General features: G+C 68.2%; 56 protein-coding genes (2 of these 56 only partly in view). 15 read left to right on the top strand and 41 right to left on the bottom strand.

What is annotated here, in order from left to right:
* The 10 genes from phoB to CFB89_RS06140 all read right to left on the bottom strand — a co-directional run.
* Positions 1 to 288, bottom strand: the 5' portion of a protein-coding gene (gene phoB / locus CFB89_RS06185) for a phosphate regulon transcriptional regulator PhoB (protein ID WP_006750313.1). It extends 414 nt beyond the left edge of the window; 288 of the gene's 702 nt are visible here — the first part of the coding sequence; it begins with the start codon at positions 286 to 288; its stop codon lies off the left edge, out of view.
* A gap of 29 nt (positions 289 to 317) precedes the next feature.
* The gene (gene phoU / locus CFB89_RS06180) at positions 318 to 1022 is read right to left on the bottom strand and encodes a phosphate signaling complex protein PhoU (protein ID WP_089467139.1); all 705 of its coding nucleotides are present in this window, start codon (positions 1020 to 1022) and stop codon (positions 318 to 320) included.
* An 18-nt stretch (positions 1023 to 1040) separates the two neighbouring features.
* Positions 1041 to 1889, bottom strand: coding sequence for a phosphate ABC transporter ATP-binding protein PstB (gene pstB / locus CFB89_RS06175; protein WP_050015221.1), 849 nt, complete (start codon positions 1887 to 1889; stop codon positions 1041 to 1043).
* Positions 1890 to 1904: 15 nt separating this feature from the next.
* Positions 1905 to 2798 (bottom strand): phosphate ABC transporter permease PstA, encoded by an 894-nt coding sequence (gene pstA, locus CFB89_RS06170; RefSeq protein ID WP_089467138.1) that lies wholly within the window; start codon positions 2796 to 2798, stop codon positions 1905 to 1907.
* Entirely contained in the window at positions 2795 to 3781 is a 987-nt protein-coding gene (pstC, locus tag CFB89_RS06165; RefSeq protein WP_089467137.1) for a phosphate ABC transporter permease PstC, read from the bottom strand. Before pstC ends, pstA begins: the two co-directional genes overlap by 4 nt.
* Before the next feature lie 94 nt (positions 3782 to 3875).
* Positions 3876 to 4910, bottom strand: a complete 1035-nt coding sequence (pstS, locus tag CFB89_RS06160) for a phosphate ABC transporter substrate-binding protein PstS (RefSeq protein ID WP_089467136.1) — start codon at positions 4908 to 4910, stop codon at positions 3876 to 3878.
* 419 nt (positions 4911 to 5329) lie between these two features.
* Positions 5330 to 6685: a phosphoglucosamine mutase gene (gene glmM, locus CFB89_RS06155; protein ID WP_089467135.1), complete on the bottom strand. Its 1356-nt coding sequence runs from the start codon at positions 6683 to 6685 to the stop codon at positions 5330 to 5332.
* Between the two features lie 31 nt (positions 6686 to 6716).
* The gene (folP, locus tag CFB89_RS06150; protein WP_089467134.1) at positions 6717 to 7658 is read right to left on the bottom strand and encodes a dihydropteroate synthase; all 942 of its coding nucleotides are present in this window, start codon (positions 7656 to 7658) and stop codon (positions 6717 to 6719) included.
* A 28-nt stretch (positions 7659 to 7686) separates the two neighbouring features.
* Positions 7687 to 9582 carry an ATP-dependent zinc metalloprotease FtsH gene (ftsH, locus tag CFB89_RS06145; protein WP_011694248.1) on the bottom strand — a complete coding sequence of 632 codons (1896 nt, stop codon included), beginning with the start codon at positions 9580 to 9582 and terminating at the stop codon, positions 7687 to 7689.
* 166 nt (positions 9583 to 9748) lie between these two features.
* Positions 9749 to 10411, bottom strand: coding sequence for an RlmE family RNA methyltransferase (locus CFB89_RS06140; protein ID WP_089467133.1), 663 nt, complete (start codon positions 10409 to 10411; stop codon positions 9749 to 9751).
* Between the two features lie 193 nt (positions 10412 to 10604).
* Here CFB89_RS06140 and CFB89_RS06135 point away from each other — a divergent pair, with 193 nt between their 5' ends.
* Positions 10605 to 11132, top strand: coding sequence for a YhbY family RNA-binding protein (locus CFB89_RS06135; protein WP_089467132.1), 528 nt, complete (start codon positions 10605 to 10607; stop codon positions 11130 to 11132).
* A gap of 69 nt (positions 11133 to 11201) precedes the next feature.
* Here the strand turns inward: CFB89_RS06135 and CFB89_RS06130 are convergent, their stop codons facing one another.
* From CFB89_RS06130 to gloB, 8 genes are all read right to left on the bottom strand, one after another.
* Positions 11202 to 11660, bottom strand: a complete 459-nt coding sequence (locus CFB89_RS06130; protein ID WP_089467131.1) for a DUF4149 domain-containing protein — start codon at positions 11658 to 11660, stop codon at positions 11202 to 11204.
* 14 nt (positions 11661 to 11674) lie between these two features.
* Positions 11675 to 12151, bottom strand: coding sequence for a transcription elongation factor GreA (gene greA, locus CFB89_RS06125; protein WP_006476345.1), 477 nt, complete (start codon positions 12149 to 12151; stop codon positions 11675 to 11677).
* A gap of 118 nt (positions 12152 to 12269) precedes the next feature.
* On the bottom strand, positions 12270 to 15524 hold the full coding sequence (gene carB / locus CFB89_RS06120; RefSeq protein WP_089467130.1) for a carbamoyl-phosphate synthase large subunit: 3255 nt from the start codon (positions 15522 to 15524) through the stop codon (positions 12270 to 12272).
* Between the two features lie 49 nt (positions 15525 to 15573).
* Positions 15574 to 16233: a leucine efflux protein LeuE gene (gene leuE, locus CFB89_RS06115; RefSeq protein ID WP_089467129.1), complete on the bottom strand. Its 660-nt coding sequence runs from the start codon at positions 16231 to 16233 to the stop codon at positions 15574 to 15576.
* A gap of 37 nt (positions 16234 to 16270) precedes the next feature.
* Positions 16271 to 17416 carry a glutamine-hydrolyzing carbamoyl-phosphate synthase small subunit gene (gene carA / locus CFB89_RS06110; protein WP_089467128.1) on the bottom strand — a complete coding sequence of 382 codons (1146 nt, stop codon included), beginning with the start codon at positions 17414 to 17416 and terminating at the stop codon, positions 16271 to 16273.
* Positions 17417 to 17780: 364 nt separating this feature from the next.
* Complete coding sequence (locus CFB89_RS06100; RefSeq protein WP_089467127.1) at positions 17781 to 19070, bottom strand: nitrate/nitrite transporter; 1290 nt, start codon at positions 19068 to 19070, stop codon at positions 17781 to 17783.
* Between the two features lie 88 nt (positions 19071 to 19158).
* Positions 19159 to 20742 carry a transglycosylase SLT domain-containing protein gene (locus tag CFB89_RS06095; RefSeq protein ID WP_089467126.1) on the bottom strand — a complete coding sequence of 528 codons (1584 nt, stop codon included), beginning with the start codon at positions 20740 to 20742 and terminating at the stop codon, positions 19159 to 19161.
* A 151-nt stretch (positions 20743 to 20893) separates the two neighbouring features.
* Positions 20894 to 21715: a hydroxyacylglutathione hydrolase gene (gene gloB, locus CFB89_RS06090; protein ID WP_089467125.1), complete on the bottom strand. Its 822-nt coding sequence runs from the start codon at positions 21713 to 21715 to the stop codon at positions 20894 to 20896.
* Positions 21716 to 21733: 18 nt separating this feature from the next.
* Here gloB and CFB89_RS06085 point away from each other — a divergent pair, with 18 nt between their 5' ends.
* Genes CFB89_RS06085 through dnaQ form a run of 3 tightly spaced genes read left to right on the top strand, consistent with a single transcriptional unit; the run spans position 21734 to position 23761 of the window.
* Entirely contained in the window at positions 21734 to 22546 is an 813-nt protein-coding gene (locus CFB89_RS06085) for a class I SAM-dependent methyltransferase (protein WP_089467124.1), read from the top strand.
* Entirely contained in the window at positions 22543 to 22986 is a 444-nt protein-coding gene (gene rnhA / locus CFB89_RS06080; RefSeq protein WP_089467123.1) for a ribonuclease HI, read from the top strand. The genes CFB89_RS06085 and rnhA overlap by 4 nt, the downstream gene beginning before the upstream one ends.
* 40 nt (positions 22987 to 23026) lie before the next feature.
* Entirely contained in the window at positions 23027 to 23761 is a 735-nt protein-coding gene (dnaQ, locus tag CFB89_RS06075) for a DNA polymerase III subunit epsilon (protein ID WP_089467122.1), read from the top strand.
* A 27-nt stretch (positions 23762 to 23788) separates the two neighbouring features.
* Here dnaQ and CFB89_RS06070 read toward each other — a convergent pair whose 3' ends face one another.
* Positions 23789 to 24121, bottom strand: a complete 333-nt coding sequence (locus CFB89_RS06070; RefSeq protein WP_089467922.1) for a YnfA family protein — start codon at positions 24119 to 24121, stop codon at positions 23789 to 23791.
* A 538-nt stretch (positions 24122 to 24659) separates the two neighbouring features.
* Between CFB89_RS06070 and proP the strand changes: the two genes are divergently transcribed.
* A complete protein-coding gene (proP, locus tag CFB89_RS06060; RefSeq protein ID WP_089467121.1) occupies positions 24660 to 26150 on the top strand; it encodes a glycine betaine/L-proline transporter ProP in 1491 nt (496 codons plus the stop codon).
* A gap of 107 nt (positions 26151 to 26257) precedes the next feature.
* Here the strand turns inward: proP and CFB89_RS06055 are convergent, their stop codons facing one another.
* Both CFB89_RS06055 and CFB89_RS06050 read right to left on the bottom strand, forming a co-directional pair.
* Positions 26258 to 26464 carry a hypothetical protein gene (locus CFB89_RS06055; RefSeq protein WP_089467120.1) on the bottom strand — a complete coding sequence of 69 codons (207 nt, stop codon included), beginning with the start codon at positions 26462 to 26464 and terminating at the stop codon, positions 26258 to 26260.
* A gap of 159 nt (positions 26465 to 26623) precedes the next feature.
* On the bottom strand, positions 26624 to 27253 hold the full coding sequence (locus CFB89_RS06050; RefSeq protein ID WP_089467119.1) for a glutathione S-transferase family protein: 630 nt from the start codon (positions 27251 to 27253) through the stop codon (positions 26624 to 26626).
* A gap of 161 nt (positions 27254 to 27414) precedes the next feature.
* On the opposite strand from CFB89_RS06050, the gene CFB89_RS06045 reads away from it, so the two are divergent.
* Positions 27415 to 28632, top strand: a complete 1218-nt coding sequence (locus CFB89_RS06045) for a polyhydroxyalkanoate depolymerase (protein ID WP_089467118.1) — start codon at positions 27415 to 27417, stop codon at positions 28630 to 28632.
* A 7-nt stretch (positions 28633 to 28639) separates the two neighbouring features.
* Here CFB89_RS06045 and CFB89_RS06040 read toward each other — a convergent pair whose 3' ends face one another.
* The 11 genes from CFB89_RS06040 to madL form a co-directional block, all read right to left on the bottom strand.
* Positions 28640 to 29287, bottom strand: coding sequence for a phosphoribosyltransferase (locus CFB89_RS06040; protein ID WP_089467921.1), 648 nt, complete (start codon positions 29285 to 29287; stop codon positions 28640 to 28642).
* 126 nt (positions 29288 to 29413) lie between these two features.
* Positions 29414 to 29935, bottom strand: a complete 522-nt coding sequence (locus CFB89_RS06035) for a phospholipase D-like domain-containing protein (protein ID WP_089467117.1) — start codon at positions 29933 to 29935, stop codon at positions 29414 to 29416.
* A gap of 117 nt (positions 29936 to 30052) precedes the next feature.
* The gene (locus CFB89_RS06030) at positions 30053 to 30985 is read right to left on the bottom strand and encodes an acyltransferase domain-containing protein (RefSeq protein WP_089467116.1); all 933 of its coding nucleotides are present in this window, start codon (positions 30983 to 30985) and stop codon (positions 30053 to 30055) included.
* Positions 30982 to 31848 carry a triphosphoribosyl-dephospho-CoA synthase MdcB gene (mdcB, locus tag CFB89_RS06025; protein WP_089467115.1) on the bottom strand — a complete coding sequence of 289 codons (867 nt, stop codon included), beginning with the start codon at positions 31846 to 31848 and terminating at the stop codon, positions 30982 to 30984. Before mdcB ends, CFB89_RS06030 begins: the two co-directional genes overlap by 4 nt.
* Positions 31845 to 32513 (bottom strand): malonate decarboxylase holo-[acyl-carrier-protein] synthase, encoded by a 669-nt coding sequence (mdcG, locus tag CFB89_RS06020; protein ID WP_089467920.1) that lies wholly within the window; start codon positions 32511 to 32513, stop codon positions 31845 to 31847. The genes mdcB and mdcG overlap by 4 nt, the downstream gene beginning before the upstream one ends.
* Positions 32500 to 33207: a biotin-independent malonate decarboxylase subunit gamma gene (gene mdcE / locus CFB89_RS06015; protein ID WP_089467114.1), complete on the bottom strand. Its 708-nt coding sequence runs from the start codon at positions 33205 to 33207 to the stop codon at positions 32500 to 32502. The genes mdcG and mdcE overlap by 14 nt, the downstream gene beginning before the upstream one ends.
* Positions 33194 to 34135 (bottom strand): biotin-independent malonate decarboxylase subunit beta, encoded by a 942-nt coding sequence (locus tag CFB89_RS06010; protein WP_089467113.1) that lies wholly within the window; start codon positions 34133 to 34135, stop codon positions 33194 to 33196. Before CFB89_RS06010 ends, mdcE begins: the two co-directional genes overlap by 14 nt.
* Positions 34132 to 34446, bottom strand: coding sequence for a malonate decarboxylase acyl carrier protein (gene mdcC, locus CFB89_RS06005; RefSeq protein WP_006485317.1), 315 nt, complete (start codon positions 34444 to 34446; stop codon positions 34132 to 34134). The genes CFB89_RS06010 and mdcC overlap by 4 nt, the downstream gene beginning before the upstream one ends.
* 10 nt (positions 34447 to 34456) lie before the next feature.
* Positions 34457 to 36103: a malonate decarboxylase subunit alpha gene (gene mdcA, locus CFB89_RS06000; protein ID WP_089467919.1), complete on the bottom strand. Its 1647-nt coding sequence runs from the start codon at positions 36101 to 36103 to the stop codon at positions 34457 to 34459.
* 131 nt (positions 36104 to 36234) lie between these two features.
* Positions 36235 to 37002 (bottom strand): malonate transporter subunit MadM, encoded by a 768-nt coding sequence (madM, locus tag CFB89_RS05995; RefSeq protein WP_027808885.1) that lies wholly within the window; start codon positions 37000 to 37002, stop codon positions 36235 to 36237.
* An 11-nt stretch (positions 37003 to 37013) separates the two neighbouring features.
* On the bottom strand, positions 37014 to 37409 hold the full coding sequence (madL, locus tag CFB89_RS05990; RefSeq protein ID WP_089467112.1) for a malonate transporter subunit MadL: 396 nt from the start codon (positions 37407 to 37409) through the stop codon (positions 37014 to 37016).
* A 329-nt stretch (positions 37410 to 37738) separates the two neighbouring features.
* On the opposite strand from madL, the gene CFB89_RS05985 reads away from it, so the two are divergent.
* Both CFB89_RS05985 and CFB89_RS05980 read left to right on the top strand, forming a co-directional pair.
* Positions 37739 to 38587 carry a LysR substrate-binding domain-containing protein gene (locus CFB89_RS05985; protein ID WP_089467111.1) on the top strand — a complete coding sequence of 283 codons (849 nt, stop codon included), beginning with the start codon at positions 37739 to 37741 and terminating at the stop codon, positions 38585 to 38587.
* Between the two features lie 169 nt (positions 38588 to 38756).
* Complete coding sequence (locus CFB89_RS05980) at positions 38757 to 39041, top strand: DUF4148 domain-containing protein (RefSeq protein ID WP_089467110.1); 285 nt, start codon at positions 38757 to 38759, stop codon at positions 39039 to 39041.
* A gap of 34 nt (positions 39042 to 39075) precedes the next feature.
* Here the strand turns inward: CFB89_RS05980 and CFB89_RS05975 are convergent, their stop codons facing one another.
* Positions 39076 to 39993 (bottom strand): 3-hydroxyacyl-CoA dehydrogenase NAD-binding domain-containing protein, encoded by a 918-nt coding sequence (locus CFB89_RS05975; protein ID WP_089467109.1) that lies wholly within the window; start codon positions 39991 to 39993, stop codon positions 39076 to 39078.
* A 246-nt stretch (positions 39994 to 40239) separates the two neighbouring features.
* Here CFB89_RS05975 and CFB89_RS05970 point away from each other — a divergent pair, with 246 nt between their 5' ends.
* On the top strand, positions 40240 to 40677 hold the full coding sequence (locus CFB89_RS05970; protein ID WP_089467108.1) for an Hsp20/alpha crystallin family protein: 438 nt from the start codon (positions 40240 to 40242) through the stop codon (positions 40675 to 40677).
* A gap of 16 nt (positions 40678 to 40693) precedes the next feature.
* Entirely contained in the window at positions 40694 to 41104 is a 411-nt protein-coding gene (locus CFB89_RS05965; protein ID WP_089467107.1) for an Hsp20/alpha crystallin family protein, read from the top strand.
* A gap of 115 nt (positions 41105 to 41219) precedes the next feature.
* Here the strand turns inward: CFB89_RS05965 and CFB89_RS05960 are convergent, their stop codons facing one another.
* Positions 41220 to 41522, bottom strand: a complete 303-nt coding sequence (locus CFB89_RS05960; RefSeq protein WP_089467106.1) for a zf-TFIIB domain-containing protein — start codon at positions 41520 to 41522, stop codon at positions 41220 to 41222.
* A gap of 90 nt (positions 41523 to 41612) precedes the next feature.
* Positions 41613 to 42368, bottom strand: coding sequence for a TerC family protein (locus tag CFB89_RS05955; protein ID WP_089467105.1), 756 nt, complete (start codon positions 42366 to 42368; stop codon positions 41613 to 41615).
* Positions 42369 to 42478: 110 nt separating this feature from the next.
* On the opposite strand from CFB89_RS05955, the gene CFB89_RS05950 reads away from it, so the two are divergent.
* Both CFB89_RS05950 and CFB89_RS05945 read left to right on the top strand, forming a co-directional pair.
* Positions 42479 to 43372, top strand: coding sequence for a LysR family transcriptional regulator (locus tag CFB89_RS05950; protein ID WP_089467104.1), 894 nt, complete (start codon positions 42479 to 42481; stop codon positions 43370 to 43372).
* Between the two features lie 116 nt (positions 43373 to 43488).
* Complete coding sequence (locus CFB89_RS05945; RefSeq protein WP_089467918.1) at positions 43489 to 44688, top strand: DUF2242 domain-containing protein; 1200 nt, start codon at positions 43489 to 43491, stop codon at positions 44686 to 44688.
* Positions 44689 to 44940: 252 nt separating this feature from the next.
* On the opposite strand, the gene CFB89_RS05940 is transcribed toward CFB89_RS05945, so the two are convergent.
* On the bottom strand, positions 44941 to 45861 hold the full coding sequence (locus tag CFB89_RS05940; protein WP_089467103.1) for a pyridoxal-phosphate dependent enzyme: 921 nt from the start codon (positions 45859 to 45861) through the stop codon (positions 44941 to 44943).
* Between the two features lie 166 nt (positions 45862 to 46027).
* Between CFB89_RS05940 and CFB89_RS05935 the strand changes: the two genes are divergently transcribed.
* Both CFB89_RS05935 and CFB89_RS05930 read left to right on the top strand, forming a co-directional pair.
* Positions 46028 to 46939, top strand: a complete 912-nt coding sequence (locus CFB89_RS05935; protein WP_089467102.1) for a LysR family transcriptional regulator — start codon at positions 46028 to 46030, stop codon at positions 46937 to 46939.
* A gap of 493 nt (positions 46940 to 47432) precedes the next feature.
* Positions 47433 to 48638, top strand: a complete 1206-nt coding sequence (locus tag CFB89_RS05930; RefSeq protein WP_089467101.1) for an MFS transporter — start codon at positions 47433 to 47435, stop codon at positions 48636 to 48638.
* A gap of 104 nt (positions 48639 to 48742) precedes the next feature.
* Here CFB89_RS05930 and CFB89_RS05925 read toward each other — a convergent pair whose 3' ends face one another.
* From CFB89_RS05925 to CFB89_RS05915, 3 genes are read right to left on the bottom strand one after another with little or no spacing between them, the layout of a single operon-like run.
* Positions 48743 to 49765: a histone deacetylase family protein gene (locus CFB89_RS05925; RefSeq protein ID WP_089467100.1), complete on the bottom strand. Its 1023-nt coding sequence runs from the start codon at positions 49763 to 49765 to the stop codon at positions 48743 to 48745.
* A gap of 24 nt (positions 49766 to 49789) precedes the next feature.
* The gene (locus tag CFB89_RS05920) at positions 49790 to 51061 is read right to left on the bottom strand and encodes a Zn-dependent hydrolase (RefSeq protein ID WP_089467099.1); all 1272 of its coding nucleotides are present in this window, start codon (positions 51059 to 51061) and stop codon (positions 49790 to 49792) included.
* 31 nt (positions 51062 to 51092) lie between these two features.
* Entirely contained in the window at positions 51093 to 52403 is a 1311-nt protein-coding gene (locus CFB89_RS05915; protein WP_089467098.1) for an MFS transporter, read from the bottom strand.
* Positions 52404 to 52591: 188 nt separating this feature from the next.
* On the opposite strand from CFB89_RS05915, the gene CFB89_RS05910 reads away from it, so the two are divergent.
* Positions 52592 to 53548 carry a LysR family transcriptional regulator gene (locus CFB89_RS05910; protein ID WP_089467097.1) on the top strand — a complete coding sequence of 319 codons (957 nt, stop codon included), beginning with the start codon at positions 52592 to 52594 and terminating at the stop codon, positions 53546 to 53548.
* A gap of 67 nt (positions 53549 to 53615) precedes the next feature.
* Here the strand turns inward: CFB89_RS05910 and CFB89_RS05905 are convergent, their stop codons facing one another.
* A complete protein-coding gene (locus CFB89_RS05905; RefSeq protein WP_089467096.1) occupies positions 53616 to 54674 on the bottom strand; it encodes a porin in 1059 nt (352 codons plus the stop codon).
* 200 nt (positions 54675 to 54874) lie between these two features.
* Positions 54875 to 55971, bottom strand: partial view of a cytosine permease gene (locus CFB89_RS05900; protein ID WP_089467095.1) — the 3' portion only. The gene runs 328 nt beyond the window's last position; 1097 of the gene's 1425 nt are visible here — the last part of the coding sequence; its start codon lies beyond the right edge, outside the window; the stop codon is at positions 54875 to 54877.

Raw genomic sequence — 55971 nt, 5'->3', positions numbered from 1 at the left:
TTCGAGGCCGAGCACCTTGTCCTGCTCGTCGCCGCGGGCGGTGAGCATGATGATCGGAATGTGTTTGGTCCGTTCGTTGTTGCGCAGGTCGCGCGCGAACGCGATACCGGACTTGCCCGGCAGCATCCAGTCGAGCAGCACGAGATCGGGCAGCACGTCGCTGATCAGGTTCTGAGCCTGTTCGGCGTTGTACGCGCGGATCGGGCAATGACCGGCGTGCTGGAGATTCACCGAGATCAGTTCGGAAATCGCGGGCTCATCTTCAACGACGAGAATGTTGCTGGGCATCGGCACCTCTGTTCTTCCTATGGAGTCGATTAACTGTTGGCTTCGCGATCGAGCGTGTCGCGCGGCTGGTGCCGCACGTCGGTGCCCTTCACGATGTAGATGATGAATTCGGCGATGTTCTTCGCGTGGTCGCCGATCCGTTCGATCGCCTTCGCGATGAACAGGTAGTCGAGGCCCACCGAGATCGTGCGCGGATCTTCCTGCATGTACGACACGAGCTTGCGCACGAACGCGCGGAATTCCATGTCGATTTCCTTGTCGTCCTTGACGATCTGCGCGGCGGCCACCGTATCGAGGCGCGCGAACGCGTCGAGCGCGCGGCGCAGGATCGTCACGGCCATCTCGCCCGACACCTTGATCTCGGCGATGTTGACCGCACGCGCGGACGGCTCGTCGACCAGGCGGCGCACGCGCTTGGCGATCTTCTCGGCTTCGTCGCCGGCGCGCTCGAGGTTCGTAATCGTTTTCGAAATCGACATCAAAAGACGCAGGTCGCGCGCGGCAGGCTGCCTCCGCGCGATGATGTTGCCGCATTCCTGGTCGATGTCGACTTCCATCGCGTTCAGCGTTTCCTCGGCCGCGATCACCTTCTCGGCCGTATCGCGATCGAACTCGTTCAGCGCGCGCATCGCGCCGACGATCTGCGACTCGACGAGTCCGCCCATTTCCAGCACTTTCGACGACACGGCATTCAGGTCCGCGTCGAACTGGCTCGACAGATGTTTATCCGACATGGTTGTTGTTCTCCGTCATCAGCCGAAGCGGCCGGTGATGTAGTCTTCCGTTTCCTTGCGCACCGGCTTGATGAAGATCTTTTCGGTGTCGCCGAACTCGATCAGCTCGCCCAGGTACATGTAGGCCGTGTAATCCGAGCAGCGTGCGGCCTGCTGCATGTTGTGCGTGACGATCACGACCGTGTAGTCGCTCTTCAGCTCCGCGATCAGCTCCTCGATGCGGCCCGTCGAGATCGGGTCGAGCGCCGAGCACGGTTCGTCGAGCAGCAGCACTTCCGGACGGATCGCGATGCCGCGCGCGATGCACAGACGCTGCTGCTGGCCGCCCGACAGCCCGTAGCCGCTCTGGCCCAGCTTGTCCTTCACTTCGTTCCACAGCGCGGCCTTCGTCAGTGCCCACTCGACGCGGTCGTCCATTTCCGAGCGCGTGAGCTTTTCGAACATCTTCACGCCGAACGCGATGTTGTCGTAGATCGACATCGGGAACGGGGTCGGCTTCTGGAACACCATGCCGATTCGCGCGCGCAGCAGCGAGATGTCGCGCTTCGTCGTCAGCAGGTTCTCGCCGTCCATCAGGATTTCGCCTTCGGCGCGCTGCTCCGGATAAAGCGCGAACATCTTGTTGAACGTGCGCAACAGCGTCGACTTGCCGCAGCCCGACGGGCCGATGAACGCCGTCACCTTCCCTTCGGGAATGCGCAGGTTGATGTTCTTCAGCGCGTGGAACTTGTTGTAGAAGAAGTTGAGGTTGTTGACCTCGATCTTCGCGTTCAGCGGCGCGAGCGGACGGCCGTGCGCCGCGTCTTGCGTGCCGGCGGGCGCAGCGGTGCGCTCGACGGGATTCAGGTGGCTCTCTGCCATATTCATCGGATTGCTCCGCCGTTACTTTTTCGAGAAGATCGAGCGCGCCAGGACGTTCAGTCCGAGCACCCCGAGCGTAATCAGGAACACGCCCGCCCACGCGAGCGACTGCCATTCCGCGAACGGGCTCATCGCGAACTTGTAGATCGTGACCGGCAGGTTCGCCATCGGCTGGCTCATGTCCCACGAGAAGAACTGGTTCGACAGCGCGGTGAACAGCAGCGGCGCCGTTTCGCCGGCGATCCGCGCGACCGCGAGCAGCACGCCCGTCACGATCCCGCCGACCGACGCGCGCAGCGTGATCTTCAGCACCATGCGCCACTTCGGCGTGCCCAGCGCGACGGCCGCTTCGCGCAGCGCGTTCGGCACGAGCTTCAGCATGTTCTCCGTCGTGCGGATCACGATCGGGATCTGCAGCAGCGCCAGCGCGATCACGCCGGCCCAACCGGAGAAGCGCCCCGACTTCGCGACGACGATCGCATACACGAACAGGCCGATGACGATCGACGGCGCGGACAGCAGGATGTCGTTGATGAAGCGGATGGTGCTCGCCAGCAGGTTCTTCTGCCCGTATTCGGCGAGATAGACGCCCGCGAGGATGCCGATCGGCGTGCCGACCAGCGTGCCGAAGCCGCACAGCAGCAGGCTGCCGACGATCGCGTTCGCGAGACCACCGCCTTCCGTGTTCGGCGCCGGCGTCGATTCGGTGAACAGTTGCAGCGACAGGCCGCCGACGCCGAGGTGCACCGTCGTGTAGAGAATCCACACGAGCCACAACAGGCCGAAGGCCATCGCGCCGAGCGACGCGGTGAGCGCGATCGCGTTGACGGCCTTGCGCTTGCGTTGCAGGCGATTGCGCATCGCGTCGAGCGCGGCGCCGCTCGGCCCCGGGAAATTCATGATGGGCTCGCTCATTTCTTGCCCTCTCCCTTCTCGAGACGAAGCAGCAGCAGTTTGGAGATGGACAGCACGATGAACGTGATCACGAACAGGATCAGGCCGAGCTCCATCAGCGCGGACGTATGCAGGCCCGGCTGAGCTTCCGCGAATTCGTTCGCGAGCGCCGACGTGATGCTGTTACCCGGCGCGAACAGCGACACGCTGTCGAGCAGGTTGGTGTTGCCGATCACGAAGGTCACGGCCATCGTTTCGCCGAGCGCGCGGCCGAGGCCGAGCATCACGCCGCCGATCACGCCGGTCTTCGTATAGGGCAGCACGACCTTCCACATCACTTCCCAGGTCGTGCAGCCAATCCCGTATGCCGATTCCTTCAGCAGCACCGGCGTGACCTCGAACACGTCGCGCATCACCGATGCGATGTACGGGATGATCATGATCGCGAGGATCACGCCGGCCGCGAGGATGCCGATGCCGATCGGCGGACCCGACGTCAGCGGACCGAGCACCCACACGTCCTGGAACAGGCGGCCGAGCGGCTTCTGGAAGTATTCGGCGAAGATCGGCGCGAACACGAGCAGCCCCCACATGCCGTACACGATCGACGGAATCGCGGCGAGCAGCTCGATCGCGATGCCGAGCGGACGGCGCAGCCACACGGGCGCCAATTCGGTGAGGAACAGTGCGATGCCGAAACTGACGGGCACTGCGATGACGAGCGCAATGATCGACGTCACGATCGTGCCGTAGATCGGCACGAGTGCGCCGTAGATGTCCGAGTTGGGATCCCACTCGGATTGCCACAGGAAGCCGACGCCGAACTTCTGGATGGTCGGCATCGACGCAATGATCAGGGAAACGATGATCCCGCCGAGCAGCAGCAGGGTCACGATCGCGGCGAGCCGCGCAAGGCCGCCGAACAGGATATCCCCGAGACGGCTCGGCGCGCGCTGCTGCGCATTGTCGGGCGATCGGGAGGACGGGTATGAAATATCAGACATGGGTGCCTGCTTTTGATCGCCGGGCGCCGTAACGCCCGGCTTTACCGCACACACTGCCCGACCGGCACGGCCGGGCAGCGAACCGCTGCAATGCTTACTCGGCGGCGACCGGCTTGCCCGACGCGTCCGTCACCTTCGTCTTCCACTGCTTGCGGATTTCCGTCTCGACCGTCGCCGGCAGCGAGATGTAGTCGAGGCTGTCCGCAGCCTTCTCGCCGTTCTTGAACGCCCAGCTGAAGAACTTCAGCGTTTCCGCGCCCTGTTCCGGCTTGTCCTGCTTCGCGTGCAGCAGCACGAACGTCGCGCCGACGACCGGCCACGCTTCCTTGCCCGGCTGGTTCGTCAGGATCTGGTAGAACGACTTCGACCAGTTCGCGCCTGCCGCCGCGGCCTTGAACGTTTCCGTCTTCGGCTCGACCACCGTGCCCGTCGAATTCTTCAGGGCCGTGTAGGTCATGTTGTTCTTCTTCGCGTACGCCCACTCGACGTAGCCGATCGCACCCGGCAGGCGCTGCACGAAGGCCGCGACGCCGTCGTTGCCCTTGCCGCCCGTGCCCGTCGGCCAGTTGACCGTCGTGCCTTCGCCGATCTTCGACTTCCACTCGTCGTTGACCTTCGACAGGTAGTTCGTCCAGATGAAGCTCGTGCCCGAGCCGTCGGCGCGGCGGACCACGGCGATGTCCGTATCCGGCAGCTTGACCTTCGGGTTCAGCGCGACGATCGCCGGATCGTTCCACTTCTTGATCTTGCCGAGGTAGATGTCGCCGAGCACCGGGCCCGACAGCGTCAGTTCGCCGGCCTTCACGCCCGGCACGTTGACGACCGGCACCACGCCGCCGACCACCGTCGGGAACTGGAACAGGCCTTCCTTCGCGAGCTCCTCATCCTTCAGCGGAGCATCCGAACCTGCAAAATCGACCGTCTTCGCGTTGATCTGCTTCAGGCCGCCCGACGAACCGATACCTTGGTAGTTCACCTTCGCGCCGCCGGACTGCTGGTAGTCGGCAGCCCATTTCGTATAGATCGGCATGGCGAACGTGCTGCCTGCGCCCGTGATGTCGGCAGCTTGAGCGGCGACGGCGAAAAGCGCGCCAGCCAGGCCGGCAATCGCGGTTTGCATCAATTTCATGAGACCTCCAGTGTGTGAGCGGATGACTACGGCACCGCGAAGGTTAGGGGCTGCTCATGACGGTAATGTGACAATCGATGAAACTGGCGTGACAGTAACATGACTGGTTGAAAGGGAGTATCAGGTGGCGCGTCGGGGCGCGGGAGCGGCGCTAGCGGCAAGGATCGCCTGGCTCGGAGGGAGGGATGAACGCCGGGTTTTAAGCGACGTTCGGGCGCATCGTAGCGCAGCGTCTGCCGGAGGGAAAGCCCGGGCCGGCGGCAGGCAGGTTCCGGGGTCGGATGCCTGAGTCGATCGAAAGGACGCGGTTGCCGGCGCTTGCTTCTATTAGGTAGCGCAAACCTTTGCGTCTGACGAAACGACGGCGCCCGAGGGCGCCGGCGCGCGGGCGGCCGGACCGCCGCGCGCGCCTGGCCGGATTAGGCCGTCGCGGCGCGCACCGCGTCGGCGATCGTCTCCGCGTGGCGCACCGCATCGACGGCCTGCTGCGCTTCGACCATCACGCGCAGCACGGGCTCCGTGCCCGATGCACGGATCAGCACGCGACCGCTGCCGGCGAGCTCGGCTTCGGCGGCATCGATCGCCGCACGAATCGACGCACTGCCCTTCCAGTCGGCGCCCGGCTTCATCCGCACGTTGATCAGCTTCTGCGGGAACAGCGTGACGCCGTCGAGCACCTGCGCGAGGGTGCGACCGCTGCGCTTGAGCGCGGCCAGCACGAGCAACGCCGACACGATGCCGTCGCCGGTCGAGTGCCGGTCGAGCGACAGGATGTGGCCTGACCCTTCCGCGCCGAGCTGCCAGCCGTGCTCGCGCAACTGCTCGAGCACGTAGCGATCGCCGACCGCCGCACGGACGAATTTCACGCCCTCGCGCTGCAGCGCGACTTCGACGGCGAGGTTCGTCATCAGCGTGCCGACCGCGCCTTCGACCTTGCCGTCGGTCGCGATCCGGTCCTTCACGAGCACGTAGAGCAGCTCGTCGCCGTTGTACAGGCGGCCGGTCGCGTCCACGACCTGCAGACGATCGGCGTCGCCGTCGAGCGCGATGCCGAGATCGGCATGGTTCGCCCGCACCGCGCGTACCAGCGCGTCCGGCGCGGTCGCGCCGACGCCGTCGTTGATGTTGAAGCCGTTCGGCGCGACGCCGATCGGAATGACGTCCGCGCCGAGCTCGTGGAACACGTGCGGCGCGATCTGGTACGCAGCGCCGTGCGCGCAATCGATCACGAGCTTCAGCCCACGCAGGTTGAACGCGGCCGGGAACGTGCTCTTGCAGAACTCGATGTAGCGGCCGGCCGCGTCGTCGAGGCGGCGGGCCTTGCCGAGGCCGTCCGACGCCGCGCATTCGAGCGGCTTGTCGAGCCACGCTTCGATCGCGGCCTCGGTGTCGTCGGGCAGCTTGTTGCCGTCGGCCGAGAAGAACTTGATCCCGTTGTCGTGATACGGGTTGTGCGACGCGCTGATCACGACACCGGCCGACAGACGCAGCGCCCGCGTCAGATACGCGACGCCGGGCGTCGGCATCGGGCCGGCCAGCATCACGTCGACGCCGGCCGCCGAGAATCCGGCCTCGAGCGCGGCTTCGAGCATGTAGCCCGACACGCGCGTGTCCTTGCCGATCAGCACGGTCGGACGCGAGCCCGCCGCGACGTCGGCCGAGCCGGCCAGTACCTTGCCGGCCGCATAGCCGAGACGCAACACGAAGTCCGGCGTGATGGGCGCTTCGCCCACCGTGCCGCGAATGCCGTCCGTGCCGAAATATCGACGTCCCATGGGGTCCTTCCTCCTTCGTCTTTTGACTTGCTTATCGTTGCCGCGCGGCTGCGCGCACGGCATTCCATACTTTCAGCGCATCGACCGTCGCCGCGACGTCGTGCACGCGCACGATCGCGGCGCCCCGCTCGACCGCGCACAACGCGGCCGCCACGCTCGCCGCGACGCGCTCCATCGGCGGCTTGCCGCCGATCACCGCGCCGAGCATCGACTTGCGCGACATACCCGCGAGAATCGGATACGCACGCCCGTCGGGCCGCGCGGGCGCCGTGTCCGGCAACGCGGCCAACAGCGCATAGTTGTCGTCGACGACCGCCTTGCCGAATCCGAAGCCGGGATCGACGCAGATCCGCTCCGCCGCCACCCCCGCGTCGCGCAGCGCCTGCGCGCGCGCGGCAAGGAAATCGCGAACGTCGGTCACGATGTCGCCGTAGTCGGGCTCGCCGACCTGCATCGTCTGCGGCTCGCCAAGCATGTGCATCGCACACAGGCCGCTATTGCCGTCGCGCACCGCATCGATCGCGCCCGGCTGTCGGAACCCCCAGATGTCGTTGATCAGGTCCGCGCCGGCGGCCAGCGCCGCGCGCATCACGGCCGGCTTGTAGGTATCGATCGACAGCGGCACGTTCAGCGGCCGCAGCGCGTCGACGAGCGGAATCACGCGCGCGAGTTCCTCGTCGAGCGGCACCGGCGGCGCGCCGGGACGCGTCGATTCGCCGCCGATGTCGATGAGATCCGCACCGTCGACGATCATCCGCTCCGCTTGGCGCAGCGCATCGTCGCGCACGAGGAAGCGGCCGCCGTCGGAGAACGAATCGGGCGTGGCGTTGAGGATGCCCATCACGAGCGGGCGCTCGAACGTCAGTTCGAAGCGGCCGCACCGAAGCGGCGCGGGAATGAACGGGGACACTGCGGAATCGGACACGAGCAACGGGCGTGGATGAATGCAAAACGGGCCGGTGTGAAGCCACACCAGCCCGTGAACGGTGCTAAAGCGGAGATTATGCCGCCGGCGTAGCCGGCGCCGGCGCGCTGCCGGGCTTGACCTCGGCGCTGCCGCCGCCCGACGAATCGCCGCCGACAGCCGGCGAGCTCTTCGGCGAGCGTGGCGGACGACCTTCCATGATGTCGTTGATCTGATCGGCGTCGATCGTCTCCCACTCCATCAGCGCGGCCGTCATCGCCTCGACCTTGTCGCGGTTATCTTCGAGCAGGCGGCGTGCGAGATTGTACTGTTCGTCCAGCACGCGGCGGATTTCCGAGTCGACCTTCTGCTGCGTCGCTTCCGAGATCGTGCGCGTGAAGCCGCGGCCGAACGGCGATGCATCGTTCTCGTCGTCGACGTAGACCATCGGTCCGAGCGCGTCGGTCATGCCGAATCGGGCAACCATCGCACGCGCGGTCTGCGTGGCCTTGTTGAAGTCGTCCGATGCGCCGGTGCTGACCAGGTTCATGAACAGCTCTTCGGCCACCCGGCCACCGAACAGGATCGCGAGGCGGTCCAGCAGGTAATCCTTCGAATACGTCTCGTTGTCATGCTCCGGCAACTGCCACGTGACGCCCAGCGCGCGACCGCGCGGGATGATCGTGACCTTGTGCACCGGGTCGGCCTTCGGCAACAGCTTCGCGATCACCGCGTGGCCCGACTCGTGGTACGCGGTGGCCCGCTTCGCTTCCTCGCGGATCACGGCCGACTTGCGCTCCGGACCCATGAAGATCTTGTCCTTCGCGTCCTCGAAATCCTGCATCTCGACGATGCGCTTGCCGCGACGGGCGGCGAACAGCGCAGCCTCGTTCACGAGGTTCGCAAGATCGGCGCCCGAGAACCCCGGCGTGCCGCGTGCGATGACCGCCGCGTCGACGTCGTTCGCGATCGGCACCTTGCGCAGGTGCACGCGCATGATCTGCTCGCGGCCGCGGATGTCCGGCAGGCCGACATAGACCTGGCGGTCGAAACGGCCGGGACGCAGCAGCGCCTTGTCGAGCACGTCGGAACGGTTGGTCGCGGCGATCACGATCACGCCCGAGTTCGCCTCGAAGCCGTCCATCTCGACGAGCATCTGGTTCAGCGTCTGTTCGCGCTCGTCGTTGCCGCCGCCCATGCCGGCGCCGCGATGACGGCCGACCGCGTCGATTTCGTCGATGAACACGATGCACGGCGCATGCTTCTTCGCCTGCTCGAACATGTCGCGCACACGAGCGGCGCCGACGCCGACGAACATTTCGACGAAGTCCGAACCCGAGATGCTGAAGAACGGCACCTTCGCTTCACCCGCGATCGCGCGGGCGAGCAGCGTCTTGCCGGTACCCGGGGGGCCGACCAGCAACACGCCGCGCGGAATGCGGCCGCCCAGCTTCTGGAATTTCTGCGGATCGCGCAGGAAATCGACGAGCTCGGACACTTCTTCCTTCGCTTCGTCGCAGCCCGCGACGTCGGAGAAGTTCACCGCATTGTTGTTCTCGTCGATCAGCCGCGCACGCGATTTCCCGAACGAGAATGCGCCGCCTTTGCCGCCCCCCTGCATCTGCCTCATCATGTAGAACCAGAACACGATGATCAGGATCGTCGGCCCGAGATAGTACAGCGCGGACATCAGCGCATTCGGCTCGTCGTCGGCCTTGCCGCTGACCTGCACGCCGTACTTCATCAGATCGCCGACCATCCAGATGTCGCCGGGCGACACGATCTGGTATTTCTGGCCATCAGCCGGAGTGACGGTGAGGTTGCGCCCCTGAACGATGACGTTCTTGACCTTGCCGTTCTTGGCGTCGTCCATGAACTGCGAATAGGACACGCCTTCCTGGACGCGGGGCTTGTCGAACTGCTTGAACACCGTAAACAGCACCAGTGCGATCACCAGCCACACCGCTGCCTTCGAAAACATATTGTTGTTCAAAGCACCACTCCTTCACTCGTAGACGAGCGCCTACATTTTCCTTGCGGCGCCCCTCGGTCATTCTAATCCAGTCCGACCACCCCTGCCATAAGCATTGACAACCGCCGCGATAGCGCTTCGCTTGTCCGGCAAGGGCCGGAGCCCGTTTGCGGCATCGCGCTCCGCATCAACGCGGATGCTTCAGCTGCCGACCCAAAATGAACGTTTCGGACGATTTGTCGCGGGATGCCTTGGGCTTGCGCGGCGCGACAACCTTAAACTGCTGTTTGAACTTCTCGACGATCTGGCTGTAGCCGCTGCCGTGAAAGCACTTCACGAGCAGCGCACCGTCCGGCTTCAGATGGTTCTGCGCGAATTCGAGCGCCAGATCGCAGAGATGCTCGATGCGCGCCGCGTCCGCCGAGGCCACGCCGGAGAGGTTGGGGGCCATGTCGGAAATAACAAGGTCCACCGCGCGGCCTTCGAGCACTTCTTCAAGCTGGCGGAGCACGTCGTCCTCGCGGAAGTCGCCCTGCAGGAAGTGGACGTCGGCGATCGGCTCCATCGGCAGGATGTCGAGCGCAACGATCGTGCCGTCGATGCCGCCTTCGCGCTCCGCGTCGCGCTTCCTGCCCTGCGCGAGCTTGTTGCGGGCATACTGGCTCCAGCTACCCGGCGTGGCGCCGAGATCGACGATCACCTGGCCCGGACGGATCAGCTTGTCCTGCTCGTCGATTTCCTTCAGCTTGTACGCGGCGCGCGCGCGATAGCCCTCCCGCTGCGCCATTTTGACGTACGGGTCGTTGATGTGGTCGTGCAGCCAGTGCTGGTTGAAGCGGTTTTTTGCCATTCGAGAGAGAGATTGCTGCCCATTGCTTCGTGAAGCCGCGCTTTTAGCGGATAATACGCGTCTTCTTCGCGCGGCTGCGGCCCCTTTTCAGGCCCAAGCCGCGATTTTACGTGGTTTCGGCGCACGGCTGACGCGGTAACGTTCCGCGATCGCTTTTCAGTCGGCGCGCCCTTATTTAGATTTCGACATTTCCATGCCCGCCCTTTCGCTTTCTCCCGCCGAGCGCTCCGCGCTGCGCTCCCAGGCCCATGCGCTCAAGCCCGTCGTGCTGATCGGCGCCGAAGGGCTGACCGACGCCGTGCTCAAGGAAATCAAGGTGCACCTCGACGCGCACCAGCTGATCAAGATCCGCGTGTTCGGCGACGAGCGCGACGAGCGCATCGCGATCTACGACGAGATCTGCGATCGCCTGAACGCGGCGCCGATCCAGCACATCGGCAAGCTGCTGGTGATCTGGAAGCCCGAGGCCGCGGTGGCGGCCCCGTCCCGCGGCCGTCGTGCCGGCGCGCTGCCGAGCGCGGCCGAAGCCGTCGACGACAAGAAAGGCCGTGCACCGCGCACCGTCAAGGTCGTCAAGGTGTCGCCGAACGCGAGCCCCGTACGCCGCCCGAGGCCGGTCAAGGTCACGGTGCGCGGCAACGAGCGCGTGACGGCAGGCGGCACCGTGAAGCGCGCGAAAAAGCGCCAGGCCAGCACGAAGCGGCCGTTCCAGGACAAGTAAAGCGCGCATGCGGCACGGATTCCCGTGCCGCCCTGCCCCGTCGTTGCGCCATGCGCAGCGGCGCGGCGCTCAGGCGTCGCGCGCCGGCAGACGCCAGATCAGCATCAGCCCCAGCACGCTCTCGACGAGATAGAACACGCTCGACACGCCGTGCAGCATCCCGAAGCGGCTCGCATACGGCGAATTCGCGATATCGGTGCCCGCATCCATCGCGGCCACCCGCAGCGCGTTCATGAACGGCTGCAGCGCAAAATACCCGACCAGCACGCACACGACCATCGCGGCGACGATCCAGCGCACGCGGCGATATTCGGTGCTGCCGCGCCGCACCTGCTGATTCGACAACGCGAGCAGCAGCACGCCGCACACGACGCCGAGGATCGCCTCGATGCGGAACAGCTGGGCGGCGACCGAGCCGGCCGTCATCCGCTCCAGCGTCTTGAACAGGACGGGCGCGACCGCATACCCGATCGTCAGCAGGCTGCCGACCCACACGGCCGACAGCAGACGGAACACGCGATGCGGCATCACGTCGCCCCGCTTCAGATGTAGCTGACCGAGATGATTTCGTACTCGCGCACGCCGCTCGGCGCCTGCACGGCCGCGACGTCGCCTTCGGACTTGCCGATCAGCGCACGCGCGATCGGGGAGCTGACGGAGATCAGGCCGTGATCGATATCGGCTTCGTCGTCGCCGACGATCTGGTACTTGACGGTGTCGCCCGACTCGAGATCCTCGAGTTCGACCGTCGCGGCGAACACCACGCGGCCATCGGCGTCGAGCACCGTGGGATCGATGATTTGCGCGGCGGACAGCTTGGATTCGAGTTCCGCGATGCGGCCCTCGATAAAGCCCTGCTTTTCCTTCGCGGCGTCGTATTCGGCGTTTTCGGACAGATCGCCCTGTGCGCGGGCCTCCGCGATCGCGTTGATCACGGCCGGCCGCTCGACGGACTTGAGGCGCTGCAATTCATCGCGCAGTTGCTCCGCGCCACGCTTTGTCAACGGAATGGTGCTCATAAACGGCTCAATCGCTAAAAACGGCTATAAAAAAAATCACCGCGATTAAGCGCGCTTCCGATGCACTGGAAACACCGCCTAATCGCGGCACGTGTTGCTTCGACAGGTAACTGACTGCTTAGTTTAGGCGAGCGTGAAGACCTTGTAAATCATAGACTTCCAGATCCTTCAGGTAGCGCAAGCCTTCAACGGCCGCGCGCGCGCCCGACATCGTCGTGTAGTACGTGACCTTGTGCGCCTGCGCGCTCATGCGGATCGAACGCGAATCGGCGATCGCCTGGCGCGTCTCGTCGACCGTCGTGAACACGAGGGCGATCTCGCCGTTCTTGATCATGTCGACGATGTGCGGACGGCCGTCCTTCACCTTGTTCACGACCTTCACCGGCACGCCGGCCGCCTCGATCGCGGCAGCCGTGCCCTTGGTCGCGACGATCGGGTAGCCGAGGTCGTGCAGCATGCGCGCGACTTCGACGGCCTTCGGCTTGTCCGCGTCCATCACGGTCAGCAGCACCGTGCCCGACTCCGGCAGGCGCGAACCGGCCGCGAGTTGCGACTTGAACAGCGCTTCGCCGAACGTCTGGCCGACGCCCATCACTTCGCCGGTCGAACGCATTTCAGGCCCGAGGACCGGATCGACGGTCGGGAACTTGACGAACGGGAACACCGCTTCCTTCACGCTGAAGTACGGCGGCTCGACTTCCTTGGTCACGCCCTGCTGCGCGAGCTTCTGGCCGACCATCGCGCGCGCCGCGATCTTCGCGAGCGGCAGGCTGGTCGCCTTCGACACGTACGGCACCGTGCGCGACGCGCGCGGGTTCACTTCCAGCACGTAGATGATGTCCTGCTTCGAGCCGTCCGCCTGCGGTACCTGCTGGATCGCGAACTGCACGTTCATCAGGCCGACCACGTTCAGCGCCTTCGCCATCGCGCCCGTCTGGCGCTTCAGCTCGGCCACGGTTTCCTTCGACAGCGAGTACGGCGGCAGCGAGCATGCCGAGTCGCCCGAGTGGACGCCCGCCTGCTCGATGTGCTCCATCACGCCGCCGATGAACACGGCTTCGCCGTCGCAGATGCAGTCGACGTCGCATTCGATCGCGTCGTTCAGGAAGCGGTCGAGCAGCACCGGCGAATCGTTCGACACCTTCACGGCCTCGCGCATGTAGCGCTCGAGGTCGCGCGGCTCGTGGACGATTTCCATCGCGCGGCCGCCGAGCACGTACGACGGACGCACGACCAGCGGATAACCGATTTCGTCGGCCAGCGCGAGCGCTTCGTCTTCGGCGCGCGCGGTGCGGTTCGGCGGCTGGCGCAGGCCGAGATCCTGCAGCAGCTTCTGGAAGCGTTCGCGGTCTTCGGCCGCGTCGATCATGTCCGGCGACGTGCCGATGATCGGCACGCCGTGCGCCTCGAGGTCGAGCGCGAGCTTCAGCGGCGTCTGGCCGCCGTACTGGACGATCACGCCGACCGGCTTCTCCTTGTCGACGATCTCGAGCACGTCTTCGAGCGTCAGCGGCTCGAAATACAGGCGGTCGGACGTGTCGTAGTCGGTCGACACCGTTTCCGGGTTGCAGTTGACCATGATCGTTTCATAGCCGTCCTCGCGCATCGCGAGTGCCGCGTGCACGCAGCAGTAGTCGAACTCGATACCCTGACCGATCCGGTTCGGGCCACCGCCCAGCACCATGATCTTCTTGTTCGTGGTCGGCTGCGCCTCGCACTCTTCCTCGTAGGTCGAGTACATGTACGCCGTTTTCGTCGCGAACTCGGCCGCGCACGTGTCCACGCGCTTGTAGACCGGGCGCACGTTCAGCTCGACGCGACGCTTGCGGACGTCTTCCGGCGTCGCGCCGAGCAGCTTCGCGAGACGGCGGTCGGAGAAGCCGCTCTGCTTCAGGTAGCGCAGCTCGTCGAACGTCAGCGACGCGAGCGTGCGGCCCGCGAGCGCCTTTTCCTTCAGGATGATCTGCTCGATCTGCTCGAGGAACCACGGGTCGATCGCGGTTTCCGCGAAGATTTCCTCGGCCGTCATGCCGATGCGGAACGCATCGCCGACGTACCAGATGCGGTCCGGGCCCGGCTCGTGGATCTCGATCGCGATCTCGTCGCGGTTGGTCGACTTCTCGTCGAGACCGTCGACCCCGACTTCGAGGCCGCGCAGCGCCTTCTGGAATGATTCCTGGAACGTGCGGCCGATCGCCATCACTTCGCCGACCGACTTCATCTGCGTGGTCAGGCGCGAATCGGCTTCGCGGAACTTCTCGAACGCGAAACGCGGGATCTTCGTGACGACGTAGTCGATCGTCGGCTCGAACGACGCCGGCGTCTGGCCGCCGGTGATTTCGTTCTTCAGCTCGTCAAGCGTGTAGCCGACCGCCAGCTTCGCGGCGACCTTCGCGATCGGGAAGCCGGTGGCCTTCGACGCGAGCGCCGACGAACGCGACACGCGCGGGTTCATCTCGATGACGACCATGCGGCCGTCCTTCGGGTTGATCGAGAACTGCACGTTGGAGCCGCCGGTGTCGACACCGATCTCGCGCAGCACCGCGAGCGACGCGTTACGCAGGATCTGGTATTCCTTGTCGGTGAGCGTCTGCGCGGGCGCGACCGTGATTGAGTCGCCGGTGTGCACGCCCATCGGGTCGAGGTTTTCGATCGAGCAGACGATGATGCAGTTGTCGGCGCGGTCGCGCACGACTTCCATCTCGTATTCCTTCCAGCCGAGCAGCGACTCTTCGATCAGCAGCTCGCGCGTGGGCGACAGGTCGAGACCGCGCTTGCAGATTTCCTCGAACTCTTCGCGGTTGTACGCGATGCCGCCGCCCGAGCCGCCGAGCGTGAACGACGGACGGATCACGATCGGGTAGCCGCTGCCGCCCGTCTCCGCCATGATCTGCGCGTGCACCTTGGTCGCTTCTTCCATCGAGTGCGCGATGCCCGACTTCGCGGAACCGAGACCGATCTTGGTCATCGCTTCCTTGAACTTCTGGCGGTCTTCGGCCTTGTCGATCGCTTCCGGCGATGCGCCGATCAGCTCGACGCCGAACTTCTCGAGCACGCCGTGGTGATGCAGGTCGAGCGCGCAGTTCAGCGCGGTCTGGCCGCCCATCGTCGGCAGGATCGCGTCCGGGCGCTCCTTCTCGATGATGCGCGCGACGACTTCCCACGTGATCGGCTCGATGTAGGTCACGTCGGCCGTGTTCGGGTCGGTCATGATCGTCGCCGGGTTGCTGTTGACGAGAACGACCTTGTAGCCCTCCTCACGCAACGCCTTGCAAGCCTGCGCGCCCGAATAGTCGAACTCGCACGCCTGGCCGATGATGATCGGGCCGGCGCCGATGATGAGGATGCTCTTGATGTCTGTGCGTTTTGGCATGGCTTGTGAATTCAATAAGTAATCGTTGTCGTGGGTCGGCCGGCGGCGCTCAGCTCATGGTCGCGAGCGCCAGCTTCACCGAGAAACCGATGAACAGGCCGCCCACGCTGCTCGCCGCGCCTGCCGCGAGCTTGCGGCGGCGGCGGAAGTGCTCGGCGAGCCGCGCGCCCGCGAAGATCAGCGTGCTCAGGTACAGGAAGCTCGCGCATTGCGCGATCGCCCCGAGCACGACGAACGACAGCGCGGGATGCGGGAATGCCGGGTCGACGAACTGGATGAAGAACGAGATGAAGAACAGGATGGCCTTCGGATTCAGCAGGCTCACGATCAGCGCTTTCCGGAACGGACGCTCGCCGTCGACCGCCTGCCGGGCCTCGACCGGCGCGTCGCCGCGCGCGCGCAGCTTGCTCCACGCGCTACGCAGCATCCCGGTGCCGATGTACAGCAGGTAGGCGGCGCCGCCGTACTTGACGACGGAGAACAGCAGCGGGTTCGCCTTCAGCAGCGACGCGACGCCCGCGGCCGACAGCACCATCAGCACGGTATCGCCGACGAACACGCCGCAGGCCGCGCGATACCCGGCCTTCACGCCGCGCTGCGCGGCGAGCGACAGCACGTACATCGAATTCGGCCCCGGCAGCAGGATGATGAAGATCACGCCGAACACGTAGGTCCAGATATCCGTGATGCCGAGTGCGTGGCCGAACATGATGTGAATCTCCCGTCCTTCGGTTGCGTCGATGACGTTAAGCGGTGCGCTGCTTCGCCGCGTCCATCAGCGCGGTGAAACGGTCGAACAGGTAGCCGATGTCGTGCGGGCCGGGCGACGCTTCCGGGTGGCCCTGGAAGCAGAACGCCGGCTTGTCGGTCAGCTCGAAGCCCTGCAGCGTGCCGTCGAACAGCGACACGTGCGTCACGCGCGCATTGGCCGGCAGCGAATCGGCGTCGACCGCGAAGCCGTGGTTCTGCGACGTGATCACGACACGGCCGTCGCCGAGATCCTTCACCGGATGGTTCGCGCCGTGGTGGCCCGTCTTCATCTTCAGCGTCTTCGCGCCGACCGCGAGGCCCATGATCTGGTGGCCGAGGCAGATGCCGAAGGTCGGCACGCCGCGCTCGATGAATTCCTTCGTGGCCGCGATCGCGTAATCGCACGGCTCCGGGTCGCCGGGGCCGTTCGACAGGAAGACGCCGTCCGGATTCAGCGCGAGCGCATCGGCCGCGCTCGCCTGGGCGGGCAGCACCGTCACGTGGCAGCCGCGCTCCGCGAGCATGCGCAGGATGTTGTACTTGACGCCGAAGTCGTACGCGACGACGCGGTACTTCGGCGCTTCCTGCATGCCGTAGCCGCCTTCGAGACGCCATTCCGTCTGCTTCCACTCGTACGGCTTGGTGGTCGACACGACCTTCGCGAGATCCATGCCGGCGAGGCCCTCGAACGAGCGCGCGAGCTCGATCGCCTTCGCTTCGTCGTCGGAGCCCGTCAGGATGCAGCCGCTCTGCGCGCCCTTGTCGCGCAGGATGCGGGTCAGCTTGCGGGTGTCGATGCCGGCGATCGCGACGACGCCTTCGTCGCGCAGGTAGTCGCCGAGCGTGCGGTCCATGCGGAAGTTCGATGCGAGCGTCGGCAGATCGCGGATGATCAGGCCGGCGGCATGGACTTTCGTGGCTTCGACGTCTTCGGCGTTGACGCCGACGTTGCCGATATGCGGATAGGTGAGCGTGACGATCTGGCGCGAGTAGCTCGGATCAGTCAGGATTTCCTGATAGCCGGTGATCGCGGTATTGAACACGACTTCGCCGATCGTATGGCCTTCGGCCCCGATCGAATAACCACGAAAGACCGTGCCGTCGGCGAGTGCAAGCAAGGCGGGAGAAAAAGACGGCAACACGGGAGGCTCCTTGGGGAACACCCTGCTGCCGACCTGTTTACCCTGCCGCGCAAGCGCCGCGCTGCGTGGGCGCGCGCGGTCGCTAGCTGGACGCGGCCTGCGTTGTCGAGACGCGAACCCGGCGCGTAGCGCACGAGGCTTCGCGGCATCGCCCGGCAGGCGGCGTGCGGCGGATGAACGGGATGAATGAGGTAGGCGCTAGGGTGCGAGGTTGATCAGCACAAACTTTCAAATTATAGCCCGAAAATGGCCCTATCTTCAATGGATATGGCCGTCCGATCGTGCGCGCACCGCGTTCGGCGGCGCAGCGCGCCGTGCTGCGGCCCCGTTTTCGCGACCGCCTGCCCACCAGCGTACCGCCGGATCAGTGCGCTTGGCCAGCGCCGCCGCGGCGCGCGGGCCACACGTACCAGACCGCGCTCGCCAGTTGCAGCACGAGCAGCACGCCCCACGCGGTGAAATGCGCGGCGGCCGGATAACGGCCGTCGACCGCCGGCCAGTGCGACAGCACCGCGCCGACGCCGATCTGGAACGCGAAGATCAGCAGGAAGATCACGAGCGTGAGCGTCGTGTTCGCGCGGCCGATCAGATGGGCGGGAAAGTGGCCGGCCATTACCGCGTAGGTCAGGATGCCCACGCCGCCGAACATCCCGTACGCGGCCCACAGCACGGCCGGCGGCAACGGCACGCGCGCGACAATCGCGAGTTGCGTCGCGACGAACAGCGCCATACCGATGCCGCAAGTCGCGTAGACCGATACACCGCGCCGCTCGAGCACGCGCGCCGCCGCGCCGAAGCCGACGCAACCGGCCATCATCGCGAAACCGAGCACCGACACGAGGCGTGCGGCATGCGGCGCGTCGAACCCGCCGACGTCGCGCAGATACGGCCCCACCCACAACGACTGCATCGCGTAAAACACGCCCTGCGTGACGACGGAAAACGACGCGATCTTCCAGAACGCGCGGCTCGTCAGGATGTGCCACGTGCCCTTGAACTGGCTGACGAGGCCGCCCTGGTGGCGCGCCTGTTGCGCGTCGGGCGCCCCGAAGCCGATCGAGGCCGCGACGACTACCGTCAGCACCGCGAGGCCGAAACAGATCGCGCGCCAGCTCGCCCAGCCGAGCAGCCAGGTCAGCGGCGAGCCGACCATCACGCCGCCGAGGCCGCCCACGGCCATCACCAAACCGTTCACGAGCGGCAGCCGGCCAACCGGGAAATGCTGCGCGAGCGCCTTGAACGCCGCACCGAGACACACCGATACGCCGACGCCGATCAGCAGCCGGCCGACCATCATCGTGCCGATGCCGTGCGCCGCGCCGAACACGGCCGCGCCGGCCGCCGCGAACAGCAGCATGCCGGCCGTCACGCGGCGCGGGCCGAAGTGGTCGAGCATCACGCCGGCCGGAATCTGCGCGCCCGCGAAGCCGAGGAAATAGAGGCTGGTGAGCAGGCCGAGATCGGCGGCCGACAGCCCGAGCTCGTGCGTGACGAACGGCGCGAAGCCCAGATTGACGCCGCGAAACACGTACGACACGAAATACCCGACCGAAAACAGCGCAAGCGCCCTCACCTGCATCGACGACATCGCCTCTCCTTGTTGGATGAAGACGCGCGACGCAGCGCCGCCGCGCACAAACGAAAACGCCGTCACCTCGGTGACGGCGTTTCGTCGAATTCGTCGGATGATAGCGCAATCGTGCGAGCCTCACCGGCCGCTGCGCCGCGCGCGACGGCCGCGCTTACTTCTTCTTGCCCTTGTGCGCGACGGTCTTGGCCGGCGCGGCTTTCGCGGGAGCGGCCTTCGCCGACTTCGCCGACTTCACCGACGACTTGACGGTGCCACGCTTGCCGCCATGCGACTTGCCGCCCACCGCCAGGCTCGCGCGCTCGATGTGCGCACCGGCGGCCGACGTCGCGATCCGCTCCGGACCGGGTTCCGCCGGCACCGAACGGCCGACCGGAACGTGCAGCACGAGCGCCTGGCCCGGCATCACGAGATCGCGGTGCGTCCGGTTCCATGCCTTCAACTGGCCGACCGACACGCCGTAGCGGCCGGCGAGCGCCGCCATCGACTGCTTGCGACGCACGCGGATCAGCATCTTGCGCGTATCGGGAACGTCCGGCTCCATCGCGAGCGCGCCGTTTTCGGCGACGTCCGCGCTGATGTCCTCGTCGTCGTCATTGCCGCGCGGCACGACGATCGTCGAGCCCGGTTTCAGGCGCATGCCGGCCGGAATCTTGTTGACCGACATCAGCGTATCGGCGTCGACGCCGATCTTCTCGGCGATCGCAGCCGGGCGTGCCCGCTCGCTGACCGTATAGGTGGTCCAGGACGACAGCTGGCCGCTATACGACTTCAGGCCCTTCTCGAACGCGGACGCGTTGTCGAACGGCAGCAGGATCTGCGGCTCGGTCGCGCCGAGGATCACGGGCTTCGAGAACGACGGGTTCAGCGAGCGGAATTCGTCGAGCGGCAGATTCGCGAGCTTCGCGGCCACCGCCACGTCGATGTCGCGCGACGTCGTGACCGTCACGAAATACGGGTGGTTCGGAATATCCGGCAGCGTCAGGCCATACTGCTGCGGGCTCGCGATGATGTTCTTCACCGCCTGCAGCTTCGGCACGTAGTTGCGCGTCTCGTTCGGCATGCGCAGGCTCTGGTAGTCGGTCGGCAGGCCGGCCGCCTGGTTGCGCGCGATCGCGCGCTGCACGTTGCCCTCGCCCCAGTTGTACGCGGCCAGCGCCAGATACCAGTCGCCGAACATGTCGTGCAGGCGGGACAGGTAGTCGAGCGCGGCGCTCGTTGAAGCGAGCACGTCGCGGCGCTCGTCCTGCCACATGTTGCGCTTCAGGTTATAGGTGCGGCCGGTGCCGGGCATGAACTGCCACATGCCGGCCGCCTTCGCGACCGACAGCGCCTGCGGGTTGTACGCGGACTCGATGAACGGCAGCAGCGCGAGCTCGGTCGGCATGTGACGCGCCTCGAGCTCTTCGACGATGTGGTACAGATACTTCTGCGAGCGCTCGGTCATGCGCTGCACGTAATCGGGCCGCTGCGTGTACCAGGTCGTCTGCATGTCGACCAGATCGCTCTGCAGGTCGGGCATCTGGAAGCCGCGGCGGATGCGCGCCCAGAGATCGGAGTCCGCGGTGGTCAGGTCGCCGACGGACTGCTTGTCGACGTCGACGGTTTCTTTGGCGGTGGCTGATTTACGGAGGTAGTTGGACGCCGCCTGCGAATCGGCGGCGTTGTTGGCGACAGGGGGCTGGCTCGCACAAGCGGCGAGTAGCAGCACCACCATCGCACTCAATATAAGTCGCATGAAAATCTCTGCTTCCGACGGCTGGAAATTGCAGGCGATACTACGGAAGTGCGTGCTTCACGTCAATAAAAACACCGAAAACTCAGCGAAATCCTACATTTGGAGCAATTTTTACAGACACCGCTTGAGCTTCGGAATCCTCCGGAAAACGTCATCGGAACCGGTTTTTCCATTCGCGCATCAGCGTGAACGCGGCCAGACGATCCGTCACCGTTTCGTGCAGCTCGGCCGCGAGCGTCGCGTGGATCGCCGCGCTGTCGGCCCGCATGAACGGGTTGACGGCACGCTCGTGCGCGATCGTCGTGGGCAGCGTCGGCACGCCGCGCGCACGCAGCGCCTGCGCGTCGTCGCGCCACGCGGCGAGCGCCGCATTGCCCGGCTCGCACGCGAGCGCGAAGCGGATGTTCGACAGCGTGTATTCGTGCGCGCAATGCACGCGCGTGTCGCCCGGCAGCGCCGCGAGCGCGTCGAGCGACGCGAGCATCTGCGCGGGCGTGCCCTCGAACAGGCGGCCGCAGCCGCACGAGAACAGCGTGTCGCCGCAGAACACGTGCGGCGCCGCGTTGCCCTGCCCGGCCGCGCGTTCGCTGGCCGCCTGAAAGTAAGCAATGTGGCCGCGCGTATGGCCCGGCACGTCGAGCACGTCGAACGCGACGGCCGGCGCGTCGAGCGTCACGCGATCGCCGCCCGCAAGCGGTCGCGTGACCACGTCGATCGCTTCGGCCGCGGGGCCGTAAACGGGCAGCGGCGCATCGTCCGGTTGGCTATTACGCAGCGCCTCGACACCGCCGACGTGGTCGGCGTGGTGGTGCGTGAGTAAAATAGCGGTCAACCGCCAGCCTCGTTCGGCAAGAACCCGGCGTACGGGCGCGGCTTCACCCGGATCGACGGCGATCGCATCGCGGCCGTCCGAGACGAGCCAGATATAGTTGTCTTCGAATGCCGGAACCGGCACGTATTCCAGCTCGTTCATGGGCGCGCAATCATCGTTATGTCTGACCGTCAAATTATAGACTGGGCCGCCTGGACCGACTCGCCGCCCGGCCGTTACGTGCTGGGCTGGGAACAGGCGCAGCTCGACCGGATCGTGTCCGACGTCTTCGGATTCCACGCGCTGCAGCTCGGCCTGCCGCAGCTCGACGCGCTGCGCGAGAACCGCATGCCGTATCGCGGCCTCGTGCTCGACCCGGCGAGCGGCGCGAGCGCGCCGTATCAGTATCCGTGGGCACGCGAAGCGCACGCGGCGGGCCACGCGCCCGCCGATCGCAGCACGACCTGGTGCGACCTGCTCGACCTGCCGTTCGAATCGCAGAGCGTCGACCTCATCGTGATGCCGCACACGCTCGAATTCACGTCCGACCCGCACCGCCTGCTGCGCGAGGCCGAGCGCGTGCTGATGCCGGAAGGCCAGCTCGTGATCACCGGCTTCAACTCGCTGAGCCTGTGGGGCATGCGGCAGTCGTTCGGGCGCATGGCGAACCGCCCGTTCGTGCCGGCCACGCGCGACCAGATCGCGTTCATCCGGCTCAAGGACTGGATCAAGCTGCTCGGTTTCGACCTCGAACGCGGCCGCTTCGGCTGCTACCGGCCGCCGCTCGCCACCGACCAGTGGCTGGCCCGCTACGGCTTCATGGAGGCCGCCGGCGACCGCTGGTGGCCGATTTTCGGCGCCGTCTACATGGTGACGGCCGTCAAGCGCGTGCGCGGCATGCGCCTCGTCGGTCCGATCAAGATGAAGAAGCCCGTGCTCGCACCGGGCCTGACGCCGGCAGCCTCCCCGACCACTCACCAAGAACGTTCATGACAACCGACACCATCGACATCTATACCGACGGCGCCTGCAAGGGCAACCCCGGCCCGGGCGGCTGGGGCGCGCTGCTGCGCTACGGCAATCAAGAAAAGGAACTGTTCGGCGGCGAGCCGAACACGACCAACAACCGCATGGAGCTGATGGGGGTGATCGCCGCGCTCGAAGCGCTGAAGCGGCCGTGCCGCGCGATCGTGCATACCGACTCGCAATACGTGCAGAAAGGCATCAGCGAGTGGATCCACGGATGGAAGAAGAAAGGCTGGGTCACCGCGGCGAAGACGCCGGTGAAGAACGCCGACCTGTGGAAGCGGCTCGACGCGCTCGTCGTGCAGCACGAGATCGAATGGCGGTGGGTCAAGGGCCATGCAGGCCATCCCGAAAACGAGCGCGCGGACGCGCTCGCGAACCGCGGCGTCGAATCGCTGGCCGCCTGAACACCGGCCGCCCTCCCCCGTTTTTCTTGCTTTTCCCGACATGCGCCAGATCATTCTCGATACCGAAACCACCGGCCTGAACGCCCGCACGGGCGACCGTCTCATCGAAATCGGCTGCGTCGAGCTGCTGAACCGGCGGCTCACCGGCAACAACCTGCACTTCTACGTGAACCCCGAACGCGACAGCGATCCGGGCGCACTGGCGGTGCACGGCCTCACGACCGAATTCCTGAGCGACAAGCCGAAATTCGCGGAAGTCGCCCACCAGATCCTCGATTTCGTGAAGGACGCCGAGCTGATCATCCACAACGCGCCGTTCGACCTGGGCTTTCTCGACGCCGAATTCGCGCGGCTCGGCCTGCCGCCGTTCACCGAGCATTGCGGCGGCGTGATCGACACGCTGGTGCAGGCCAAGCAGATGTTCCCGGGCAAGCGCAATTCGCTCGATGCGCTCTGCGACCGTTTCGGCATCAGCAACGCGCACCGCACGCTGCACGGCGCACTGCTCGACTCGGAGCTGCTCGCCGAGGTGTATCTCGCGATGACGCGCGGCCAGGACAGCCTCGTGATCGACATGCTCGACGACGCGGGCGTCGGCGGCGGCGCGGCGAATGGCCAGCGCGTGTCGCTCGCCGCGCTCGACCTCGCCGTGGTGATCGCGAGCGACGACGAGCTTGCCGCGCATCAGGCTCAGCTCGACGAGCTCGACAAGTCGGTCAAGGGCACCTGCGTGTGGCGCCAGTCCGCCGACACGGATACCGCCGAAGCAGCCTGACGCACGCGGCCCGCGCCGCGGCCGCGCCTATGCGCGCGGCTGCAGCGCGATGACGGCCATCCCGCCGAGCGCGAGCATCGCGCCGGCCATGTCCCAGCGGCTCAGCGCGACGCCGTCGACCACCCGCAGCCAGATCAGCGCCACCGCGATGTACATGCCGCCGTACGCGGCATACGTGCGCCCCGCCGCGCTCGGATGCAGCGTCAGCAGCCACGCGAACAGCCCAAGCGACAGCGCTGCCGGCACCAGCAGCCAGGCCGGTCGCCCGGCCTTCAGCACGAGCCACGGCAGGTAGCAGCCGACGATTTCGGCCAGCGCGGTAGCGGCGAACAGCGCCGCGATCCTCATCAGTTCGGTCATCCAGTTCCTCGCGAATTCAGCCCCGCGGCGGCGGCCGGCACGGCCGCGCCGCGCGCCGCCGATCATACCGGAGCGGGCCGCGACGGATGCCCCGCCAGACGGGCGACTCCGGGCAATTTGCACGATCGTCAGTCATCGTGCTATCATGTCGCCTGTTTCAACATTCAATCTCTGTCTTTTCGATTTTGAGAGAAGTCCGTCCGCGCGTTGCGGGCCGGTGCCTCGATCGAAATTGCATCCACAGGAAAGCCCGCCCGACAGGCCCGCTTTTCTCGTTTCGTTGCCCCTCCGGGGCGTTGCCGGAACGCCGGACCCATCGTCCGCACCGGCATCCGCCGCTTGCATCACGCGGCCCATTCTTCATGAGCGCACTGTCGCGACGGCCCATCGGGCCCGCGTCGAAGCAGCCCCTTGGCCCTTTGCTGCCCTGCGTGCAGCAAGTGCTTAAAGGCCTGCCCCGACGCGCAGCACACGACACCGCGCTCGCCGGCAAACCGTGTCGGACGGCCCGCCCGTTCCGGCGCTGTCAAAGGAGTGCATGACCTTGACCGCAACACACGTCAGCCCGACCGCTGTCTCTTCCCCCGCTTCGTCGTCCGGCGAAGCCCCGCTCGCCGCGGACGACATCACCGTCGTCGACCAGAGCCTGCTCAAGCGCGCCGTCAGCGCGATGGCCATCGGCAATGCGATGGAATGGTTCGACTTCGGCGTCTACAGCTATATCGCCGTCACGCTCGGCAAGGTGTTCTTCCCGTCCAGCAGCCCGTCCGCGCAGTTGCTCGCCACCTTCGGCACGTTCGCGGCCGCGTTCCTCGTGCGCCCGCTCGGCGGCATGGTGTTCGGCCCGCTCGGCGACCGCATCGGCCGCCAGCGCGTGCTCGCCGCCACCATGATCATGATGGCCGTCGGCACCTTCGCGATCGGCCTGATCCCGAGCTACGCGTCGATCGGCATCATGGCCCCGATCCTGCTGCTCGTCGCCCGCCTCGTGCAGGGCTTCTCGACCGGCGGCGAATACGGCGGCGCCGCCACCTTCATCGCCGAGTTCTCGACCGACAAGCGCCGCGGCTTCATGGGCAGCTTCCTCGAGTTCGGCACGCTGATCGGCTATGTGCTGGGCGCGGGCGTCGTCGCGCTGCTCACCGCGTCGCTGTCGCAGGAGGCGCTGCTGTCGTGGGGCTGGCGCGTGCCGTTCCTGATCGCCGGGCCGCTCGGCCTGATCGGTCTCTACATCCGGATGAAGCTCGAGGAAACGCCCGCGTTCAAGCGCCAGGCCGAAGCGCGCGAAGCGCAGGACAAGGCCGTGCCGAAGACGCGCTTCCGCGAAACGCTGATGCGTAACTGGCGTGCGCTGCTGCTGTGCGTCGGCCTCGTGCTGATCTTCAACGTGACCGACTACATGGTGCTGTCGTACCTGCCGAGCTTCATGTCGTCGACGCTGCACTTCGACGAATCGCACAGCCTCGTGCTGGTGCTGCTCGTGATGGTGCTGATGATGCCGATGACGCTGTACGCCGGCCGCCTGTCGGACAAGGTCGGCCGCAAGCCGGTGATGCTCGCCGGCTGCGTGGGCCTGCTGGTGCTGTCGATCCCGTCGCTGATGCTGATCCACACGGGCACCACGGCATCGGTGTTCGGCGGCCTGCTGATCCTCGGCGTGCTGCTGTCGTGCTTCACCGGCGTGATGCCGTCGGCGCTGCCCGCGCTGTTCCCGACCGAGATCCGTTACGGCGCGCTCGCGATCGGCTTCAACGTGTCGGTGTCGCTGTTCGGCGGCACGACGCCGCTGGTGACCGCGTGGCTCGTCGACGTGACGCACAACCTGATGATGCCCGCGTACTACATGATGGGCGCCGCGCTGATCGGCATCGTGTCGGTCGTCGCGCTCGCCGAAACCGCGCGCCAGCCGCTGAAGGGCTCGCCGCCGGCCGTCGCGACGCGCCGCGAAGCGCACCAGCTCGCGCGCCAGTTGCGCGACGAGGACGACGAATCGGAAATCTACGGCGTCGCGACGCCCGCACGCGCGTGAGCGTCGCCCAATGAAAAAGCCCCGGCCGAAGCCGGGGCCCGATCGAACCCGATCCGCCCGACCGGCTTGCGCCGGCCGGGCTTTTTTCATTCAGTCGGCGTGCGCATTCATGCGTGCGCTTCGCAGTGACGGCAGAAAATCAGCGCGCGTGACCGCGACACGGCCGCCTGCGCACCGCGCGCCGCGACGATCATCCCGACCTGGCCGAGATTGAAATCGCGCTCGACCATCAGCTGCGTGAGCCCGGCAAGCGCCAACACGACGGACGGGTGGTACAGGCTCGATTCAATCAGGGCTTTCATCGTCGGCTCCATCTGGCAATGCGTGATTTGATGGAGTGGATTCTAGGGATCGGTCGCCGCCGGATAAACAGCGCGAATGCGAAGTCACTTGTCAGCGGCCGAGAACAATCGGCGGCGGCTTGCCGGACAACGGCGAGCGGCGTGCGACAGCCCGGCGGGCCGCTTCACAAGCTAGGCGAGCGGCGTGTCGACGAAGGCCGGCAGCGCTTCCGCTCGCGCGGAATGCGCGGCGAGCGCCGGATAACGGGCCGGATCGATCCGCGCGAGCACCGGGTAATTGGCCGCCATGAACTGCGTGAAGCGCCACGCCACCGCGACCGTCACGTCCGACTGCAGCAGTCGCGCGCCGCCGAACCAGCCGTTGGTGGCCGCGACCAGCGGCTCCAGTGCACCGTATGCACCTTCGAGCTGGCTCAGCACGCGTTCGATCCACGGTTCGTGCTGCTTGTCCGATGGCCGCAACGCCTGCTCGTAGACGACCTGCACGGTTTTCTCGGCGGCGGCCAGCGCGAAGCCGATCGGCACCAGCGCGCGCAGCCGGGCCTCGACGGCGTCGGGCAGCAGGCGCCGCTCCGGCGCGGCCAGGTGGTCGAGATAGTCGACGATCAGCGACGAATCGAGCAGCGTCGCGCCGCCGTCGGTCACGAGCGTCGGCGCCTTGACGACGGGATTGACCCGCCTGAACTGGTCGATATGACGAAATACCGAGATCGACTCGTGTTCGAACGGCAGGTCGAGCAGCTTCGCCGAAATGGCGACGCGGCGCACGAACGGGGAATCCAGCATGCCGATCAGCTTCATCGCGAACGCTCCGCTTACGAGGATGGGGCCGATGACTGTAGCAGCGTCGCGCGGCAGCGCCTAGCGCTTGACGCGCATCAGCCAGCCGCGCATCGGGCTCGCACTGCCCGCCCCCTGCGACCATAATGCAGGTTCACGCTCCTTCCGTCCCAGGGTCCGCCATGTGGTATGCCGTCGTCGAGCAGCAGCGGGAATGGATGCGCGCGTGGCGCGCGGCGACGCGATATGCGTTCGACGCATGGCCGGCGGCGTCGCTGCCGCATGCCGCGTCGTCGTGCTACGACGACCTGTTCGAACCGCTGCTCGGCCCGCAGGCCGCGCCGCCGGGCTTCGACCTCGCGTGGCCCGACGTCGGCGAGCAGGTCGTCGCGCACACGCCGTTTTGCGACTTGCGGCGCTTCGCGCGCGCCGACGCGCGCCGCATGGTGCTGCTATGCGCGCCGCTCGTCGGGCACGCGGCCGTGATGATGCGGGAAACCGCCGAAACGCTGCTCGCCGACGGCGACGTCTGCGTGACCGACTGGCGCAATGCGCGCGACGTGCCGCTCGCGGCCGGCCGTTTCGGGCTCGACGAATACGTCGCGATGCTCGACGGCTTCGTCGGCACTCTCCAGCACGACGATCGGCCACTGCACGTCGTCGCCGTGTGCCAGGCGACCGTGCCGGCGCTCGGCGCCCTGGCGTTGCGGGCTGCGCGCGGCCTCGCGCCGCCCGCGAGCATCACGCTGATCGGCGGCCCGCTCGATGCGCGGCTGAACCAGAGCGCGCTCGGCGTCGCCGCGGCCGCCCATTCGCTCGACTGGTGCCGGCGCCATCTGATCGACGTCGTGCCGCCCGGCTTCGCGGGACACGGCCGCCATGTGTTCCCGACGTATCTACAGCAGGGCGAGATCGCCCTCCTGTATCCGCAACGCTTCCTGACGCTGATCGAGACCTATGCGCTGGCCGCTTCCCGCTTCGACATGGCCGGGCTCGCCGATGCACGGCGGGCGCTGCGTGAATACACCGCGCTGCTCGACATGCCGGCCGACTATTTTCTCGACACGGTCGACGTCGTGTTCCAGCGCATGTTGCTCGCGACCGGCGCGTGGCACGTGCGCGGCCGGCGCGTCGAACCGGCCGCGCTGCGCGACGTCGCGCTGCTGACCGTCGAAGGCGCCCGCGACGCGGTCACGGGCGCCGGCCAGACGCATGCGGCGCTCGACCTGTGCAGCGGCCTCCCTGCCGATGCGCGCCATCGCGTCGACGTCGACGATTGCGATCACTACGGGCTGTTTACGGGGCCACGCTGGCACGGCAACGTCCATCCGGCGATGCAGCGCGTGTTCGCGCAGGCGGAAGCCGGCCGACCGCGCCCGCGCCGGAACCGTCGGACGTGACGACGGATCAGGCGCGCGCCGCGTCGAGCAGCGCGCGCACCTCGTCGTCGCTCGTCTGCTCGAAGCGCGCGTAGAACTGGCTGATTCCGAACAACCGCGCCGGCTGCGACACCGCGACGAACGCATCGGCCAGGCCGTCGAACGCATGCGCCGCACCCGCCGGCGCGACCGGCGCCGCCGCGACGAGGCGCGCCGGGTGGCGCTCGCGCAGCGCCTGCAGCGCGACGCGCATCGACGCGCCGGTCGCGACACCGTCGTCGACGACGATCGCGATGCGTCCGTCCACCGCCAGCGGCGGCGCCGCGCCGCGGTACAGCGCCTCGCGGCGCTGCAGTTCGGCGGTCTCGCGCGCGATCACGTCGGCGAGTTGCGCATCCGATACGCCCATCGCGCGGATCACCGAACGCTGCAGATGAATCGCGCCGCCCGTCGCGATCGCGCCCATCGCGAGCTCGGGGTCGAACGGCACGCCGAGCTTGCGCACGACCAGCACGTCGAGCGGCGCGCGCAGCGCGCACGCGACCGGATACGCGACAGGCACGCCGCCGCGCGGCAGCGCGAGCACGACGACATCGGTTCGCCCCGCGTATTCGCGCAACGCGTCGGCCAACTGGCGGCCGGCATCGGCGCGATCGGCAAAACTGCTTTCGGTCACGATCGGCTCCCTGCCGTTGCGCCGAGTGCGCGCGAGCCGCGCTGGCGCCATGTCAACGAGCATGGTTCATCGGTCGCGCCGATGCAAGCAGGGTCATACCGGCGCGCGACGCGCCGCGGGAAAGGATCAGAGGCCGGCGGCCTGCCGATACAGCCGCCAGAACGACTGCGCGTAGGACTGCGCGAGTTCGGGCGCGCGCCGGAACACGTTCACCGTGTCGGCGTGCTCGGCCGCGCCGTCGGACAGCGTCGTCAGCGCGACGCTGTCGTCGACGATCATGAAGCGCGACGCGGGGCCGCCGTGCCGCGAATCGATCGCGACGTCGACACCGGCGGATTTCAGATAGCCGGCGCCGCTGGTCCGGCCCGCACGCGGCGAACGCACGAGCACGACGCGCACCTCGATCCCGCGCGCACGGGCCGCCCTCAGCGCGTTCGCGACCGCCGGCGGCACTTGCGTATAGCCGGCCAGCAGCACGCGGCGCTGCGCCTGTTCGATCAGATCGACGGTCGCGTCGACCGCCGCGTTGTCATACGAAAAGTACGTGCCGACCGATGCGGCATCGGACGGAATCTGGCTGGCGTGGGCGCTCGTCGCGCAGAAAAACGCGACGAAAAGGAAGGCGGCTGGTCTCATGGCGGGCGCCATTGTAGCGACGCCATTTCGCGTGACAAGAGGCGGCTGCGACGCTGCTGCGCCGGCGCAACACACAGTGCGGAACAGGTGCCCCGCGACTGTGTTTCAAGCCGGATTTCGACCCGCCGATCAGCCGGCCGCGACGCGCGCGAGCCAGCTCGTCACGCCGTCGACGGAACGGAAATCCGCGACGCTGCGCGCGGGCAGCGCGGGATACGCGCCGCCGGCCATTTCCGCCAGCGCCCGCCCGGGGCCGAGTTCGAGAAACGCGGTCGCGCCGGCCTCAACGCATGCGGCGAGACAGGCCGCCCACTCGACCGGCTCCGCGATCTGCCGCGCGAGCTTGTCGAGGCCCGTATCGACATCGAGCACCGACGCGCCGTCAATGCCCGAGAACAGCCGCGTGCCGGGCAACGGCCGGCGCACGCGCGTCGCGGCCAGCGTCGCGCGGAAAGCCGGCACGGCCGCCGCGAGCCGGCGCGTGTGCGACGCGATCCGCACGCAGACGGGCGCGACACGCAGCGCGCCGGCGCGCGCCGCGTCGTCGGCTACGGCGGCGACATCGGCGTGCCGCCCCGCGACCACGAACGCATCGCCGGGGTTCGCGATCGCGATGGCCGCGTCGCGACCGTCGCACAGCTGCGCCAGTCGCGCCCGCGTCAGGCCGCGCACGAACGCCATCCGCTCGTCGCCGCCGCTCGCGGCATCCATCTCGCGTGCACGCGCATCGGCCAGGTCGAGCGCGTCGTGCGGGTCGATCATCCCCGCGACGCTCCACGAGCCGACCTCGCCGACGCTGTAGCCCGCGACGCAGCGCCGGCGCGGCCACACCGCGTCGAGCAGCGCGGCCGCCGCGAGCGCCTGGACCGTGCAGAGAATCTGCGCGGCGCGGTTTTCCTGCAGCGCGTCGGGCCCGGCCCGCCGGACCCACGTGCGCGGATCGTCGCCGAGCAGCCGGCCCGCGTGCGCGAACAGTGCGTCGGCCTGCGGCGCCGATCCGGTCAGGTCGAACATGTCGGCACGTTGCGCGCCTTGCCCCGAGCACAGGATGGCCAGCGTCATCGCGCACGTCCTTCGGCTTCGAGCGCATCGGCGAACACGCTCATCGCGAGCAGGTCGGCCGCGCCGCCCGGGCTCAGCCGGCGCGCCACGAACGCACGATGCGCAGCTGCCGCGCGCAACCGCCAGCCGCGCGCGCGCACGCCGCCGCGCGCGACGAACGCGCGGGCGGTCGCGCGGGCAAAATCGAGGCCGTCCTGACCGCCCCGATGCAGCAGATTCGTGTCGTCGAGCGCGGCGATCAGCGCGAAGCACGCGTCGATGCGCGCGGCTTCCGGGTCGTCCGGCAGGTCGCGCTGGGCGCGGCGCAGCGCGGGCAGTCCGATCGCATACACGGTCGGGAAGCCGTCGGCCGCCTCGCGACGCGCACCGCCGACACCGTAGCGGCGGCTCGCGCGCTCGCCGTGGCTGTCCGGCAAACGCGGGCCGCCGAGGATCTCGACGCCCCAGCGGCGGGACACGAACGCACCGAGCGTCGTGCCGTCCGGTACGGCACCCGGCATCGCACGCCGGCCGGCGGCCGCGCACAGCAGCCCGAGCCCGAAGATCGCGCCGCGATGCGTATTGACGCCGCCGGTCGCGGCGAGCATCGCATGCTCGGCCCGCAGGCCGATCTTGCGCAGCACGGCCATGTCGGCATCGCGCGCGCCCGCGTCGGCGAGTTCCGCGAAGTACGGGCGCAGCACGGCGGCGCTGCGCGCGAACGTCGTGGCGTCCATGTCCGCGTGACTGCCGGTGTCGACGTGACTGACGAGGCCCGGCTTCGGATAGGTGTCGATCTCGAGCACGAGGCTGCGCTCGGCCAGCGCGGCGATGCGCTCGGCCTCCGACGGCGACGCGACGCGGCAGGCAGCCCCGGCGTTCATTCGGTGCCTCCGATGAATGCATCGACGCGCATCAATTCGACGGTAGTCGCGGTCTTCACCGCGACTTCGGGCAGCCGCGCGTGCAGTTCGCGCCAGTTCGCACCCGCGCCGTCGTCGCGCAGCAGTTCGCCGTCGATACGCATCGGCGCACGTGCGTCGATCGCCGCAAGACCGTCGAGCAGCGGCGCGAGCGACGCGGCGTCCGGCAGCGGGAACACGATGTCGAGATCGGACGACGCGCTCAGGTACGGCTCGCCGGTCAGCGCCTGCCAGGCGAGGCTGCCGAACACGCGGCCCTGCACGCCGCAGCGCGCGCCGAGCGCATCGAGCTCGCGCAGCGGCGCATGCCACGCGGCGGGCGCTACGGCGAGGACGTCCGCCAATGCCGGCAGCGGGCCGACCGTTTCGAGCATGTCGGCGGCCACGTTCAGCGCGATGCGCCGCTTGCCCGCCGAAGGCGGCAGCGGCAGGCCGAGCGGCACGCGGCCGGCAGCGGCTTCATCCGGCGACGCGCGACGCACGATCAGCGGCCAGCCGCGCTCGGCCCATGCGCGTACGAGCGGATCGCCCGCGAGCGCGGGGTCACGGGCGAAGGCCGCGCCCCACCCGGCCGCCGTCAGCGTGACGAGCGTGTGGCGGCGCAGCGGCAGCTCAGCGTGCGGCACGCGCAAGGGCCTCGACGCGGGCGGCCACGTCGGTCGCGACCGGCCGGCCGCGCGCCGCGCGCCGGTCGACGCGCTCGGCCGGCTTGCCGAGCCATTCGCCGACCTGCGCGTCGAGCGCGCGGGACGGATCGAGCACGGCGTCGACGGCGCCCATCTTCACGAGGTTGTCGAGCCCCGGCGCGAACACCGGTGTCGAACGCGCCATCTCCTTCAGCACGTCGATCGGCAGCTTGGTCACGCGCGACATCGACGGCAGGTCCATCACCTCGGGTTCGGCGCCCGGCACCGCGAGCAGCGTGCGCGTCGCGAGCGCGGTCGCGATGAACGCGCCCGCGGCCGTGTGGCCGTACAGCACGCCGACCGTCCGGTGTCCGGCGAGATCCGCGTGCATCAGGCACTTCGCGAGATGCGACAGCCCTTCGTTCAGGCCGAGCAATTCGTCGCGCTTGCTCATCCGCTGGCTGTCGCTGTCGACCAGCACGACGATCGGCGTATCGCCGCCGCGCTCGATCGTGTCAAGCACGCGCGATGCGAGCGTCAGCGCCTCGTCGATGCCGAACGGCAGGCGGTCGGACACACCGATCACGTCGACGCGCGTGCCGGCCAGTTCCGCGTGGCCCGTCAGCAGGCCGCCATTGCGCACAATCGAATGGCCTCGGGGAAACAGCGAGTTCAGTACTTCATCGAGCGTCATGCTGCGGCTCCTGCAGTTGATCGGCGAGCTTCGCGAATGCATCGTCGGGCATGCCGGGAATCGCTTCCGGCTTGTCCGCGCCGAGCACCCGCCAGACGTCGAGCGCATCCTTGCAGCCGCCGAACCGTTCGACCCGCGCTTCGAGACGCGCCTGTTCCGCGCGCAGCCTCGCCGCATCGAACGTCGGCGCGCGGCCGATCAGGTCGAGCGCGGCCGCGCGGAACGCGTCCGGCGTATCGGCCACGTAACGATCGGCACCGCCGATCAGCCGCCGATGCTTACCACCCATCGTGCGCCAGATCAGCGCGCGATCCTTCGAGTCGAATTCCTCGACGCCGCGATTGGTCTCGATCACTTCGGGCCCCGACACGCTGATGCGCCCCTGCTCCGACACCGCGAGCGCCGAACAGCATGCGGCGAGCAAACCGCCGCCGCCGTAGCAGCCCGCGCGCCCGCCGATCAGCCCGATCACCGGCACGCCGGCCGCACGCGCTTCGACGAGCGCCCGCATGATCTCGGCAATCGCGAGCTCGCCGGCGTTCGCTTCCTGCAGCCGCACGCCGCCCGTATCGAACAGGATCAGCACCGGCTTGCCGACCTCGCGCGCGGCGCGCAGCAGCCCGGTGAGCTTCGCGCCGTGCACTTCGCCGAACGCGCCGCCCATGAAGCGGCCTTCCTGCGCGGCGACGAACACCGGCCGGCCGTCGAGCCGCCCGTGGCCGACTACCATCCCGTCGTCGAACTGCCGCGGCAGGCCGAACAGCGGCAGGTGCGGGCTCGTCACGCGCTCGGCCGGCCCGAGGAATTCGCTGAAACTGCCCGCGTCGAGCAGCCCGTCGATGCGTTGCCGCGCCGATGCTTCATACCAGCTCGCCGCGTTCGCGACGAACGCGGGAGCGTCATGGATGTGACGAATGTCGCTCATCATGCGTCTCCCTCGATCGCGCGCACGGCCTGCGCGAGCCGCAGCGACACCATGTCGGGCCGCGCGCCGCCATCGTTGATCGACAGCTTCAGGCCGCCCGGCGTGCGCCGTTCGACGAAATCCGACACGACCGCCTGCCACACCGCGCCGAACCCGACGGCCGCGGTGCGGATGTCGATCTCGCATTCGTTGCCCGGCAGCACGCGCTCGACGAGCACCTCGAGATTGCCGGACGCGACCACGCCGACGAGCGCCGCGGCCTGCTCGCCCTTCGCGCGTTCGCGCGCGGTGAAGCGATAGTTCAACTGTTCCATGCCCTCTTCCTCACCAGTTGCGGAACCGGGCCGGCGGCGCGTAGAGCCCGCCCGACCAGTGCACGAGATCCTTGATCGAACGCGCGGCGAGCCAGCGGCGGTCGGCGTCGAGCGGATCGATGCCGAGATCCTCCGGGCGGCGGATCACGCCGCGCTCGCGCAGCCGCTCGACCATCCTCTTGTCGCGGCCGCGGCCGACGTCCGTATAGCCGGCCACGCCGCGGATCGCGTGCTCGCGTTCGTCCTTGTCGCGGCACATCAGCAGGTTCGCGATCCCTTCCTCGGTGACGATGTGCGTGACGTCGTCGCCGTAGACCATGATCGGCGCGAGGTCGAGCTGCAGCTTGTCGGCGAGCTTCAGCGCATCGAGCTTCTCGACGAACATCGGCACGTTCTTGTCGCCGAACGTCTCGCCGATCTGCACGACGAGCTTGCGGCCGCGCCGCAGCGCCGCCGGCGTGTCGGGGTCGGCTTCGGCCCCCGCCTTCAGCCACGGCTCGCTCGGATGGCGCCGGCCGCGCGCGTCGCTGCCCATGTTCGGCGCGCCGCCGAAGCCGGCGATGCGCTCGGCGGTGACCGTCGACGAATGGCCGGACAGGTCGATCTGCAGCGTCGAGCCGATGAACATGTCGCACGCATAGAGGCCGGCCGTCTGGCAGAACGCGCGGTTCGAGCGCAGCGACCCGTCGGGGCCGGTGAACCACACGTCGGAGCGCGCGCGGATGTAGTCGTCCATCCCGACTTCGGAGCCGAAACAGTGAATCTGCTCGACCCAGCCCGATTCGATCGCGGGAATCAGCGTCGGATGCGGATTGAGCGCCCAGTGCGTGCAGACCTTGCCCTTCAGCCCCAGCTTCGCGCCGTAGGTCGGCAGCAGCAGCTCGATCGCGGCCGTGTTGAAGCCGATCCCGTGGTTCAGGCGCTTGATCCCGTACGGCTCGTAGATGCCCTTGATCGCGAGCATCGCGGTGAGAATCTGCGTTTCGGTGATCGCGGCCGGGTCGCGCGTGAACAGCGGCTCGACGTAGAACGGCCGGCCGGCCTCGACGACGAAATGCACGCGATCGCCCGGGATGTCGACGCGCGGCACCTTGTCGACGATGCGGTCGACCTGCGCGATCACGACGCCGTCCTTGAACGCGGTGGCCTCGACGACGGTCGGCGTGTCCTCGGTGTTCGGCCCCGTGTACAGGTTGCCGTCGCGATCGGCGCTCACGGCCGCGATCAGCGCGACCTGCGGCGTGAGGTCGATGAAGTAGCGGGCGAACAGTTCGAGATAGGTGTGCACCGCGCCGAGCGCGATCTTGCCGCCGAACAGCAGCTTCGCGATGCGCTGCGATTGCGGGCCCGAATACGCGAAGTCGAGCCGCTTCGCGATGCCGCGCTCGAACACGTCGAGGTGCTCGGGGAGCACGACGCCCGACTGCACCATGTGCAGGTCGTGGATCTTCGCGCTGTCGACGTCGGCGAGCGCGGTGGCGAGCAGATCGGCCTGCTTCTGGTTGTCGCCTTCGAGGCACACGCGATCGCCGGGCCGCAGCACCGCCTCGAGCAACGCGACGGTGTCGCGCGCGTCGACCCGCTTGCCCTGCGCGTAAGCCGCGCCGGCCGCGACGCGTGCATCGCGCGCCTGCCGCGCGTGATTCCATCCGGTCATGAACAGTTCTCCGCTTCGATGGTTCAGCGGCATTCTAAGCCTGGCGCCGCTGCCGATTGATGATGTTGCAGAATGCGACTCAGAGGACGCCGCGATGGATGCGGCCCGCGCGCGGGCCGCGTCGCATCGCCCTACGCGCCGACCAGCGCGCGCGTCGTGAAGAACAGCAGCGACGGCCCGAGCAGGCAGCCGACGCCGGTATGGAACGTCGCGACCAGCGCGCCGTACGGCACGAGCCGGCGGTCGGTCGCGGCAAGGCCCGCGCTCACGCCGCTGACGGTGCCGGCGAGCCCGCCGAAGATCATCGCGGAGCGCGGCGTCTTCAGCCCCATGAAGTTGGCCGCGACCGGCGTGCCGACCATCACGATGATCGCCTTCACGAGCCCCGTCGCGATGCTGAGCGCGATCACGTCGGAACTCGCGCCGATCGCCGCGCCCGTGACGGGCCCGACGATATAGGTGACGGCGCCGGCCCCGATCGTCGTCATGCTGACCGCGTCGGTATAGCCGAACGCGCGCGCGACGCACGCGCCGACGATGAACGGCAGCACGGTGCCGAGCAGCAGCGACACGACGCCGACGAGCCCGGCCTTGCGCGCCTCGGTCGGCTGCACTTCGAACGCAGTCGCGACGATCGCGAAATCGCGCAGCATCGCGCCGCCCATCAGGCCGATACCGGCGAACAGCTTGACGTCGGCCAGCCCCTTCTCGCCGCCGGTGAATGCGCCGCCGACGTAGGCGAGCACGAGGCCGATCACGATCGCGATCGCCGAGCCGTGGACGCGGCCGAACGTGAGCTTGCGCGACGCGATCGACGACAGCCACATGATCAGGCCGACCAGCGCGAACGACGCGACGAGCCCGTTGTGGGCGACGGTTTTTTCGAGCATCTGCAGCATGGCGGCCCCCTTCACTGTTCTTCGAATTGCGGCACGCCCGCGAAGGCCGTGTCGTCGCGCCCGGTGCGCGCGAGTACCGCGATGCAGCATGCGCAGATCGCGACCGCGCCGACGGCGGCCAGCAGCGCGACCGGCCCGCCCTTGAGCGCGGCGACCACGTTCTGGTTCGCGGCCATCGCGACGACCACCGGGATATACATCGCGCCCCAGAAACCGACGCCCGCCTCGGTCTCCTTCGGCATCCAGCCGCGCCGGTGCAGCCAGAGGCGCAGGCAGATCAGCAGCAGCATCGCGATGCCGACGCCGCCGACGTTGGTTTTCACGCCGATCGCGCTGCCGAGCAGGTCGCCGAGGAACAGTCCGGCCAGGTGGCAGAACGCCAGCAGCGCGGTTCCGTAGATGATCATGAGTCGTCTCCAGTCTCTTCGTGACGGGTGCCTGACGCGCGCGGGAGCCAGGCCCGCACGCCGATCCCGGGCGGACTGTCTGTCTCCTGCGGCGGGGCGCCGCGGCCCGGCGGCTCGTCGTGCGAGCACGTTCTCGGGGTCGATGGGATGATGCGGTTTCGGGCCGGACGCCGGATGGCTTAGACTGACCGATGCCATCGGCGGCGCGACACGGGCTACGCGTCCGGTGCCCCTCGTTGGCGGAGGCCGCACGGGCGCGTGATCCGATACTAGCGCCGCAAAATCCGGCCATTTATGAAGTTGTCGAAACCGATTCAGTGGATTTAGCAATGCGTCCGTTACCGCCCGAGTTGCTGCGCAGCTTCGTCGCCGTCGCCCAGTCCGGCAGCTTCACCGCCGCGTCCGAGCGCGTGAACCTGTCGCAGTCGACCGTCAGCCAGCATATCCGCCGGCTCGAGGAGCTGCTCGACCGGCCGCTGTTCGAACGCGACACGCGCAACGTGCACCTGTCGCAGCACGGCGACGCGCTGTTCCGCTACGCGGTGCGCATCCTCGAGCTGATGGACGAGGCCGTCACGTCGGTCTGCGGGCCGCCGCTGTCGGGCAAGGTGCGGCTCGCGATGTCGGAGGATTTCGCGTCGGCGCACCTGACGGCCGCGCTCGCCAGCTTCGTGCAGCGCAACCCGGACGTCGAGCTGGCAATCTCGACCGGGCTGTCGGGCGACCTGTTCGACGCGCTCGACGAGGGCCGGCACGATCTCGTGTTCGCGAAGCGGATCGCCGGCAGCCGGCGCGGCCGTGTGATCCGCAGCGAACCGCTGTACTGGTGCACCGGCCCCGATTCGCGGATCACCGGCCACGAGGCCGTGCTGCCGCTGGCGATGCATCCGGAGCCGAGCGTGTCGCGCCGCCGTGTGCTCGAATCGCTCGAGGCCGTCGGGCGGCCGTACCGGATCGCCGTCGTGAGCAGCAGCGTCGCGGTGTTGCGCGCCGCCGCGAGCGCGGGGCTCGGCGTCAGCGCGTTCGCCGGCTACGTGATCCCGGCCGGGCTCGCGCGGCTCGACGCGGGCCTGCCGGAACTCGGCGAACTCGAATACGTGATCGATCGCCCGGCGGCCGCGTCGCGCTCGACGCTCGCGCTCGAAGCCACGCTGATCACGGCGGCGGCCGAGTTGTAACGGCACCGCAGGCATCGCACACGGGCGCGGGCGCGCCCGCCGCGCCTGACAGCCTTGCCCGGAACGCGTCATCGTCCGCGCAGCACCCGCTCGCGACAATGGGCCCCATCCGAACGCACCGCGCATCGCCGCGCGCGTCCGGTACCCGTCCCCTTGCTCGGAGCCCGCCATGAAGAACGTCCTGCGATTCGCCGTCGCGACCGCTGCAGCCGCCTTGCTCTCCCCCGCCTTTGCCCAGACCGACGCGTCGCCCCCCGCACAACAGGGCCTGACGCGCGCGGAAGTCATCGACCAGCTCAAGCAGGCCTATCTCGACGGCCAACTGCCGACCAACGACGGCAATTACCCGCCGAACGCCGCGACGCGTGCGCGCAACCGCGAACTCGTGCAGGCCGCGAGCCCCGCGTGGCTGGCCCACGTGCCGCCCGCCAGCCAGACGACCTCGCAGCAATGACCGGCGCCGCCGCGCCGGCGCGACGCGATCAGGATCACGGCAGGAAGCTGCGGCGCCGCGCGTCGATCAGTTCGACGAGCAACCGGTCGCGCTCCGCCGCCAGTTCCTGCATCGAGCGCTCGCCCTGGATCGCGCGCAGCGCATCGGTCAGCTTCCGATCGACTTCCGGATCGAACGAAGGCGTGCCGAGGTCGTCCCACCAGCTCGTGATCGGCCCCGACAGATGTTCGAGGAAATGCGCGATCCCGCCCGCGCCGCCGCCGAGGTGATAGGTCAGGCACTGCCCCATCAACCCCCAGCGCAGGCCGGGCCCCCACGCGACGGCCTTGTCCGCATCGGCGACGCTCACGACGCCTTCGCCGACGAGGTGATACACCTCGCGGAACAGCGCGGCCGCGAGCCGGTTCGCGACGTGGCCGGTCATCTCCTTGTTCAGCACGATCGTCTGCTTGCCGAGCGCATCGTAGAACTGCTTCACGCGCGCGATCACGTCCTGGCCGGTCATGTCGCCGCCGACCAGCTCGACGAGCGGGATCAGGTGCGGCGGATTGAACGGATGCGCGATCAGGCAGCGCTCCGGATGCTTCGCGCACGCGGTCTGGATCTCGGACATCTTCAGGCCCGACGAGCTCGACGCGATCGGCACGTGCGCGGGCAGCACGTCGTCCATCTGGCGGTACAGCGCGCGCTTCAGGTCGAGCCGTTCCGGGCCGCTCTCCTGCACGAAGTCGACGCCGTCCAGCGCGCGCACGAGATCGGCGTCGAACGACAGCCGCGCGGAAAGCTCGGCGGCCCGCTCGCCGAGGAAGGCGGCGAGCGCGTCGCGCAGCCGCGCGTCGGCGTGCGGCGCCGGGTCGGTCGCGACGACGTCGAAGCCTTGCATCAGGTAGAAAGCGGCCCAGCTCGCGCCGATCACGCCGGCGCCGACGAGCGCGATACGTCGAATGTCCATGGTTGTCCCGTGTGGTTGGTCTGCGGATATGTCGCGGCGATTGTCGCATCGAATCCCGCGCGCGCGCGTCGATGCAGATTGCAGATTCCCTCTTGAAATGCGTGATGGCGGCCACTAATTAAGCGTCGGCTGGCAGTGCCGCATGCAACGCACCGCCCTCGTTATCGATCCCGTGGAGCCGCCGTCGCGCCCGCCGCAGGCGTCGCGCCGTCGCGTCTCCCGCGTTCCCTGTTCAGGAGGACCAACATGAGCGGTATCCATCACGGCTACGACTTGTTCGACGAATTCGCCCGCGTACAGCGGCAGATGGCGAGCCTCCTCGGCGAACGCCCGTCGGGCATCCGCGCGGGGCGCGCCGGCGCGTTTCCCGCACTCAACGTCGGCGCCACCGACGACGCAATCGAGATCGTCGCGTTCGCACCCGGCATGGCCGCGGCCGACTTCGACGTGTCGATCGACAAGGATCTGCTGACGATCAGCGGCGAGCGCAAACCGGCGCCGCGCGAAGGCGACGACGTGCGCACGTATGCGCAGGAGCGCTTTCACGGCGCGTTCCGCCGCGTGGTCGAACTGCCGCGCGACGCTGACCCGGACCAGGTCAGCGCCCGCTACGAGAACGGCTGCCTGCTGATTCGCGTGGGCCGGCGCGAGGCCTCGAAGCCGCGTGCGATCACCATTCAGTAACCTTCAGGATACCGACATGAACACGAACCCGACCCAGGCCGAACGCCACCCGAGCACCGTTCACGCTGCCGCCGCCGAAGCCGCGCGCCGGCCCGCGATCACCCCGTCCGTCGACATCGTCGAGGACGCGCGCGGCGTCACGCTGCGAGCCGACCTGCCCGGCGTGCCGCGCGAGAACCTCGACGTGAAGGTGCACGACAATACGCTGACGATCGAAGCCGCGACGCAGATCGACACGCCGGCCGACCTGCGCGTGCGACATGCGGAAATCCGTTCGACGCGCTATGCGCGGTCGTTCGTGCTGAGCGCCGATCTCGACACGTCGCGGATCGACGCGAACCTGCGCGACGGCGTGCTGACGCTGACGATTCCGCGCCGCGAGGAAACGCGCCCGCGCCGCATCGACGTGACCGCCGGCAATGCGTAAGCGTCGACGCGTGTCCTGACGCGACGCGCATGAAAAAGCCCCGCGCCGGCGCGATGCCGGGCGGGGCTTCTTTTTTGCATCGAGCCGCGCGCGATCAGCCACGCGGACGGCAGATTCAATCGAAATCGAACAGGTCGAACACCGACTTCTTGCGGCGCCGGCCGTCGTGCCGGTGACGCTCGTCGTGCGAGCGGCCGTCGCGCCCCCAACCGTCGTCGCGCTCGCGCGGCGCATGCGCATCGTGTTGCGCCGGCGCGGCGTCGCGGCGGGCCGGCGCGTCGCCAGTCTCGCGGGCGATCAGCTTGTCCAGCTCGCCGCGATCGAGCCACACGCCGCGGCAGCTCGGACAGTAGTCGATCTCGATCGACTGGCGCTCGGCCATCAGCAGGTCGGGCGTCTTGCAGACAGGGCATTTCATCGCGTTTCTCCTTTCCGTGCGAATTTCATCCGGATTCCGTATGAGGCGCGCGAACCGGCCGCCGCGGCGGCCGGCGTCACGCGCGCCGGCTCAGTCGCGCGCCGCGTGCGCGGCCCGCTTCGCCTTCGCGCGCCGCGCCAGCATGTTCATGCCCTCGACGAACGCCGAGAACGCCATCGCCGCGTAGATGTACCCCTTCGGCACGTGCGAACCGAACCCTTCGGCGATCAGCGTCATGCCGATCACGACCAGGAACGACAGCGCGAGCATCACGATCGTCGGGTTGCGGTCGATGAAGCGGGCGAGCGGCTGCGCGGCGAACAGCATCACGCTCACGGCGACGATCACGGCGACGAACATGATCGGAACGTGCTCGGTCATGCCGATCGCGGTCACGATGCTGTCGATCGAGAACACGATGTCGAGCATCACGATCTGGCCGATCGCGGCCCACATCGTCAGGCCGGCCGCGCCGGCGGCCCCGCCCGCGCCGTCGCCGTCGTGCGACACGTGGTGATGGATCTCGGTGGTGGCCTTCCACACGAGGAACAGGCCGCCCGACAGCAGGATCAGGTCGCGCCACGAGAACGCATGGTCGAACAGCGTGAACACGGGTTCGGTCAGGCTCGCGATCCACGCGACGCTGCCGAGCAGCGCGAGGCGCATCACCAGCGCGAGCGCGATGCCGAGGCGCTGCGTGCGGGCGCGCTGCGCTTCGGGCAGCTTGTTGCTGAGGATCGAGATGAAGATCAGGTTGTCGATGCCGAGCACGACTTCCATCACGACGAGCGTCAGGAGCGCGGCCCAGACGGCGGGGTCGGCGGCAAGCGTCAGCAGGTAGTCCATGGGATGGGCCGATACGAAAGTGGAAAGCCCGATGATAGGCTACGCCAAAGTTCGAAAAAATCAGCGATAATCTGACTTTAGGTTCGGTTTTTCCGATATATCGCGCTGCGATGCTGAATTTTCGACATCTGTACTATTTTTGGGTCGTCGTGAAGGAAGGCGGCTTCGCTCGGGCGGCCGAGCGGCTCGACATGGCCGTGCAGACGATCAGCGCGCAGGTGCGCGAGCTGGAGAAATCGCTTGGGCACCAGTTGCTGCGCCCGGCCGGGCGCGGCGTCGCGATGACCGACGCCGGGCAGGCCGCCTTTGCGCGCGCGGAAGTCATCTTCGAAATGGGACGGCAGATCCCCGACGACGTGCGCGCGGCGGCCAGCCGGCCGACCGTGCGGCTCGCGGTCGGCCTCGCGGACGGCATCTCCAAGCTCGCCGCGCACGCGATCCTGGCCCCGGTGCTCGACACGCCCACGCTGCGGCTGCTGTGCCACGAAGGCGAGCACGACGCGCTGCTCGCGGAGCTCGCGCTGCATCACCTGGATCTCGTGCTGGCCGGCCAGGGTGCGCCGTCGGGGTCGAATCTGCGCGTGACGAGCGAGCGGCTCGTCGCGTCGCCGGTCGACTGGTACGGGCCCGCGGCGCTCGTCACGCCGGCCGCGCGGCAGCGCTTTCCACAGTGCCTGGCCGACCTGCCGGTGCTGTTGCCGACCGCGCATTCGGCATTGCGCGCGCGTCTCGACCTGTGGCTGGAAAGCGAACGGATCGTGCCGCGCGTGGCCGGCGAGTTCGAGGACAGCGCGCTGATGGCCGTGTTCGCGGCGCGCGGCCTCGGCGTGTTCCCGCTGAGCGAACTCGGCGCGAACGATGCGTCGCTGCTGCGCGGGCTCCGGCGGCTCGGGCGCGCGGGCGACGTGACCGAGGAAATCCATGCGATCCGCTCGCGGCGCGGCGAACATCATCCGCTGACGTCGCAATTGCTGGCCGCGGCGCGCGGCGCGCCGGCCGACTGAAGCGAGCGCGACATCAAAGGAAACTATAATGTCGCCCCGGCCATACGAGACGTGCGCGCGCATTAATCCGGGCCTCCCCGTTGCGCCGCCGCTTGCCGAGCCTTCTGAAAGACGCCATGCACAATCGATTTCGCCTGTTTTCCGTTTCGTGCGCGCTCGCGGTCGCGACCGTGCTGGCGGCATGCTCGTCGCCGCCCAAGCCGATCTATCAGCAGGAACAGTTCGACGCGACCACCAGCCCTTACGCGCACACGTTCCACGCGAAATCCGACGCGGCCTGCGAGGCCGCGCGGCGCGCGCTGCTGAGCCAGGGCTACGTGGTGTCGTCGTCGCGCAACGACGCGGTCGACGGCAGCAAGAATTTCCAGCCGAGCAACGACATGCACGTCGTGATCGAGTTTCACGTCGTGTGCGCGGACGCGACGGCGGACGGCGCGTCGAGCATCGCGTACGTGAACGCGGTGCAGGACCGCTATACGCTGAAGAAATCGAATACGTCGGCCAGCGTGGGCTTGAGCGTGTTCGGCTCGCTGTCGCTGCCGATCGGGTCGAGCGACGACGCGCTCGTCAAGACCGCGAGCGAGACGATTCCCGCCGGCGTGTTCTATGAGCGCTTCTTCACGCTCGTCGACCATTTCCTGAAGATCGACCCGGCGCGCCGCGACCGCGCGACCGTGAAGGCCGCGGAGAAGGAGCCCGTCGCGCCGCTGCCCGAGCCCGCGCCGACGCCGCAGGGTGAACCGCTGAAGATGACGACGCCGGTCGTGCCGACGCCGCCCGCGGCGCCGGTGCCGCTGTCGGCGACGGGTGTCGCGCCGGGGTCGGGCGCGAATGCCGTGCCGGCCGCGACATCGGCCGTCGCGGCGCCGGCTGCGATGCGTGCGGCGCCGCCGACGGCGGCGTCAGGAGCGGTGCCGGCTTCGGCGGCGGCACCCGCGGCGGCTTCTGCGCCTGCACCGGCTTCGGCCGCCGGCCCGGCGCCGGCATCGCCCCCTGCTCCGGCTCCCGCGTCGGGTGCCGCACCGGCTTCGGCGCCCAAGCCGGTTTCCGGTCCGGCAACCGCGCCCGCACCTTCGTCGACCTCCGGTTCGACGGCGGCGCCGGTTTCCCCGCCCCCAGCTCTTTCGGAACCGGCCGCATCCGCGGCCACCGCTGTGCCGTCCTCGTCTTCGACCGCGCCTTCGTCAGCGGCGTCCGCACCCGCATCACTCTCGGCATCGGCATCGCCGCCGTCGAGCGCATCGCCTGCGCCGGCTGCCGCCGACCCGGTCGCATCATCCACGCCGTCCGGCGCGAGCGCGGCCACCGCGAACTGATCGCGCGCCCGTACCGTCGCGCCCGGCCGCATGCGGCGCGGCGCGACGATACGCAGCCCTTTCGCCTTATTCCCTGAAGTCGTTTCCGCTCATCCGGCTGTGCGCCGGCCGCGATTGGCCGCGCGGGATTGATGACAGGGCAACATCGACGCGCCACACTCAGCCACGGGCGCCCCAGACTCGCAGTCGCCGCGCGCGACAATCGCAAGCGACCTGCCGTGTCGCGACCGCGCTGCTTGCCGACGCCCTCGCCTACCGCAACGTCGCGCGCAGCGTCTGCAGATCCTCGACGGGCGTGGTCACGCCGCCGCAGACGATCACCGCGATGTCCGCTGCCGACTCGAGCACCGGCACCGGCCGCTCCAGCGCGGCCAGCGCCGCGCCGCACGCGGGCTCGACGACGATCCTGTGTTCGTCGAGAAACCGCAGCGACGCAGCCACCGCGTCGGCATCGGACACGACGACCGGATGAATCGCGTGGCGTGTCGCCCATTCGACCGCCGCGTCGCACGGCCGCTTCGCGCCGAGCGTCGTCGCGATGCTCGTGATGGCCGCCAGCTCGACCGGACGCCCCTGCGCGACCGAACGCGCATAGCAGTCGGCGCCCTCCGTCTCGGCCGCGACGACGGGCACGTCGTGCCAGCCGTTGCGCGCCAGCCCTTCGAGCACGCCGCACAGCAGACCGCCGCCGCCGACCGCGAGCACGACCGCGTCGGGCTTCGGGCCGGCCGCCGCCATCTCGTCGATCATCGTCGCGTGGCCCTGCCACAGCATGCGATCGTCGAACGGATGCACGAACGCGTCGTGCGCGTCGAGCCCCGACTGCGCGAACGCGTTCGCCTCGGCCCAGCTCGCGCCGTGCACGACGAGTTCCGCGCCCTCGATGCGGATCAACTCGCGCGCCCGCCCGGACGTGCTTTCCGGCACGACGACGCGCACCGGCACGCCGAGCTCGCGGCCGCAGTACGCGACCGCGATACCCGCGTTGCCGCCCGATGACGACACGAATCGCCGCGCGCCGGCGGCGTGCCGCGCCTCGCACACGGCGCCGATGCCGCGCAGCTTGAACGAACCCGACGGCTGCAGCGCCTCGAGCTTCACCCGGATGGTCGTGCCGAGCCGACGGGATGCGATCGACGAACGGATATAAGGAGTCGGGATATGAAGCGGCATGGGACGGAACGCTATGAGGATGGAGGAAACGCGCGTGATGCGCGACGGAGCGAATACGGCAACGACGGTCATCGTACGCCGGGCCAGCCATGCTTTCCAATACCATCGAATGGCATTTGCTATGCTCCACAGGCATACCCATCCACCCCACCCGACACCCCACCGCATGCGCCAGATCGAACTGCGTCACCTGCGCTACTTCGTCGCCGTCGCCCAGGCCGGCAGCGTGATGGCCGGCGCCCGCGCGGCCGGCATCGTCCAACCCGCGCTGTCGCGACAGATTCGCGAGCTCGAGGACGCGATCGGCACGCCGCTGCTGATTCGTCGCGCGACGGGCGTCACGCTCACGGCGGCCGGCACGAGCTTCCTGCACGATGCGACCGGCCTGCTCGCGATGCTGCAGGACAGCCGCGAGCGTGCGTTGCGCAGCGCGGCCGGCCAGTTCGGCGAACTACGGCTCGGCGCGCTGCCGAACTGCCTGCCGCTGCCGGTCGTCGCGAACGTCCTCAAGGCGTTTCGCGATGCGTGCCCGGACGTGAAACTGTCGATCGCGCCGATGCTGTCGGCCGAACAGGCGAGCGCGCTGATGCGCGGCCAGCTCGACGCCGGGATCATGGCGTGGCGTCGCGAGGAAGCGCCGCACCTGACGGGCGTGCGGTTGCTGAGCGACCGCTTCGTGCTCGCGATGCCCGCGCCGTCGGGCGGCCGCTTCATCGCGCCACGCACGCTGGCCGACGTCGCGAACGAGCCGTTCGTCTGGTTCGATGCACAACGCTCCGCCGCGCACCACCGGTTCCTGATGACGCAGTGCGAGCAGGCCGGCTTCACGCCGCGCATCGCGCAGGTCGGCAGCGACATCCCGACGCTGATCGGCCTCGTCGCGGCCGGGATGGGCTGCGCGTTCGTGCCGGAAAGCGCGTCGCCGACCTGCCCGCGCACGGTCCGGCTCGTCGCGCTCGACGAGCTCGCGAGCCGCTTCGACATCGAGTTCGTGTTCGACGGCGCGGCGGCGGCCCCGTCGCCCGTCGTCGCGCGGTTTCTCGCGGCGGTCCGCGATGCGGCCGGCGAACCGGGCTGAACGAACGACGGCTGCATCGGCGCGCGATCGGGCGATGCGACTTGCAGCGCCGGCCGATGGACGGAATCGCTCCTCCGCGATCTCGTCGTTTTCGCTGTTTTTGCGCACTAAACGACACCGCCGTGCCGCCGAAAAATCTTTCAGAACGCCGACGGACGGCGTCACGACGACGCTATTTTCAAATTGACACCAAAAACGGCCGTTTAACGCCGATTCGAATCCTCCTGGCCCGAAATATACTGCCCGCGCATCCAATTCCTCGTGCCAAAGAGAGGATGCGTTTCCGCCCCGGCCACGGCCCCCCTGTGGTCGGGGCTTTTTTCTTGTCGCGCATCGAATCACGTCCCACACGTCGCCCACGCGCCGCATTGTTGACATGAAATCAAGATAATTTCGTCCCGATGCGGCTTTTTCCGCAAAAGTAACGCAGGCACACTTCGAGCTGTCCTCAATGGCGTCGTGCCGTTGTCCCCCGCTTACAGGAGCCCGCCGCGTGAACCCCACGACTTCCTCTCCGCCCCGCCCGGGCGGCAGCGCCGCGCTGCCGCTGCTGGCGCTCGCCGCCGGCGCGTTCGGCATCGGCACGACCGAGTTCTCGCCGATGGGCCTGCTGCCCGTGATCGCCGACGGCGTGCACGTGTCGATTCCGCAAGCCGGCATGCTGATCAGCGCGTATGCGATCGGCGTGATGGTCGGCGCGCCGCTGATGACGCTGCTGCTCGCGCGCTGGTCGCGCCGCGCCGCGCTGATCGCGCTGATGTCGATCTTCACGATCGGCAACCTGCTGTCGGCCGCCGCACCGGACTACACGACGCTGCTGCTCGCCCGCCTCGTGACGAGCCTCAACCACGGCGCGTTCTTCGGGCTCGGCTCGGTGGTCGCGGCGAGCCTCGTGCCGCGCGAGAAGCAGGCCAGCGCGGTCGCGACGATGTTCATGGGCCTGACGATCGCGAACGTCGGCGGCGTGCCGGCCGCGACCTGGCTCGGCCAGATGATCGGCTGGCGCATGTCGTTCGCGGCGACCGCGGGCCTCGGCCTCGTCGCGATCGCCGGCCTGTTCGCCGCGCTACCGAAGGGCGAAGCCGGCAAGATGCCCGACCTGCGCGCCGAACTCTCCGTGCTCACGCGCCCGGTCGTGCTCGGCGCGCTCGCGACGACGGTGCTCGGCGCCGGTGCGATGTTCACGCTCTATACGTACGTCGCGCCGACGCTCGAGCACCTGACGGGCGCCACACCCGGCTTCGTGACCGCGATGCTCGTGCTGATCGGCGTCGGCTTCTCGATCGGCAACATCGCGGGCGGGCGTCTCGCCGACCGCTCGCTCGACGGCACGCTGATCGGCTTCCTGTTGCTGCTGATCGCGACGATGGCCGCGTTCCCGCTGCTCGCCTCGACCCACGCGGGCGCCGCGATCACGCTGCTGGTCTGGGGAACCGCGACGTTCGCGGTCGTGCCGCCGCTGCAGATGCGCGTGATGCGCGCGGCCCATGAAGCGCCGGGCCTCGCGTCGGCCGTCAACATCGGCGCGTTCAACCTCGGCAACGCGGTGGGCGCCGCCACCGGCGGTGCGGCGATTTCGGCCGGGTTCGGCTACGCGGCGGTGCCGCTCGTCGGCGCGCTGATCGCCGCCGCCGGGCTCGGCCTCGTCACGCTGCAGGTCACGCAGCGCCGCCGCTCGCCGGCCGCCGCGAATTCGTAAGCGCGGGCGCGTCCGGACTGCCGGGAACCTTCCGCTCGCTTTTTTACGGCCGCGCGATGCGGCCGTTTTCATTTTCGGCGTGCGGTCGGTTCCGACGGCTCAAGTCAGCGTCCCGCGGCGAACCCGCCGAAGAACGCGCGCGCGTTCGCCTCGAGACTCTCGAGGTGATAGCCGCCTTCCTGCACGATCACCGTCGGCAGGCCGAGCGCGCCGATCGCGCCGCCGAGCCGCCCGAACCCGTCGGTCGTAACCGCGACCTGCGATTGCGGATCGTCCTGGTAGATGTCGAAGCCGAGCGCGAGCACGAGCGCATCGGGCTGGAAGCGCGCGAGCGCGCGCAGCGCGTCGTCGAGCCGCGCGAAGAACGTCGATTCCGGCGCGCCGTGCGGCATCGGCAGGTTGAGGTTAAAGCCGTCGCCAGCGCCCGCGCCCGTCTCTTCCTCGTAGCCCGCGACGACCGGGTAGAAGTTGGTCGGGTCGCCGTGAATCGATACGTACAGCACGTCGTCGCGGCCATAGAAGATTTCCTGCACGCCCTGCCCGTGATGCATGTCGGTATCGAGAATCGCGACGCGGCGATGGCGGCCGAGCAGCGCCTGCGCGGCGATCGCCGCGTTGTTCAGGTAGCAGAAGCCGCCGGCCGCGTCGCGGCGCGCATGATGGCCGGGCGGCCGGCACAGTGCGTAGGCTTCGCGCGCGCCGTCGTTGACGTCGGCCGCGGCGGCCAGCGCGCCCTGCGCGGACCAGTACGCCGCGCGCCACGTGTTCGCGCCCACCGGGCAACTGCCGTCGGCGAGATAGCGCGCGGCTTTCGCGAGCACGCCGCGCAGCGGGTTCGGATCGCGCACGAACACGTTCGACATCACTTCGTCGCCCCAGTCGTCGGGCATCCGTTTCCAGTCGCGGTGCGCATCCTCGAGAAAGCGCAGGTAGTTCATGTCGTGCACGGCCGCGATCGGCGCGGTGCCGCGGTCGGCCGGCTCGCGCACGTCGAAATCGAGCGACCGCACGGCCGCGACGAGTCGCGCCGCCCGCTCAGGCACTTCCTGCGGCTCGCGCATCCGGCCGCGCGACAGATAGCTGCGCGGATGGTGCAGCAGTTGTTCGGGATGGAAATAGGTTTTCATCGGAGTCCTCGTCGATTCGCCGGATCAGGCACCGTGCGCGGCAACCGCCGCGTCGACGCGCGCCGCGATGCCCGCGCGCGCCAGCACCGCCTGGAGCAGCACGTTCGCGCCGCACGTCACGTCGTCGGGCAACGCATCCTCGGCTGCGTTGTGCGACAGGCCGTCGACGCACGGAATGAACACCATCGCGGTCGGGAAACGGCGCGCGAGCAGGATCGCATCGTGGCCGGCGCCGCTCACGATCCGCTCGTGCGTGTAGCCGAACGCGGCGGCCGCCTGCGCGACCAGCCCGACGCAATCGCGATCGAACGGCGTCGCCGGGCTGCGCCAGCAGGTGTCGATCGCCAGCTGCACGCCGCGCGCGGCAGCAATGCGGGCGCACGCTTCGCGCAGGTCGCGCTCCATCGCATCGACTTCGGCATCGTCGTGATGCCGCAGGTCGACCGTGAACGTCAGCTCGCCGGCGATCGTGTTGCGCGATGCGTTGCGGATGCCGACCTGCCCGATCGTCGCGAGCCCGCGCGGTGCATAAGCGGCGACAATCCGTTCGAGTTCGAGCGCCATCTGCGCGCTCGCGAAATACGCGTCCTTGCGATACGGCATCGGCGTCGTGCCGGCGTGCGCGGCCACGCCCGTCACCGTCACGTCGAGCCAGCGGATCGCCTGCCCGCCCGTGACGATGCCGACCGTCGTGCCGTTCGCCTCGAGCACGGGCCCTTGTTCGATATGCGCCTCGAAATACGCGTCGACCGCGCCGCCCGTTGCGCGCGTACCGCGATAGCCGCATGCGTCGAGCGCCGCGCCGAGCGTGACGCCGTCGGCGTCCTGCTTCGCGAGCGCGTCGTCGAGCGGCAACGCGCCCGTGAACACGGCCGAGCCGAGCATCGCCGGCGCGAAGCGCGCGCCTTCCTCGTTGGTCCACGACACGATCTCGAGCGGCTTGTCGGTCGCGATGCCCGCGTCGTTCAGCGTGCGCACGAGTTCGAGCGCGGCGAGCACGCCGTAGACGCCGTCGAAGCGGCCGCCTCCGGGCTGCGTGTCGAGATGGCTGCCGATCAGCACCGGCGCGGCATGCGCATCGGCGCCGTCGCGCCGCGCGAACAGGTTGCCGACCGCATCGACGCTGACCGTGAGCCCCGCGTCGCGGCACCATTGCGCGAACAGGTCGCGCCCGCGCCGGTCGTCCTCGGTGAGCGCGACGCGCCGCACACCGCCGCTCGGCGTCGCGCCGACGCGCGCCATGTCGGTCAGGCTCTGCCACAGGCGGGCGCCGTCGATTTCCAGCAGGTCGTTCATAGGGATTCCGGATCGATTCGTTCGTTGAGGTTCAGTGCGAGCCGAGCGCTTCGGCGGTGGCCGGCTGCGCCGCGCGGCGCGCGTCGAGCGCGACGATGCAGAGCAGCGAAATGCCGGCGAGACACGTGTAGAACACCGCGAGCGGCCACCACTGGCCCGTGAAGCGATGCGCGAGCCACGTGCCGACGAGCGGCGTCAGGCCGCCCGCGATCGCGCCGCAAATCTGGTAAGCGAGCGAGATCGCCGAATAGCGCACGTGGGCCGGAAACACGTCGCTGACGAAGCCCGCGATCACCGAATAGAAACCGGCCATGCACACCACCGCGAGTGCGATGCCCGCGATCAGCGACGCGGACGTACCGCCCTGCACGAGCATGAACATCGGATACGGCGACAGCATCGCGAGCAGCGCCGCGAGCTTCAGGAAGCGCGCGCCGCCGATACGCTCGGCGATCCACGCGGCAAGCGGCTGCGCGAAGAACTGGATGATCGCGACCGCGAACAGGCTGTCGAGGATCAGCGAACGCGACACGCCGACGTATTGCGTCGTGTACGCGATCATGAACGTGTTCGTGAAATAGACGCCCGCGATGCCGATCGTGTTCGCGCCGATGCAGAGCAGCACGAGCCCCGACGCGGAACGAAACACTTCCGCGACCGGCAGCTTCACCGTGCGGTGGGTTTCCTTCACCCGCGCGAATTCCGGCGACTCGTTCACGCCGAGCCGGATCAGGATGCCGACCACCAGCAGCACCGAACTCGCGAGAAACGGCAGGCGCCAGCCCCACGCGAGGAAGTCGGCCTTGTCCATCGACGTGACCGCGCGGAACGCGATCAGCGACAGGATCAGCCCGGCCGGGCTGCCGAGCTGCGCGAACGACGCGAAAAACGTGCGGCGCCCCTGCGGTGCATGCTCGCCCGCCATCAGCACCGCGCCGCCCCATTCGCCGCCGACCGCGATCCCCTGCACGACGCGCAACGCGACGAGCAGCACCGGCGCGAGGACGCCGACCTTCGAATAGGCGGGCAGCAGCCCGACGCACACGGTCGCGACGCCCATCATCATCAGCGTCGTCATCAACGCCTTCTTGCGGCCGATGCGGTCGCCGAGATGGCCGAAGATCACGCCGCCGAGCGGGCGCGCGAAGAAGCCGACCGCGAACGTCGCGAACGACGCCATCGTGCTGACGAACGGGTCGTGCGACGGGAAATAGAGCTCGCCGAACACGAGTGCGGCCGCGGTCGCGTAGATGTAGAAGTCGTACCACTCGATCATCGTGCCGATGAACGCGGCCGTCGCGGCGCGTGCCGGCTGGCGGGCGGAAGGAAGGGAGTGAGTCATGCGGGCTCCTGACGCGCGCCGCCGCGGGGCGGCACGCAATATCGGGTGACGGCCGTCTGTCGCGGCGTCGCGCCGCACGCTGCGGCACCCTTCCTTTATCGGTGGCCGCAAATCATTAGTCAAATTTCAAGTTATTATTCGCCGTATAAATTCAACTAATGCCTGCTCGCCGCCTGCCCGGAGACCCGATGCGCCCCGACCTCGCCCCGTTCCTGAACGATCGCCTCGACTGGAACCTGCTGCGCACCTACCTGGTGATCATGCAGGAGCGCAGCGTGAGCCGCGCGGCCGCGCGCCTGCACGTCACGCAGCCGGCCGTGAGCCAGGCGCTGCGGCGGCTCGAGGAGACGCTCGAGCGCCGGCTGATCGAGCGGCGCGGCGCGCACTTCGCGCCGACGCCGGCCGGCGAAGCCGTCTACCGGATCGCGAGCGACATCTACGGCGGCATCTCGCGCCTCGAAACCGAAATCGACGACAGCACGGCCGACCTGACCGGCTCGATCCGGCTGCTGACGGTGAGCCGTATCGAATCGCCCGTCTACGATGAAATTCTCGCGGACTTCCATCGCGCGTATCCGCGCATCGATCTGCAGATCGAAGTGATGCGTTCGTCGGACATCCTCTCCTCGCTGCTGCAGAAAACGGCCACGGCCGGGCTCGGCCTGTGCCGCACGCCGCATGACAAGCTGGAGATGCGCTGCTTCCTGCGCCAGCGCTATGCGATCTATTGCGGCCGCCATCACCGGCTGTTCGGACAGACGCAATTGCGGATGGACGATCTGCTCGCGGAGAATTTCGTGTCGTTCACGAGCGACCAGATCGGCGACAGCCTGTCGCCGCTCACCGTGTTCCGCGACCAGAAGGGCTTCACGGGGCGCATCGTCGCGTCGTCGCCGAGCCTCGACGAAGTGCGACGGCTGATCTTCGCGGGCTACGGGATCGGCTGCCTGCCCGAGCACATCGTGCGCGACGACATCGCGCAGCAACGGCTGTGGCGGTTGCCGCCCGACGACGGGCTCGTCGACGTCGACGTGTTCCTGCTGTGGCATCGCGATCGCAAGATGAACGCGGCCGAGCATGCGTTTCTCGACGCGATGGAGCGTTGCATGCAGCGCTACTCGCTCGCGGAGCGGCTCGGGAAATGACGGCGCGAACGCGCCCGGAGAAAGCGCCGGGCACATCCGCCCCGGCGCGTCGCGCCGCGTGTGTACGTCAGAAGCGATGCACGATGCCGAGCTGCACGCCGCGTGCATTCGCGCCCGGGTATGCGAGCGGCAGGCCGGGGTTCGCCGCGCCGGCGAGCGTGTAGCCGGCCTGGTTGCGGTTGCGCAGGTACGACAGCGCGCCGTAGAAGCTCGTGCGCTTCGACAGGTCGTACTCGTACATCAGCCCAAGCTGATCCGCACGGTTGCCCTGCGACGACTGGTCGTGCAGGTACGCGTAGCCGAGCGCGACATAGTTGGCCGGGTTGAACTGGTATTTGACCGACAGCCCGTACACGCGCGAATCGATTCCGAGATCCGCCCACTTCACCGCGGAGAAACCGCCATACACGGTGGCCTTGCCGATTTCGTAAGACGCACCGGCCATGATCGTGCGATCGGTCGTGGTCGCCGCCGCGTTCTTCAACCACTGCCCCGCGACGAATGCGCCGAACGGACCGTGTTCGTAGGTCAGGTCGAACTGCTGGCTGGAGCCGGCCGAGCGCACGCCGCCCGCATCGCCGAACCCGACGTACAGCCCGCCCTGGAAACCGGCGATCTCCGGGCTTTGGTACGACAGCGTATTGCTCGTGCGGAACGCGAACACGGTCAGGTTGTCCATGCCGGACGCCTGCGTGACGCCGCCGAACGCATCCTGCCCGCCTTGGTCGTTGAACAGCGGCGAATTCTGTCGGCCCGCGCGCACCTTGCCCCACTGCCCCGCGATGCCGACCCATGCCTGTCGGTTGAACATGCTGCCCGCGCTCACGAGCGAGCCGTCGTTCGGATTGAAGCCGTTTTCCAGCGCGAATTCGATTTTCTGGCCGCCGCCGATCTCCTCGCCGCCCTTCAGCCCGAACCGGCTGCCCCACTGGCCACCCGAGTTGATCGCGGCCGTATAGCCGTTGCCCGTATTCACGACCTGCGCGAATTCGTCGATCACGCCGTACAGCGTGACGCCGTCCTGCGCGAGCGTGGCGCCCGAAGCGGCGGCGCAAGCGGCCGCGACGGCCATCCGAAGACCGGCATGCGCCGATCGCACCCGGGAACGATGTCCTCGTGCGTGCATTTTATTAGCCATACTATTCAATGAAAGGAGAATGGAACGATGCCGGGCACGGTGGTCCGCCATGCCGGCATCGTGGATAACGAAGGTAATGTGTGGTGCGGTTGCCGGTCGCGCCGGTTCGGCGCATCGGGCCGCTCAGGCCACTCAGGCCGCTCAGGCCGGCAGCAAACCGGCCCGACCAACGACGTGATACGCCGGTGTCAGACCTCGCCGCGTTCGAGCGGCAGGATCAGGCGCTCGGGAATGCTGCGCCGCGACGCACGGGCGGCGACGTAATACAGCGCGGCCGGCACGACGAGGCCGAGAATCCACGAGATGTCGGTGCCGCCGAGCGCGTCGACGAGCGGCCCCGTGTAGATGTGCGTCGACATGAACGGCAGCTGCACCAGGATGCCGACCACGTAGATCGTGATCGCCATCACGTTCCAGCGGCCGTAGCGGCCATCGGGATCGGACAGCGCCGGCACGTCGTAGCGCGAACGCGTGAAGCAGTAGTAGTCGACCAGGTTGATCGCGCTCCACGGCGTGAAGAACGCGAGCAGGAACAGGATGAACGCGGTGAATTCCTTCAGGAACGAATGGCGGCCCGCGAGCGCGATCAGCGTCGATACGCAGATCATCCCGAAGATGTACACGAGGCGGCTCTTCGACGATACCGCGCCCTTGCCGCGAAAGCCGCTGACGATCGTCGCCATCGACATGAAGCTGCCGTACGCGTTGAGCGCCGTCACCGTCACCTTGCCGAACGCAATGCTGAAATACAGCAGCGCGGCCACGGCGCCCGTCGAGCCGAGGCCGACGATGTACGCCACTTCATGGTGCGCGAACTGGCTGCCGGCGAGCGCGGCCGCGAACACGCCGAATACCATCGCCGCCTGTGCGCCGATCACCGAGCCGAGACCGACCGCGACGAACGTCGCGACCGACGACGTCGAGCGCGGCAGGTAGCGCGAATAGTCGGCCACGTACGGGCCGAACGCGATCTGCCACGACGCGGACAGCGACATCGCGAGCAGGAAGCTCGCGAGCGAGAAATGCCGGTTCGCGAGCAGCGCGCCGACGTCGTGGTTCGCGAACAGTTGCGCGAACATGTAGACGAACGCGACGATGCCGACCACGCTCGCGATCCGGCCGACGAAGTGGATCGCGCGATAGCCGAACACGGTCAGCACGACGATCACGGCCGCGAACAGCAGGATGCCGGCCGCGTCGTCGACGTGCAGCAGTTGCGCGACGGCCTGCCCGGCCAGCACCGAGCCGCTCGCGGAAAAGCCGATGTACATCAGGCACACGAGCA

Source organism: Burkholderia sp. AU16741 (assembly GCF_002223345.1).
GTDB classification, from domain to species: domain Bacteria; phylum Pseudomonadota; class Gammaproteobacteria; order Burkholderiales; family Burkholderiaceae; genus Burkholderia; species Burkholderia sola.
This window is presented reverse-complemented; position numbering and strand designations above follow the sequence as displayed.

Bases quoted from the DNA above. Each gene is read 5' to 3' on its own strand.
- CFB89_RS05920 (WP_089467099.1), bottom strand. From the start codon at position 51,061: ATGAACGACCTGCTGGAAATCGACGGCGCCCGCCTGTGGCAGAGCCTG.
- CFB89_RS05915 (WP_089467098.1), bottom strand. From the start codon at position 52,403: ATGACTCACTCCCTTCCTTCCGCCCGCCAGCCGGCACGCGCCGCGACG.
- CFB89_RS05935 (WP_089467102.1), top strand. From the start codon at position 46,028: ATGCGCCAGATCGAACTGCGTCACCTGCGCTACTTCGTCGCCGTCGCC.
- pstB (WP_050015221.1), bottom strand. From the start codon at position 1,889: ATGAATATGGCAGAGAGCCACCTGAATCCCGTCGAGCGCACCGCTGCG.
- mdcE (WP_089467114.1), bottom strand. From the start codon at position 33,207: ATGACGCTCGATGAAGTACTGAACTCGCTGTTTCCCCGAGGCCATTCG.
- madL (WP_089467112.1), bottom strand. From the start codon at position 37,409: ATGATCATCTACGGAACCGCGCTGCTGGCGTTCTGCCACCTGGCCGGA.
- CFB89_RS05965 (WP_089467107.1), top strand. From the start codon at position 40,694: ATGAACACGAACCCGACCCAGGCCGAACGCCACCCGAGCACCGTTCAC.
- madM (WP_027808885.1), bottom strand. From the start codon at position 37,002: ATGCTGCAGATGCTCGAAAAAACCGTCGCCCACAACGGGCTCGTCGCG.
- carB (WP_089467130.1), bottom strand. From the start codon at position 15,524: ATGCCAAAACGCACAGACATCAAGAGCATCCTCATCATCGGCGCCGGC.
- CFB89_RS06035 (WP_089467117.1), bottom strand. From the start codon at position 29,935: ATGGCGCCCGCCATGAGACCAGCCGCCTTCCTTTTCGTCGCGTTTTTC.
- CFB89_RS05980 (WP_089467110.1), top strand. From the start codon at position 38,757: ATGAAGAACGTCCTGCGATTCGCCGTCGCGACCGCTGCAGCCGCCTTG.
- CFB89_RS05905 (WP_089467096.1), bottom strand. From the start codon at position 54,674: ATGCACGCACGAGGACATCGTTCCCGGGTGCGATCGGCGCATGCCGGT.
- pstA (WP_089467138.1), bottom strand. From the start codon at position 2,798: ATGAGCGAGCCCATCATGAATTTCCCGGGGCCGAGCGGCGCCGCGCTC.
- gloB (WP_089467125.1), bottom strand. From the start codon at position 21,715: ATGAACGAGCTGGAATACGTGCCGGTTCCGGCATTCGAAGACAACTAT.
- CFB89_RS06050 (WP_089467119.1), bottom strand. From the start codon at position 27,253: ATGAAGCTGATCGGCATGCTGGATTCCCCGTTCGTGCGCCGCGTCGCC.
- CFB89_RS05975 (WP_089467109.1), bottom strand. From the start codon at position 39,993: ATGGACATTCGACGTATCGCGCTCGTCGGCGCCGGCGTGATCGGCGCG.
- CFB89_RS06055 (WP_089467120.1), bottom strand. From the start codon at position 26,464: ATGGAGCCGACGATGAAAGCCCTGATTGAATCGAGCCTGTACCACCCG.
- CFB89_RS06010 (WP_089467113.1), bottom strand. From the start codon at position 34,135: ATGATGAGCGACATTCGTCACATCCATGACGCTCCCGCGTTCGTCGCG.
- glmM (WP_089467135.1), bottom strand. From the start codon at position 6,685: ATGGGACGTCGATATTTCGGCACGGACGGCATTCGCGGCACGGTGGGC.
- leuE (WP_089467129.1), bottom strand. From the start codon at position 16,233: ATGTTCGGCCACGCACTCGGCATCACGGATATCTGGACCTACGTGTTC.
- CFB89_RS06085 (WP_089467124.1), top strand. From the start codon at position 21,734: ATGTCTGACCGTCAAATTATAGACTGGGCCGCCTGGACCGACTCGCCG.
- dnaQ (WP_089467122.1), top strand. From the start codon at position 23,027: ATGCGCCAGATCATTCTCGATACCGAAACCACCGGCCTGAACGCCCGC.
- proP (WP_089467121.1), top strand. From the start codon at position 24,660: ATGACCTTGACCGCAACACACGTCAGCCCGACCGCTGTCTCTTCCCCC.
- CFB89_RS05970 (WP_089467108.1), top strand. From the start codon at position 40,240: ATGAGCGGTATCCATCACGGCTACGACTTGTTCGACGAATTCGCCCGC.
- mdcA (WP_089467919.1), bottom strand. From the start codon at position 36,103: ATGACCGGATGGAATCACGCGCGGCAGGCGCGCGATGCACGCGTCGCG.
- CFB89_RS06135 (WP_089467132.1), top strand. From the start codon at position 10,605: ATGCCCGCCCTTTCGCTTTCTCCCGCCGAGCGCTCCGCGCTGCGCTCC.
- CFB89_RS05940 (WP_089467103.1), bottom strand. From the start codon at position 45,861: ATGCCGCTTCATATCCCGACTCCTTATATCCGTTCGTCGATCGCATCC.
- CFB89_RS06140 (WP_089467133.1), bottom strand. From the start codon at position 10,411: ATGGCAAAAAACCGCTTCAACCAGCACTGGCTGCACGACCACATCAAC.
- greA (WP_006476345.1), bottom strand. From the start codon at position 12,151: ATGAGCACCATTCCGTTGACAAAGCGTGGCGCGGAGCAACTGCGCGAT.
- phoU (WP_089467139.1), bottom strand. From the start codon at position 1,022: ATGTCGGATAAACATCTGTCGAGCCAGTTCGACGCGGACCTGAATGCC.
- CFB89_RS06130 (WP_089467131.1), bottom strand. From the start codon at position 11,660: ATGCCGCATCGCGTGTTCCGTCTGCTGTCGGCCGTGTGGGTCGGCAGC.
- CFB89_RS05925 (WP_089467100.1), bottom strand. From the start codon at position 49,765: ATGAAAACCTATTTCCATCCCGAACAACTGCTGCACCATCCGCGCAGC.
- CFB89_RS05910 (WP_089467097.1), top strand. From the start codon at position 52,592: ATGCGCCCCGACCTCGCCCCGTTCCTGAACGATCGCCTCGACTGGAAC.
- CFB89_RS06070 (WP_089467922.1), bottom strand. From the start codon at position 24,121: ATGACCGAACTGATGAGGATCGCGGCGCTGTTCGCCGCTACCGCGCTG.
- CFB89_RS05985 (WP_089467111.1), top strand. From the start codon at position 37,739: ATGCGTCCGTTACCGCCCGAGTTGCTGCGCAGCTTCGTCGCCGTCGCC.
- CFB89_RS05955 (WP_089467105.1), bottom strand. From the start codon at position 42,368: ATGGACTACCTGCTGACGCTTGCCGCCGACCCCGCCGTCTGGGCCGCG.
- CFB89_RS06030 (WP_089467116.1), bottom strand. From the start codon at position 30,985: ATGACGCTGGCCATCCTGTGCTCGGGGCAAGGCGCGCAACGTGCCGAC.
- CFB89_RS05960 (WP_089467106.1), bottom strand. From the start codon at position 41,522: ATGAAATGCCCTGTCTGCAAGACGCCCGACCTGCTGATGGCCGAGCGC.
- rnhA (WP_089467123.1), top strand. From the start codon at position 22,543: ATGACAACCGACACCATCGACATCTATACCGACGGCGCCTGCAAGGGC.
- CFB89_RS05945 (WP_089467918.1), top strand. From the start codon at position 43,489: ATGCACAATCGATTTCGCCTGTTTTCCGTTTCGTGCGCGCTCGCGGTC.
- pstS (WP_089467136.1), bottom strand. From the start codon at position 4,910: ATGAAATTGATGCAAACCGCGATTGCCGGCCTGGCTGGCGCGCTTTTC.
- pstC (WP_089467137.1), bottom strand. From the start codon at position 3,781: ATGTCTGATATTTCATACCCGTCCTCCCGATCGCCCGACAATGCGCAG.
- CFB89_RS05950 (WP_089467104.1), top strand. From the start codon at position 42,479: ATGCTGAATTTTCGACATCTGTACTATTTTTGGGTCGTCGTGAAGGAA.
- CFB89_RS06045 (WP_089467118.1), top strand. From the start codon at position 27,415: ATGTGGTATGCCGTCGTCGAGCAGCAGCGGGAATGGATGCGCGCGTGG.
- mdcB (WP_089467115.1), bottom strand. From the start codon at position 31,848: ATGAACGCCGGGGCTGCCTGCCGCGTCGCGTCGCCGTCGGAGGCCGAG.
- mdcC (WP_006485317.1), bottom strand. From the start codon at position 34,446: ATGGAACAGTTGAACTATCGCTTCACCGCGCGCGAACGCGCGAAGGGC.
- CFB89_RS06095 (WP_089467126.1), bottom strand. From the start codon at position 20,742: ATGCGACTTATATTGAGTGCGATGGTGGTGCTGCTACTCGCCGCTTGT.